The sequence below is a fragment of the Nocardioides sp. genome (assembly GCF_014360585.1).
In the GTDB taxonomy this organism is placed as follows: domain Bacteria; phylum Actinomycetota; class Actinomycetes; order Propionibacteriales; family Nocardioidaceae; genus Nocardioides.
Window position 1 is genome coordinate 1 of record NZ_JACIXG010000040.1, and the last position, 46376, is coordinate 46376.

Annotated in this window: 46 protein-coding genes; 21 read left to right on the top strand and 25 right to left on the bottom strand. The window is 69.2% G+C overall.

All coding sequences use genetic code 11. From position 1 onward, the window contains the following. The 6 genes from H5T77_RS14460 to H5T77_RS14485 all read right to left on the bottom strand — a co-directional run. Window positions 1-500 (bottom strand): alpha/beta fold hydrolase (locus H5T77_RS14460; protein WP_292650354.1); only part of this gene is annotated, 500 nt, incomplete at its 3' end. A 182-nt stretch (window positions 501-682) separates the two neighbouring features. Then, window positions 683-1783, bottom strand: coding sequence for a glycosyltransferase family 2 protein (locus H5T77_RS14465; RefSeq protein WP_292650356.1), 1101 nt, complete (start codon window positions 1781-1783; stop codon window positions 683-685). A gap of 223 nt (window positions 1784-2006) precedes the next feature. Continuing rightward, the gene (locus tag H5T77_RS14470) at window positions 2007-2921 is read right to left on the bottom strand and encodes a pseudouridine-5'-phosphate glycosidase (RefSeq protein WP_292650357.1); all 915 of its coding nucleotides are present in this window, start codon (window positions 2919-2921) and stop codon (window positions 2007-2009) included. Window positions 2922-3042: 121 nt separating this feature from the next. Continuing rightward, entirely contained in the window at window positions 3043-4017 is a 975-nt protein-coding gene (locus tag H5T77_RS14475) for a carbohydrate kinase family protein (protein ID WP_292650359.1), read from the bottom strand. A gap of 76 nt (window positions 4018-4093) precedes the next feature. Further along, window positions 4094-5362, bottom strand: coding sequence for an alpha-hydroxy-acid oxidizing protein (locus tag H5T77_RS14480; RefSeq protein WP_292650361.1), 1269 nt, complete (start codon window positions 5360-5362; stop codon window positions 4094-4096). Window positions 5363-5465: 103 nt separating this feature from the next. Further along, entirely contained in the window at window positions 5466-6110 is a 645-nt protein-coding gene (locus H5T77_RS14485; protein ID WP_292650363.1) for a TetR/AcrR family transcriptional regulator, read from the bottom strand. Window positions 6111-6181: 71 nt separating this feature from the next. Here H5T77_RS14485 and H5T77_RS14490 point away from each other — a divergent pair, with 71 nt between their 5' ends. Further along, on the top strand, window positions 6182-7069 hold the full coding sequence (locus H5T77_RS14490; protein ID WP_292650365.1) for a sterol desaturase family protein: 888 nt from the start codon (window positions 6182-6184) through the stop codon (window positions 7067-7069). On the opposite strand, the gene H5T77_RS14495 is transcribed toward H5T77_RS14490, so the two are convergent. From H5T77_RS14495 to H5T77_RS14525, 7 genes are all read right to left on the bottom strand, one after another. Beyond that, the gene (locus H5T77_RS14495; RefSeq protein WP_292650366.1) at window positions 7032-7646 is read right to left on the bottom strand and encodes a hypothetical protein; all 615 of its coding nucleotides are present in this window, start codon (window positions 7644-7646) and stop codon (window positions 7032-7034) included. The two genes, H5T77_RS14490 and H5T77_RS14495, sit on opposite strands and share 38 nt — an antisense overlap. Further along, complete coding sequence (locus H5T77_RS14500) at window positions 7643-8443, bottom strand: HAD family hydrolase (protein WP_292650368.1); 801 nt, start codon at window positions 8441-8443, stop codon at window positions 7643-7645. The genes H5T77_RS14495 and H5T77_RS14500 overlap by 4 nt, the downstream gene beginning before the upstream one ends. Next, a complete protein-coding gene (locus tag H5T77_RS14505; RefSeq protein ID WP_292650370.1) occupies window positions 8440-8952 on the bottom strand; it encodes a GNAT family N-acetyltransferase in 513 nt (170 codons plus the stop codon). Before H5T77_RS14505 ends, H5T77_RS14500 begins: the two co-directional genes overlap by 4 nt. A 28-nt stretch (window positions 8953-8980) precedes the next feature. Continuing rightward, on the bottom strand, window positions 8981-9838 hold the full coding sequence (locus H5T77_RS14510; RefSeq protein WP_292650372.1) for an HAD family hydrolase: 858 nt from the start codon (window positions 9836-9838) through the stop codon (window positions 8981-8983). Next, window positions 9835-11121, bottom strand: a complete 1287-nt coding sequence (serS, locus tag H5T77_RS14515; RefSeq protein WP_292650374.1) for a serine--tRNA ligase — start codon at window positions 11119-11121, stop codon at window positions 9835-9837. The genes H5T77_RS14510 and serS overlap by 4 nt, the downstream gene beginning before the upstream one ends. 50 nt (window positions 11122-11171) lie before the next feature. Beyond that, window positions 11172-11852 (bottom strand): peptidoglycan-binding domain-containing protein, encoded by a 681-nt coding sequence (locus tag H5T77_RS14520; RefSeq protein ID WP_292650376.1) that lies wholly within the window; start codon window positions 11850-11852, stop codon window positions 11172-11174. A gap of 129 nt (window positions 11853-11981) precedes the next feature. Next, window positions 11982-14549 carry a calcium-binding protein gene (locus tag H5T77_RS14525; protein WP_292650378.1) on the bottom strand — a complete coding sequence of 856 codons (2568 nt, stop codon included), beginning with the start codon at window positions 14547-14549 and terminating at the stop codon, window positions 11982-11984. A 158-nt stretch (window positions 14550-14707) separates the two neighbouring features. On the opposite strand from H5T77_RS14525, the gene H5T77_RS14530 reads away from it, so the two are divergent. Beyond that, window positions 14708-16279 (top strand): bifunctional phosphatase PAP2/diacylglycerol kinase family protein, encoded by a 1572-nt coding sequence (locus tag H5T77_RS14530; RefSeq protein WP_292650380.1) that lies wholly within the window; start codon window positions 14708-14710, stop codon window positions 16277-16279. A gap of 433 nt (window positions 16280-16712) precedes the next feature. Here H5T77_RS14530 and H5T77_RS14535 read toward each other — a convergent pair whose 3' ends face one another. Next, a complete protein-coding gene (locus H5T77_RS14535) occupies window positions 16713-17123 on the bottom strand; it encodes a DUF4446 family protein (protein WP_292650381.1) in 411 nt (136 codons plus the stop codon). A gap of 24 nt (window positions 17124-17147) precedes the next feature. On the opposite strand from H5T77_RS14535, the gene H5T77_RS14540 reads away from it, so the two are divergent. The 8 genes from H5T77_RS14540 to H5T77_RS14575 all read left to right on the top strand — a co-directional run bounded on the left by H5T77_RS14540 (window position 17148) and on the right by H5T77_RS14575 (window position 24479). Beyond that, window positions 17148-17987, top strand: a complete 840-nt coding sequence (locus tag H5T77_RS14540) for a prephenate dehydratase (protein WP_292650383.1) — start codon at window positions 17148-17150, stop codon at window positions 17985-17987. Window positions 17988-17990: 3 nt separating this feature from the next. Continuing rightward, complete coding sequence (larB, locus tag H5T77_RS14545) at window positions 17991-18668, top strand: nickel pincer cofactor biosynthesis protein LarB (RefSeq protein ID WP_292650385.1); 678 nt, start codon at window positions 17991-17993, stop codon at window positions 18666-18668. A 97-nt stretch (window positions 18669-18765) separates the two neighbouring features. Further along, the gene (gene larC, locus H5T77_RS14550; protein ID WP_292650387.1) at window positions 18766-20037 is read left to right on the top strand and encodes a nickel pincer cofactor biosynthesis protein LarC; all 1272 of its coding nucleotides are present in this window, start codon (window positions 18766-18768) and stop codon (window positions 20035-20037) included. Window positions 20038-20138: 101 nt separating this feature from the next. Then, entirely contained in the window at window positions 20139-20741 is a 603-nt protein-coding gene (locus H5T77_RS14555; protein WP_292650389.1) for a TMEM165/GDT1 family protein, read from the top strand. A 25-nt stretch (window positions 20742-20766) separates the two neighbouring features. After that, window positions 20767-21969, top strand: a complete 1203-nt coding sequence (locus tag H5T77_RS14560) for an arginine deiminase (protein ID WP_292650390.1) — start codon at window positions 20767-20769, stop codon at window positions 21967-21969. A 113-nt stretch (window positions 21970-22082) separates the two neighbouring features. Further along, window positions 22083-22454 carry a Crp/Fnr family transcriptional regulator gene (locus H5T77_RS14565; RefSeq protein WP_292650392.1) on the top strand — a complete coding sequence of 124 codons (372 nt, stop codon included), beginning with the start codon at window positions 22083-22085 and terminating at the stop codon, window positions 22452-22454. 104 nt (window positions 22455-22558) lie between these two features. Beyond that, a complete protein-coding gene (locus H5T77_RS14570; RefSeq protein ID WP_292650393.1) occupies window positions 22559-23497 on the top strand; it encodes an adenylate/guanylate cyclase domain-containing protein in 939 nt (312 codons plus the stop codon). Between the two features lie 109 nt (window positions 23498-23606). Then, window positions 23607-24479, top strand: a complete 873-nt coding sequence (locus tag H5T77_RS14575; RefSeq protein ID WP_292650395.1) for an AraC family transcriptional regulator — start codon at window positions 23607-23609, stop codon at window positions 24477-24479. 137 nt (window positions 24480-24616) lie between these two features. Here the strand turns inward: H5T77_RS14575 and H5T77_RS14580 are convergent, their stop codons facing one another. From H5T77_RS14580 to H5T77_RS14600, 5 genes are all read right to left on the bottom strand, one after another. Beyond that, window positions 24617-25555 (bottom strand): DUF5926 family protein, encoded by a 939-nt coding sequence (locus H5T77_RS14580; protein ID WP_292650397.1) that lies wholly within the window; start codon window positions 25553-25555, stop codon window positions 24617-24619. Window positions 25556-25665: 110 nt separating this feature from the next. Continuing rightward, the gene (locus tag H5T77_RS14585; RefSeq protein WP_292650399.1) at window positions 25666-26436 is read right to left on the bottom strand and encodes a glycerophosphodiester phosphodiesterase family protein; all 771 of its coding nucleotides are present in this window, start codon (window positions 26434-26436) and stop codon (window positions 25666-25668) included. A gap of 82 nt (window positions 26437-26518) precedes the next feature. Further along, window positions 26519-26899, bottom strand: a complete 381-nt coding sequence (locus H5T77_RS14590) for a DoxX family protein (RefSeq protein ID WP_292650401.1) — start codon at window positions 26897-26899, stop codon at window positions 26519-26521. A gap of 59 nt (window positions 26900-26958) precedes the next feature. Continuing rightward, the gene (locus tag H5T77_RS14595) at window positions 26959-27687 is read right to left on the bottom strand and encodes an SDR family NAD(P)-dependent oxidoreductase (RefSeq protein ID WP_292650402.1); all 729 of its coding nucleotides are present in this window, start codon (window positions 27685-27687) and stop codon (window positions 26959-26961) included. Continuing rightward, window positions 27684-28466, bottom strand: coding sequence for a hypothetical protein (locus H5T77_RS14600; protein WP_292650404.1), 783 nt, complete (start codon window positions 28464-28466; stop codon window positions 27684-27686). The genes H5T77_RS14595 and H5T77_RS14600 overlap by 4 nt, the downstream gene beginning before the upstream one ends. A 192-nt stretch (window positions 28467-28658) precedes the next feature. Between H5T77_RS14600 and H5T77_RS14605 the strand changes: the two genes are divergently transcribed. Further along, the gene (locus tag H5T77_RS14605) at window positions 28659-30068 is read left to right on the top strand and encodes a lytic transglycosylase domain-containing protein (protein ID WP_292650406.1); all 1410 of its coding nucleotides are present in this window, start codon (window positions 28659-28661) and stop codon (window positions 30066-30068) included. 6 nt (window positions 30069-30074) lie between these two features. On the opposite strand, the gene H5T77_RS14610 is transcribed toward H5T77_RS14605, so the two are convergent. Further along, window positions 30075-31091: an NADP-dependent oxidoreductase gene (locus H5T77_RS14610; RefSeq protein WP_292650408.1), complete on the bottom strand. Its 1017-nt coding sequence runs from the start codon at window positions 31089-31091 to the stop codon at window positions 30075-30077. A 175-nt stretch (window positions 31092-31266) separates the two neighbouring features. Between H5T77_RS14610 and H5T77_RS14615 the strand changes: the two genes are divergently transcribed. From H5T77_RS14615 to H5T77_RS14635, 5 genes are all read left to right on the top strand, one after another. Continuing rightward, complete coding sequence (locus H5T77_RS14615; protein WP_292650410.1) at window positions 31267-32328, top strand: ABC transporter ATP-binding protein; 1062 nt, start codon at window positions 31267-31269, stop codon at window positions 32326-32328. A gap of 79 nt (window positions 32329-32407) precedes the next feature. Beyond that, window positions 32408-33064, top strand: a complete 657-nt coding sequence (locus H5T77_RS14620) for an ABC transporter permease (RefSeq protein WP_292650412.1) — start codon at window positions 32408-32410, stop codon at window positions 33062-33064. Next, window positions 33061-33774, top strand: a complete 714-nt coding sequence (locus H5T77_RS14625) for an ABC transporter permease (protein ID WP_292650414.1) — start codon at window positions 33061-33063, stop codon at window positions 33772-33774. Before H5T77_RS14620 ends, H5T77_RS14625 begins: the two co-directional genes overlap by 4 nt. A gap of 28 nt (window positions 33775-33802) precedes the next feature. After that, complete coding sequence (locus tag H5T77_RS14630; RefSeq protein WP_292650416.1) at window positions 33803-34735, top strand: ABC transporter substrate-binding protein; 933 nt, start codon at window positions 33803-33805, stop codon at window positions 34733-34735. Window positions 34736-34876: 141 nt separating this feature from the next. Further along, the gene (locus tag H5T77_RS14635) at window positions 34877-36331 is read left to right on the top strand and encodes a dihydrolipoyl dehydrogenase family protein (RefSeq protein WP_292650418.1); all 1455 of its coding nucleotides are present in this window, start codon (window positions 34877-34879) and stop codon (window positions 36329-36331) included. Here H5T77_RS14635 and poxB read toward each other — a convergent pair. The 3 genes from poxB to H5T77_RS14650 form a co-directional block, all read right to left on the bottom strand. After that, window positions 36328-38052 carry a ubiquinone-dependent pyruvate dehydrogenase gene (gene poxB, locus H5T77_RS14640; RefSeq protein ID WP_292650420.1) on the bottom strand — a complete coding sequence of 575 codons (1725 nt, stop codon included), beginning with the start codon at window positions 38050-38052 and terminating at the stop codon, window positions 36328-36330. The two genes, H5T77_RS14635 and poxB, sit on opposite strands and share 4 nt — an antisense overlap. Window positions 38053-38226: 174 nt before the next feature. Continuing rightward, window positions 38227-39657 carry an MBL fold metallo-hydrolase RNA specificity domain-containing protein gene (locus H5T77_RS14645; protein ID WP_292650422.1) on the bottom strand — a complete coding sequence of 477 codons (1431 nt, stop codon included), beginning with the start codon at window positions 39655-39657 and terminating at the stop codon, window positions 38227-38229. Window positions 39658-39825: 168 nt separating this feature from the next. Beyond that, on the bottom strand, window positions 39826-41022 hold the full coding sequence (locus tag H5T77_RS14650; protein ID WP_292650424.1) for an ATP-binding protein: 1197 nt from the start codon (window positions 41020-41022) through the stop codon (window positions 39826-39828). A 205-nt stretch (window positions 41023-41227) separates the two neighbouring features. Here H5T77_RS14650 and H5T77_RS14655 point away from each other — a divergent pair, with 205 nt between their 5' ends. Next, the gene (locus H5T77_RS14655) at window positions 41228-42091 is read left to right on the top strand and encodes an Fpg/Nei family DNA glycosylase (protein ID WP_292650426.1); all 864 of its coding nucleotides are present in this window, start codon (window positions 41228-41230) and stop codon (window positions 42089-42091) included. 9 nt (window positions 42092-42100) lie between these two features. Next, window positions 42101-42427 carry a rhodanese-like domain-containing protein gene (locus H5T77_RS14660; protein ID WP_292650428.1) on the top strand — a complete coding sequence of 109 codons (327 nt, stop codon included), beginning with the start codon at window positions 42101-42103 and terminating at the stop codon, window positions 42425-42427. Here the strand turns inward: H5T77_RS14660 and aat are convergent. Further along, window positions 42424-43158 (bottom strand): leucyl/phenylalanyl-tRNA--protein transferase, encoded by a 735-nt coding sequence (gene aat, locus H5T77_RS14665; protein WP_292650430.1) that lies wholly within the window; start codon window positions 43156-43158, stop codon window positions 42424-42426. The genes H5T77_RS14660 and aat overlap by 4 nt on opposite strands. Before the next feature lie 56 nt (window positions 43159-43214). On the opposite strand from aat, the gene H5T77_RS14670 reads away from it, so the two are divergent. The 3 genes from H5T77_RS14670 to H5T77_RS14680 all read left to right on the top strand — a co-directional run bounded on the left by H5T77_RS14670 (window position 43215) and on the right by H5T77_RS14680 (window position 45348). Then, window positions 43215-43913, top strand: a complete 699-nt coding sequence (locus H5T77_RS14670) for an EcsC family protein (RefSeq protein ID WP_292650432.1) — start codon at window positions 43215-43217, stop codon at window positions 43911-43913. An 89-nt stretch (window positions 43914-44002) separates the two neighbouring features. Then, window positions 44003-44755: an AAA family ATPase gene (locus H5T77_RS14675; RefSeq protein ID WP_292650434.1), complete on the top strand. Its 753-nt coding sequence runs from the start codon at window positions 44003-44005 to the stop codon at window positions 44753-44755. After that, the gene (locus H5T77_RS14680) at window positions 44752-45348 is read left to right on the top strand and encodes an isochorismatase family protein (protein WP_292650436.1); all 597 of its coding nucleotides are present in this window, start codon (window positions 44752-44754) and stop codon (window positions 45346-45348) included. Before H5T77_RS14675 ends, H5T77_RS14680 begins: the two co-directional genes overlap by 4 nt. A gap of 53 nt (window positions 45349-45401) precedes the next feature. Here H5T77_RS14680 and H5T77_RS14685 read toward each other — a convergent pair. After that, window positions 45402-46376, bottom strand: a 975-nt coding sequence (locus H5T77_RS14685) for an HNH endonuclease signature motif containing protein (RefSeq protein ID WP_292650438.1), incomplete at its 5' end; no start/stop codon positions are given.

The window sequence follows — 46376 nt, forward strand, 5'->3', positions numbered from 1 at the left end:
ACCGACATCCCGCCATAGCCCGAGCTCGCCTGCCGGAAGCCTCGCATGCGGAACAGCTGCAGAGCGGCGGTGAACAGCGGCGGCATCTTCGACAGCACAGCCAGCGGCCTGGCCGCCTTCGGCGGGTAGTTGTCGAAGGCCTCGCACGCCACCAGCGCCAGCCGCGCGATGCGGTCGGTGCGGTCGGCGTTGATGAGGAACTGGCCACCGCCCCAGTCGTTGAGGACCAGGGTGACGTCGTGGAGGTCGAGCTCGTCGAGGAAGTCGCCGAGGATGCTCGCCACACCCTGCTGGCTGAGGTCCGCGTCGGGGTTCATCGGCTTGCGATGGCCTCCGAGCGGCAGCGTCGGGCGGAGGACCCGAAACCCGTCGAGATGAGGCATCGCGCGACGCCACAGACGGCCGTCCATCGGCACTCCGTGGAGGAGCACGAGGACAGGGCCGTCACCGCCGGTATCCTCGAAATCGATCGGACCGGCCGACAGCTGGACGCTGGGCATTCAGTGGGCTCCTCGAAGCAATGACGTGGGGTGCCCACACCTTGCCCCGCCGGCAACACCCGTGCAACGGGAATCGCCCAATTCCCCACGCATCCGGGTCTATCGCAGGTCTTTGGTCCCTGAAGCCCAGGGTCTTCCGATACGACCTGGGGTTTCTCGTGTCAGCTGCCGGGCTGCCGGCCTCAGAGTCCGACCGGCAGGTCCTCGGCGGCGGCGAACGCCTCGATCGTCCTGGCCGGGCCCCGCTCGTCGATCATCTCGACGAGGTCGGCGAGGTCGTCGCGGCGGTCTCGTGAGACCAGCCAGGCCATCAGCCGCTGGCCACGGGGGACGGTGGTCTCCTCGAAGGGGACGCCGGCGTCGTACCAGAACTCGAGGACAGCCTCGCGGAGCAGCGACCAGTAGCGGTCGGGGTCCTCGGTGGCGGGGTCCACTGCAGCCCGGAAGTGCTCCCACATGTCGATCGGGAGGATCTCGGTGCGCAGCGTCCGCATCAGCTCCGCGGAGCCGGTGGCCGCCACCAGCTCCACGGTCTGGCGCTTGGTGGCGATCCGCTCGACCAGGTTGGCGATCTGCGCGCGCTTCTGGGTGGCGGAGGACAGGTCGTTCCGGACCCGCCAGTCGTAGACGACGTCGGTGAGGACGTCGAAGCTCCGGGCGGCCAGGAACGCCTGCGTCAGCGCGACCTGGTCCTGGTAGCGGGTGCGCTCGGGGAAGGTGATGTCGTTGTCGGTCCAGAAGGAGCGCCGGAAGATCTTGTTCCAGACGAACACGTCCGCGAGCATCAGCGGCGCATCCTCGATCCGGCACTTGAGGCGCGTCCGGGAGTGGTTGCGGCGCATCAGCGGGGTGACGTACCTCCGCTCCTCGCCGTCGACGACGCTCACCCGCTCGGCGGCGCCGACCGCGAAGTCGGAGCCCGTACGCCGCAGCGTCCTCAGCATCGTGGTCCAGGCGTCGCGGGGCAGGATGTCGTCGGGGTCGACGAAGGTGAGCAGTTCACCGGAGGCGGCCTCGATCCCGGCGCGACGGGCGATGGAGACGCCGGAGTTGGGCTGGATGATCAGCTTGACCCGGGGGTCCTTCGCGGCGATGTCCTTGACGATCTCGGCGGACCCGTCGGTCGAGCCGTCGTCGACGACGACGACCTCGATGGCGCAGACCTCACGCAGGGGCTGGCGCAGGATGCTGTCGAGGCTGTCGGCGACGTAGTCGGCCACGTTGTAGACCGGTACGACGACGCTGAGCAGCCTCGGCTTGTCCTTCCTCCTGAATACCCCCACGTAAACGGAGTCTAAAGGGGTGCACATCACCGCACCGCCGCCATCGTGAGCGTGTCGACCCTGCAGCTGGCCGGGGCGATGACCTCGAACACGGCGCGCCAGGAAGGGGCCGTCGAGGTCGGGCCAATGTGGGGGCAATCGGTCACGGGAGGATCAACGCACATTCAGACGTGACGTTAGGCCGATCGCGGTGTCTCCGGGGTGAACTGGTGGTGATCGTTCGTCACACTGCGGCATGGTGAGCGTACGACGCGGCCATTTGTGCCCCGAAGGCTGCGTTGTCCCGCACCAGCGCGATGTTGGTCGCCAGCGAGTCGCCGCCGGTCAGCTCGACGATCCGGGCCAGCAGGAACGGGGTGATCTCCTTGCCGTGGACGTCACGTTCGTCGGCATCCGCGAGGGCCTGATCGATGTGTGCCCCGATCACCTCGGCCGGGATCTCGTCGCCGACCGGAACCGGGTTGGCGATGACCAGGCCGCTGGGGAGGCCGAGGTCCCAGGTGGCCTTCATGACCGCGGCGGCCTCGGCGGGTCCGTCGATCCGCAACGGCGCCGCGAAACCGGAGCTGCGGGAGTAGAAGGCCGGGAACTCGTCACTGCCGTTGACCAGGACCGGCACCCCGTAGGTCTCCAGGGTCTCCAACGTCAGGCCGATGTCGAGGATCGACTTCACGCCGGCACTCACCACCGCGACCTGGGTGCGGGCGAGCTCGGTCAGGTCGGCGGAGATGTCGAAGGACGTCGCGGCGCCGCGGTGCACGCCGCCGAGTCCACCGGTCACGAACGTCCTGATCCCGGCCATGGCCGCCAGGCGCATGGTGGCCGCGACCGTCGTTGCGCCGTGGAGACCGCGGGCGACGACGTACGGGAGGTCTCGGAGGCTGACCTTGGTCACCTCGGGGTCGGAGGCGAGGAGCTCCAGGTCATCCGGGGTCAGGCCGGCGCGCGGGATGCCGTCGAGGAGCGCGATCGTGGCCGGGACGGCGCCGTTGTCACGCACGACCTGCTCGACCTCGGTGGCCATCTTCACGTTGTCGGGGTAGGGCATGCCGTGGCTGATGATCGTCGACTCCAGCGCGACGACCGGGCGGCCCTCGGCGAGCGCGGTCTCGACCTCCTCGGTGAGCCGGACCTTCACGCCAGCTCCTCAGAGATTGCGCGGACAGGGCCGCCTGCTGCGCGTCGCGATACGGGCGCGCTGGCTGCGTTGTCGCCTCTCGACGGTGCAACCAGACCGCCTTCGAGGCTCCGCCTTGCCATCACACCCGTCTCGCGACGCTCGCGACGGCGCCCCCGCCCGCGCAATCTCTGACGAGGCTTTCGCTGAGGTCCATCCTGACGGTGTCGTTGGTGCCGCAGGTGAGCGCTGCCGCAGCGTGGCCGAACCGCGCAGCCTGGACGAGGTCGATGTCGCGGAGGATCTCGTGGGTGAACGCGGCGAGCATCGCGTCGCCGGCGCCGGTGACGTCGATGACGTCTGTCGGCACGGAGGGAAGCTCCTGGTAGACGTCGTTGTAGCTGATCACCGAGCCGCGGGCACCCAGGCGGACCCAGACGACGCCGACGCCGCGATCGTGCAGGGAGTGGACGGCCTTTTCGATCTCCGCATCGCTGTCGGCAGGCAGGTCGGTCAGCGCGGCCAGCTCGGCCTGGTTGGGCGTGACCAGATAGAGCTCGCGATCGGCGCGGATCAGCTCACGCGCCCGCTTCGCCTTCTGCACCGACACCGGGTCGAAGCCGACCGGCACGTCGAACTCGCGGGCGAGGTCGATCGCCATGTCGGCCGTGCGGACCGGGATGTTGCCCTCGACGAGCACACCGCGAGCGCCCTTGATCAGGTCGCGGGCCGCCTCCACGACCAGCGGGGAGAACTCGTCGGTCGCCGCCATGTCGGCCACCGCGACCACCAGCTCGCCGGAGGAGTCGAGCACGGCGTTGTAGGTGCCGGTGCGTACGTCTGCCCGACGTCGGACGTAGGTGCAGTCGACGCCTACGTCCTCGGTGTAGCTGATCACCTCGTCGCCGATCGGGTCGTCGCCGACGACCGAGACGAGCGCCACCGAGTCGCCGAGCCGGGCGAGGTTCTCCGCAACGTTGCGGCCGACACCGCCGGGCGAGATCCCCGCGGATCCGGACATGCTCGAACCCATCACCACCTGCTCGTTCGCACGAGCGTGGAGATCCATGTTGGAGCCGCCGATCACGACGATGTCTGGCGGTGCTTGCAGGTTCATCACTTGCATCGTAAGTGGGGTGCTCGGATCGCGCCCCCTCATAAAGTATGAACTTGGTTGTGCGCTTGGGTTTCCTTCAGCCGAGGAGCTCGCGGCCGACCTCGTCGACCGAGCGGCAGCCGACCAGGCCGAGGGAGAGGTCGAGCTCGGCGATCATGTGCTCGATGACTGCCTGGACACCGGCGGCGCCGGCGAGCGCGAGACCGTAGACGTAGGGACGGCCGAGGAGGACGGCGTCAGCACCCAGGGCAAGCGCTTTGAGGATGTCGGCGCCGGAGCGGATGCCGGAGTCGAAGAGCACCGGGATCCGGCCGTCGATCTCGTCGACGATGCTCGGCAGGGCGTCGATGGAGGCGATGGCGCCGTCGACCTGCCGGCCGCCGTGGTTGGAGACGATGATCCCCTCGACGCCGTGCTCGAGCGCGCGCCGCGCATCCGAGGGCGCCTGGATCCCCTTCAGCACGATCGGCAGGTCGGTCATCTCGCGCAGCCGGTCCAGGTCGTCCCAGATCAGGTCGGATCGGGAGAAGACGTCGAGGAAGGTCTCGACCGCCGCCCGGGCGTGGCCGGAGCGAAGGTTGTCGACGAGCCTGCCGGGGTGATGCTGGGCCATCGAGGCGACCGCCGACAGTGCCGAGGGGAGCTCGCGCAGTCCCGGCCGCACGCTCGTCCCGGGACCCGACGCGATCCCCTGCTCGACGAGCGCCCGGAACGCCGGGTCGGAGGTGTACTGAGCGATCCCGAGGCCGCGTGCGAAGGGCAGGTAGCCCAGATCGAGGTCGCGCGTACGCCACCCCAGCATGTGCGTGTCGAGCGTGACGACAAGCGCGTCCGAGCCGATGGCCTCGGCGCGGCGTACGAAGGACTCGACGATCGCCTCGTCCTTCGACCAGTAGAGCTGGTAGAGCCGAGGGGTGTCACCGAGATCCTCGGCGACCTCCTCCATCGGGACGGACGCCTGGGTGGAGATCATCATCGGGATGCCGGTCGCGCGAGCGGCGGCAGCGACCTCGTGCTCGGCGCGGGGATGGGCGAGCTCGAGCACGCCGACCGGCCCCAGCATCATCGGCGCCGGCATGTCCACCCCGAACAGGGTGGTGCGCAGGTCGCGGTCCTCGACGTTGGCGAGCATGCGAGGCACGAGCCGGAAGTGGTCGAAGGCCGCCGTGTTGGCGGCGACGGTGCGCTGCTGACCGGCCCCGCCGGCGACGTAGGCCCAGGCCTCTTCGCTCATCGCCTTCTGGGCCGCCTCGGCGAGTGCCGACGGCTCGGTCGGCACCACCGGCCGGTGGCCGAAAAGGCCCTTGCGGAAGATCGCGGACTGCAGGTCTCTGCCGATACTCACGCGGCGAAGGTTACTCGCCGGGCGGGATGTACGACGGCGAGCTCTGCAAGGGCTTACGCGCCGGTAACCCCTGCGGACCTTCCCCGTCGTACCCGGTCGCGCCTCAGCCGGCGCCGAGATCCACCATCAGGTGCGCGGGCAGTGCGGCCCCGGAGAGCGCCGCGATCAGTCGATGACACCGCTCCGTCATCTGAGTCGGCGTCACCTCCGGGTGGTCGAGCCACCAGGTGATCAGCGCGTCGACAGCGCTCATCCAGACGGCGGTCAACGCGGAGGCGTCGAGAGGATCGTCGTCGCCCACGAGCCTCATCAGCTCACCCACCCCCTCGACGGCGAGACGGGTGATCCGGTCGGTGTAGACGGCGCGGGCGGCCGCGACCTCGCCGTCGTCAGGCGCTGACGGATCGAAGAGGAGCCGCCACAACCACGGCTGCGGCTCGAGCGTACGGAAGAGACCGTCGAGCGTGCGCAGGCCCCGCTCCAGACCGACCGAGTCGTCGGCGGCGACCCGCTCCATCTCGGCGGCGAGGGTCTCGGCGCCGTAGTTGAAGCTGGCCAGGAAGAGACCCTCCTTGGAGCCGAAGTACTGATAGACCAGCGGCTTCGAGATGCCGGCATCGGCGGCGATCCCGGCGACGGACGCCTTGGCGAACCCCACGGTGCCGAAGACCTCGCAGGCGGCTCGGACGATCTGCAGCTCGCGGTCGGCGCGTGGGACACCCTTGGTTCCTGCGTTGGCCCGTGACATGCCCAGAAGTCTAGCGACGGCATATGACCCTGAGGTAACTTACTCCAAGGTCATATCTCAGGAGGTCCCCCATGAACGACATTCTCGACCCGCTGAAGAACCCGTTGACGTACGCGATCCCGTTCTTCGTGATCGCGATCCTCATCGAGCTGGCTGCGCTGAGATGGCTCGACCACGACGACAACCTGGCCGGTTACGTCTTCAAGGACGCCCGCACCTCGATCCTGATGGGCTTCGGTTCGATCGTGTCGATGACCGTGTTCAAGGTGCTGACCTTCGGGATCTATGCGGCGATCTTCGCCTACGCCTCGCTGTGGCAGATGCCGAGCACGTGGTGGGGCCTGGCGATCTCGGTCCTGGTCGTCGACCTCGCCTACTACTGGAACCATCGGTTCGTGCACCGGACCAGGGTCGGCTGGGCGGCCCACCAGGCGCACCACTCGAGCGAGTACATGACCTTCGCGACCGCGCTGCGACAGAAGTGGAACCCATGGTTCGAGTTCTTCTTCTTCCTGCCGCTGCCCTTCGTCGGCATCTCCCCGGCGGCGATCTACATCGCCTTCTCGATCAACCTGGTCTACCAGTTCTTCGTGCACACCGAGACGATCGGCAAGCTCTGGCGGCCGCTGGAGCTCGTGCTCAACACGCCCTCGCATCACCGCGTCCACCACGGCTCCGACCCGGAATACCTGGACAAGAACTACGCCGGGATCCTGATCGTCTGGGACCGTCTCTTCGGCACCTTCCAGCCGGAGCGCCAGCGCCCGACGTACGGCCTGACCTACAAGGTCGACACCTACAACCTGATCCGCCTCGAGTACGGAGCGTTCCGCGAGCTCTGGAACGACGTACGCAGCGCCGCCGGCTGGCGCCTCAAGCTGAGCTACGCCTTCCGGCCTCCGGGGTGGACGCCCGAGGAGACTATGCGGTCTTCCGCCGCCCCAGAATCTGCACGATGAGGAGGCCGAGGAGGCCGACGCCGACGAGCACGAAGCCCGGTGCGGCCACCTTGACGAGCTGCTGACCCTCAGGGGACGCGGGCTCGCTGAAGCTCACCTGCTGAGGCTCGGGGGCGATCACCTCGGGGAACTCCTTGGCGATCTCCGCCTGGAGCTTGTCGGTGTACTCCTGGACGCGCGGCTGGGTCCCGGCGGCGAGGATCGTGTCGCCCTTCTTCTGCACGAAGAAGTAGTAGTCCTCGTCGTCGGTCAGCGACTTCTTCTGGCAGACACCGGGGTTGAGCGTGACCTGGAGATTGCTGCCGCCGGCGACACCCTTGATCGGCTTGACGACGGTCACCGGGTAGACCACCGGGCCGCCCCTCTTGGTGGCCTTGCCGGGGCCGTTCACCCGCGCGTGGAAGACCATCGGCTCCTTGACCGCGTCGCTGAGCACGAACGCGGGGCACTTCGCGGGGGCAGTGACAGGCTCTGCCGTCGCGGGGGCAGGGCTCATCGTGACGATCGCCAGGGCGACCATTGCGACGGCTGCGAGGTACGGGGGGACGCGGCGCATGGCGACGATCAAACCAGTCACAGGCCGAAGACTCCAGCCAGGACCCGCGCGACACCGTCATCCTCGTGCCCGGGAGCGACGTGGGAGGCGCACGCGGTGACGCTCGGGTGGGCGTCCGCCATGGCGTACGACGTCCCGGCCCAGGTCAGCATCGGCAGGTCGTTGGGCATGTCACCGAAGGCGATCACGTCGGCGGCGGAGATGCCGAGCTCGGTGCAGACCAGCTCCAGGGTGGAAGCCTTGGTGACCCCAGGAGCGCTGATCTCGAGCAGCGGGAACGACGAGTGGGTCACGTTGACCCGCTCACCGACGACGGCCATCGCGGCCGCCAGCAGCTCGTCGGCGTCATCGTCGTCGTGACGGCGGCCGAGCAGCTTGATCAGCGGCTCGTCGGAGAGCTCCTCGATCGGGGCGACCCGCCTGGCGGGCCGGAGCGCGTCAGAGAAATGGGACGTGAACGCGGGCTCGCACGACCACCCCTCGAGCGACTCGGTCGCGAAGACGAGCCCGGGTACGTTCTCCTTCAGCGTCGCCGCCACCTCGGCGGTCAGGGTGGGCTCGATCAGCCGGGTGAGCCGGGGCTGATCGGTGGCGACGTCCCAGACCAGGGCGCCGTTGGACACGATCGCCAGCCCGACGCTGCCGATGTGCTCGAAGAGCACGCGGGTCCAGCGCAGCGGCCGGCCGGTCACGAAGATGACCGGTACGCCGATCTCCTCGAGCTTCACGAGGACATCGCGGGTGAAGTCAGAGACCGAGCCGTCTGCTCTGACCAGGGTCCCGTCCAGGTCGGTGGCGACGAGCTTCGGCGTACTCATTCTTCCATTCTGCCACCGGGCACCGGCCTGGCCATCACCAGATGCCCGTCCTCGTCGGCGCCACGGAGGTCGATGAAACCGCACTTGGCGAGCACCCGGAGGCTGGCGGCGTTGGCGGGCTCGACCGAGGCCCGGATGCGTACGCCCTCCTCGTCCGCGCATGCCAGCAGACCCTTGAGCGCCTCGGTCGCGAATCCCCAGCCACGCGCCTCTTCGACCAGGCCGTAGCCGACCTCGGCCTCCGGTTTTCCGTCCGGGGCGGCTTCAGGTGGCCCGAAGAAGCCGATCGAGCCGAGCACGGTGCTGTTGCGCACGATGTAGCGGGCGCTCCACAGGTCGCCCTCCACCCACATCGTCGCCGCGTCCCGGTCGTCCTCGCGCGGGAACTGCGGGTGCCAGCCCTGCGGCCGGCCGAGCCCGCCGTTCGGATCGCGGATGGCCTCGACGTCGGTGCGGGTCCACAACGGCAGCGTGAGCCGCTCGGTGGTGATGGTGGTGGGAAGGGTCACGAGCGCCAAGACTCTCAGAACAGCACTCTCAGAACCAGCGGGAGAGTTCCAGCGCCGCGCCGTCGTCGGCGACATGGGCCGTCACGGCGTCGGCCACCATCTGGACCTCCTCGGGGGCGTTGCCCATGGCCACGCCGCGACCGGCCCACTCGAGCATCTCGATGTCGTTGCGGCCATCACCGATGGCGAGCACGTCGGTCGGCTCGAGGTCGAGCTGGTCGCACACGTAGGAGAGGCCCGAGGCCTTGGAGACCCCTACCGGGGTGAGGTCGAGCCAGGCGGTGTAACCGACCACGTAGTCGATCCCGTGCAGGCCGAGCTCGCGCCCGAGGGCGATGAAGTCCTCGGGACTCGCGTCGGGGTCCCGGATGATCACTCGAGAGACCGGCTCGGCGACCATCTCGTCGATCGGCGCGATCAGGTGATCACCGTCGAGCTCACCCTCGGGGAACGGCCGGTTGAACCGGTAGCCCAGTCCACGGTTCTCGACCGCGACCAGCACGTTCGGACGCCTCTCCAGGATCTTCTCCAGCGCAGGACGGGCGTCGAAGGTCTCCTCGTGCACGACGTCGACGGGCGGATAGCGAAGCACCACCGCGCCGTTGGAGGCGACGATCCACAACCGCTCCGCGGCCTCCTCAGGAATCCCGAGGAGGTCGGCGATCCCGGTCATCGAATGGGCCGAACGGCCGGAGGAGAGCACGACGTGGGCACCGGCTTCGTACGCCCGGCGAACCGCGTCGCGCACCTTGTCCGAGAGCGCCTCGGACGGCGTGCCCCTGTCCTCGACCCAGCGCAGCAGAGTGCCGTCGATGTCGAGCGCGACAAGCTTGGGCTCCCAGGCGGACTCGCCGGGCCAGGCGGTGGTGCTCTCGGTCGAACTCACTTCTGGATCGGCTCCAGGACCTCGCGCCCGAGCCATTTCTGCAGGGCCTTCGGCACCCGCACCGAGCCGTCGGGCTGCTGATGGGTCTCCAGGACGGCGACGATGGCGCGGGTGACCGCGGTCAGCGTGCCGTTGAGCGTGGCGACCGGGGTCGTGCCTGCCCCAGAATCCGGCGCAGCCGCCCGCGCGCGAATGTCGAGGCGACGTGCCTGGAAGGTGGTGCAGTTGGATGCCGAGGTGAGCTCGCGGTACTTCCCCTGGGTGGGGATCCACGCCTCGCAGTCGAACTTCCGCAGCGCGCTCGGACCGAGGTCGCCCGCGGCGACGTCGATGACCTGGTAGGCGAGCTCGAGCTTGTCCAGGAACGCCTTCTCCCACTCGAGGAGACGCTGGTGCTCTGCGTACGAATCCTCGACGGTGGTGTAGACGAACATCTCCACCTTCTCGAACTGGTGGACCCGGATGATGCCCTTGGTGTCCTTGCCCGCCGAGCCGGCCTCCTTGCGGAAGCACGACGAGAAGGCGGCGTAGCGCAGCGGGAGCGTCTCGGGGTCGAGGATCTCGTCGGAGTGGTAGGCCGCCATCGGCACCTCCGAGGTGCCGACGAGGTAGAGGTCGTCGTCCTCGATCTTGTAGACGCCGTCGTCGACCTGGTCCAGGAAGCCGGTGCCGGCCATGGCCTCCGGGCGGACCAGCGCGGGGGCGATGACCTGGGTGAAGCCGGCCTCACGAGCCTGCTCCATCGCCAGGTTGATCAGCGCGAACTCGAGCTCCGCGCCGACCCCGGTCAGGAAGTAGAAGCGGCTTCCGGAGACCTTCGCGCCACGCTCGAGGTCGATCGCGCCGAGCATCTTGCCGAGCTCGACGTGGTCACGCGGCTCGAAGCCCTCGGCCTCGAAGTCACGGGGCTTGCCGACCTTCTCGATCAGGACGAAGTCGTCCTCGCCACCGGGCGGAGCGTCGTCGGCGATGTTGGGGATGGCCTTGAGGGCCGCCTTCCACTCCTCCTCGGCGACGCCCTGCGCCGCCTCGGCCTCCTTGACGGCGGCCGCGAGGTCCTTCACCTCGGCCAGCAGCTGCTGCTTCTCCTCGCCCTTGGCCTGGGCGACCTTCTTGCCCATCTGCTTCTGCTCGGCCCGCTTGGCCTCGAAGTCGGCGATCGCCGCGCGCCGGGCGCTGTCCGCAGACAGCGCCCGGTCCACCACGTCAGAGGACGCGCCGCGGCGCTGCTGCGAGGCACGTACGCGGTCGGGGTCTTCGCGGAGGATGCGCGGGTCGATCATGCGGCAAGGCTAGTCGACCGGCCACCAGATCTCACTTCAGTAACGGACTGTCACCAGTAGACCGGGCTGGTCTTGCCGCACGGGCGCAGGAACGAGCGGTAGACCGTCCGGTTGGGGAAGTCGTAGCGGTAGGAGTCGTTGGTGTAGTAGGTGCCGCTGGTGTAGGTGATGTACGCGGCCGAGGTCCCGTACGTCTTCGGGAAGCCCGAGGTGTTCGACGCCGTCGAACGCGATCGCTTGCTGGAGATCCAGCCGTGGATCACCGGGTTCGCCAGGGAGCCGCTGGTGGTGATCGTCGCCTGCCTCCAGCCGGTGCTGCGCTTGTTGGTCACCGTGTAGCGGATCGACTGGCCGCCCCGGACGATGACGCAGGCGTACCAGTTCGCGGTCGCGGTCGCGGAGATGATCGTGCCGCTGCCGGACATGCCCGCCTTGATCTTCGACCACGTACGCGACCCGACGATGCCATCGGCCGCCAGACCCTTGGCCTTCTGGTAGTCCTTCACCCGGGCGGTCGTCGCCGAACCGAACGAACCGTCCGGCTTGAGCCCGCCGAGCACCTTCTGGAGCAGCTTCACGCAGCTGCCGGTGTTGCCGGGACGTACGGTCTTCGGGCTGCTGATCGTGCAGCTGACCGCTGCCTCCGCGGGCGCCGTGCCCGCGTCCAGGCCGACCAGTCCGCTCGTCGCCACGGCCGCCGCAGCGACCAGGCCGCCAATGCGCAGTCGCATCGATGTCTTCACTTGGATGGAGCTCCCTCTGGATCGGTTCGCATGCTTCAGCACGCCAGGCGCATTCTCGCGATCCGCGGCGACGCCCGAACCCGTACCTTTCCCGTAGTCACGGGCCGGCTCCGGCGACTAGGGGATACGCACCCGCCGCTCGACCGAGACCGAGCTGTCCCGTCCGGTGCCACCGTCGCCGTAGTCGCGACCGGATCCGCCGAGCAACCGATCGTTGCCGGCGTTTCCGTAGAGCGAGTCGTTACCCGATCCACCCTCGAGCCGGTCGGATCCACCGAGGCCGATCAGCTTGTTGGCACCGCCGTTCCCCCGCAGGACGTCGGCGTAGTTCGTGCCGGTCAGCCGCTCGAAGGTCAGCAGACGATCCGATCCCGCCCGGGTCGACTGGACCGCGGTCGTGTTGAGCGCGACCCGCACCCCGTTGCGTACGTTCGAGAACGAGACGGTGTCGGTGCCCGAACCACCCTCCGCGCGGTCGTTGCCGTGCCCCGGGAAGATCGTGTCGTTGCCTCCACCACCCAGCAGTACGTTGGCAGCGCCGTTGCCGACGAGACGATCCCCGTAGCGGCTCCCCTTCAGGTTCTGCATCCCGGCGAGCGTGTCGGTGCCGTCACCTCCAGTGGCGCGGGACATGGTCACGGTGACTGGGTTGCGGGCAGTGACGTACGAAGCCGTGTCGGCACCCGAACCTCCATTCAACGAGTCGCTGCCGGCGTTGCCCGCCAGCAGATCATCGCCACTGTCACCGCGGAGGGCGTCCGAGCCGATCCCGCCCTCCAACGTGTCGTTGCCGGCGCCGCCCTCGATCGCGTCGTTGTCGGCGTCACCCTTCAACCGGTCGTTGCCACCGCCGCCGAGGATGCGGTCGCGACCAGCCTCGCCGACAACGGTGTCCGCACCCTCCCCGGCACTCACGGTGTCGTTGCCGGGGCCAGCCTTGACCGAGTCGTTCCCGTCCCCGGCGTCGATGCGGTCAGCAGACCCGACGGTGGGGCTGTAGTAGTCCTCGTCACCGTAGATCTCGTCCACGCCGGCCTTGCCGAGGATCGCGTCGCTGCCTGAGCCTCCGGTCAGGCGGTCACGCCCGCCGCCGCCCTGGATGAGGTCGTTTCCCGACCCACCGTGGATGCGATTCCAGTCGGCGGCTGAGCCGTAGATCTTGTCGTCCCCGGCTCCGCCCTCGGCGTTGATGCGGGCCGAGCCACCGTGGATCGTGTCGTTGCCGTTGCCACCGGACATATAGGCGCCGAACTGACCGCCTCGGATGGTGTCGTTGCCGTCCTCGCCGTAGGCGTTCTGGGCGCCGGTCTCTGAGTGTCCGAGGCCGATGATGTCGTCACCGAGCCCACCCCGGATGTCGGCAGCGGCTGCCACGGCGGTCAACGTGTCGGTTCCGTCGCCCCCGTCGATCGTGTCGTGACCGAACTGTCCGCCCGTGATGGTGTCGTTCCCGGCATCGCCGTGGAGCTCGTCGAAGTCGTCTCCGCCGTACGGGTTCGGGGTGATCGTGTCGTCACCTCCATCACCATGAAGCACGTCATCACCGCCGCCGTCACTCATGACGTCGTTGCCGTCCCCGCCGCTCGCAGCGTCATTGTCCGCACCGGCTTCAATCGTGTCGGCACCAGCGCCACCGCGGAGCTCGTCGTTTCCGCCCCAAGCCCGAACCGTGTCGTCGCCTGCACCGGCATCGATCTGGTCGGCGTCGCGCCCACCGTCGATCGTGTCATTCCCGTCACCAGCGTCGACACGATTGGCACCCCTACCGACGTCGAGGATGTTGTTGCCCTTGGTGCCGGTGATCACGTCGGCATGATCCGTTGCCTCGAGCGCTTCGAACCCTGCGAAGGTGGCGTCCCAATCGGTAACGCCTGATGTCATGTCGAGGTGGATCCCCATTGCGGATTCGGAGAGGCTGAGGGTGTCGATCGCGTTGTCCACCGAACCAGCGTCGATGAGGTCGCCGCCCGCACCAATCGCCCTCACATGGATGTAGTCAGCCCCGCTTTCACCCTGAATGACGTCCGCGCCGAGCCCATTGCTACCCGAGTAGGCACCATCGTCACCGTCACCCAGGTAGATCTGGTCGTCACCGGATTCGTTGTGAACGATGTCGTCACCGGCCCCAGCGTGGACCACGTCATTCCCTTCGCCGCCGCGCGCGATGTCATCACCGTCGCCACCCCAGAAGGTGTCGTTGCCGTCGCCGCCCTCGAACCAGCCTGCACCGGCCTCGACGTAGTGAACGTCGTCGCCCTCGCCGCCCTTGGCAGCGAACTGTTGCCTCGTGGAGCGGATGACGTCATTCCCTGGCCCCGCGTCGATGCCACCACTCTCACCGATGATCGTGTCATTCCCGTCTCCCGCCTCAACACGGTTCCCGTAGGCGGCGTACACGACATCGTCGCCCGCGCCCGCCGTGATCGTGGCCATGCCCGACCCTGCGGCGCAGATGATGTCGTTGCCGCCGAGCGCGTCGACGGAGAGATCGTCCGGAACAAAGATCACGTCATCGCCCTCGGTTGGGACCTGCCCCTCGACCGAGAGGTCGACGGTGACGGGCTTGCCGCCGCACTCACCGTCCGCCGCGGCGGCGGAGCCGGCGAGGAGTCCACCGACGCCGAGGGCGACGGCGGGGACGGACAACAGCCCGACAAGGGCGTACGAAGAAGCGCGAGCGCGCATGAAAGACCTCACAACAACGAAGGACCGAGAAGGAGCCGGCGCCGACCCGAATCATGCGCGGAGAGCGAACGATAGCGCTCACATCGATGCTCTGCCCCAGGTTTTGACCAGCCCGTTCATTCACTGTGTGGAAGACGTTTCGCGCATACTGGCTTATCGTGCTTGACCTCTCCCGCCGTGCCCTGCTGCTCTGGGCGGCTTCGCTGTTCGCCCTGTGCACCCTGATCGGGATCGCGGCGATCAACGCCTGGCCTCTGGTCTCGACGATCGACGATCTCGGCCGAGACGCGACGGAGGTGACCGCGGAGCACGCCTGGATGCTGAGCTTCTGGCACGTCGTCGAGGTGGGCACCGACTGGTACGTGATCGTCGGGGTCGCTCTCCTGGTCGCCGCCGGACTGTTCCGCAAGTACCCGCGGGCCGCGGTCTACGTGCTCGGCGTCGTGGCGGTCACCCTGGTCGTACGCCGCGGGGTGGTGCTCCTGGTCGACCGGGACAGGCCGTCGTGGCAGCTGATGTCGTGGTTCCACGAGTCACCGTCGTACCCGTCCGGTCATGCGACCGGCATCGCCGCCCTGGCCGGCGTGATCGCCGTGGTCGTGACGATGTTCGTACGCCGCCGCGGCATCCGCCGCCTCGCCTACGCCGGCCTCGCGCTGCTGGTCGTGCTCGTCGCGGCAGACCGGGTCTTCCTCGGCCGCCACTACCCCTCCGACGTGCTCGGTGGGATCGTCTTCGCCGCCGGCGCCGTCTTCCTCGGCATGGCGCTCCACACGCCGCTGCCCGCCTCCCACGCGCTGGGGCGCCGGCCGCTGATGGACTCGGTGCGGGGCAACCGCAACATCGCGGTCGTCCTCAACCCGATCAAGGTCGAGTCGGTCGAGCAGTTCAAGACCATGGTGAACGCGATGGCCGAGGAGTCCGGCTGGAAGACCCCGACCTGGCACCTGACCACGATCGAGGACCCCGGCACGGGGATGGCGCGCGCAGCCCAGGCTGAGGGCGCCGACCTGGTGCTCGTGTGTGGTGGCGACGGGACCGTACGCGAGGTCTGCTCCGCCCTGGCCGGCACCGGAATCGCGGTCGGGATCGTCCCAGGCGGCACCGGCAACCTGCTCGCCCGCAACCTCTCCATCCCGCTCTACATCCGTGCCGCGATCGACGTCGCGCTCACCGGGCAGGACCAGGCCATCGACCTGGTCGAGGTCTCGGGCGACAACCTCGAGGACACCAACTTCCTGGTCATGGCCGGGATGGGCTTTGACGCCGCGATCATGAGCGGCGTCAACGAGGACATCAAGAAGCGGATCGGCTGGATGGCCTACGTCCTCTCTGCTCTCAAGAGCCTGATGTTCCCGGCGATGCGGATGGAGATCTCCGTCGACGGCGGGGAGTTCACCAAGCACCGGGCGCGGACGGTCGTGGTCGGCAACGTCGGCTACCTCCAGGCGAACATGCCACTGCTGCCGGCGGCTGCGCTCGACGACGGGCTCGTCGACGTCGTACTGCTCTATCCGCAGCGGTTCTGGTCCTGGCTCCCGCTCGCGTTCCGGGTGCTGAGCAAGCGGCCGCGCACCGACAACCTGATCAACCGGATGACCGGCGCCAGCGTCGTGATCCGGACCAATCACGACCAGCCGCGCCAGCTCGACGGGGACACGATCTCCGAGGGGCGAGAGCTGCGGATGCAGTGTCTTCCCGGACGTCTGCTCGTCCGCGTGCCACGCTGAACAGCGGTCCCGTTTCGGTCCCGAATGTGAGCGACACGCAGTAGAGCAGAAAGTCCCAGTAATCAGGGCACAAAGTCCCGATTCAGGCGTGATTTCAGCACGTTTGGGATCGATTTCCATGCCTGGTCGAAGCGACTCGCGGGCACAGATGCGTTGTTGAGAAGTAAATATTCATAAGGTGTCTGACACGACTCGGCGTGAGCTGAGTCGGCGTCTTCGCGCCGGGATCAAGCCAGACTCCGGCCGACGACGTGGCATGACCCACACACTGGTCGGACATCCCCCGCGACCAGTGGTCGACTCCCGGGCCGTCCCACCCGCAGCCCGGGTTTTAAAACCGGCACGCTCGGAACGGTTCCCCCGCCACACCCGAGCGTGCCGGCGTCGTTTTGCCGGATCGCCGCTGTTGGATGAGCCGCTCGGGATCCTCGGATCAGCTCTTGGGCTTCGCCTGCTGCACAGCCTCGGCCTCCTCGGGCGACATCAGCTGGGACGACTTCCAACCGCTGATGCTCTTTGCGTACGACCTCGCCTCGGTGCGACCGTGGATCGAGGTCAGCACGACCCCGTCGCCGCTGTCGTCGAGCAGGGCCAGGCACCAGCTCAGGTGGCCACCGGCGTCTCCGAACGCGTCGAACCGCACCACCGCGAGGTGACGAAGGCTCATCGCCGACTCGGCGCGCAGGGCCGCGACCTCGGCACGCAGCCCGGCGACGTCGGTCGGCAGCGACTCGGCGTGGGCAGGATCGGGGCGACGTACGTCCTTCGTCTTCTGCCAGGCCGCTCCGGCGAGGGCCAGAGCGGCGATTGCTGTCAGCAGACTGAGAATTGCAAGAGCGAGCACATCGGGCGAATCTAGACTGTCGCTGTGTCCGAGCCACATCGCATCGCCTATCAGGGCGAACCAGGGTCCAACTCACACATGGTGTGCCAGCGGCACTACCCCGAGCTGGAGTCGGTGCCGTGCGCTTCGTTCGAGGACGTCTTCGCCAGCGTCGAGGCCGGTGAGGCGTCGCTGGCGATGATCCCCATCGACAACTCCCTGGCCGGGCGGGTCGCCGACATCCACCACTTCCTCCCCGAGTCCAACCTCCACATCATCGCCGAGCACTACCTGCGGATCCGGTTCCACCTGCTCGGCCTTCCCGGCGCCCCGCTCGACGGCATCCGCACGGTGCACTCCCACGTCCACGCGCTGGGCCAGTGCCGCAACATCATCCGGGAGCACGGGTTCACGCCGGTCGTCTCCGGTGACACCGCCGGTGCCGCACGCGAGGTGGTCGAGGCAGGCGACCCGACGATGGCCGCGATCTCCCCGCCGCTGGCCGCCTCGATCTACGGGCTCGACGTGCTCGCCACCGACATCGAGGACGCCGACCACAACACCACCCGTTTCGTCGTGCTCTCGCCCGACTTCATCCAGGCGCCTGTCGACATGGGTCCGGTGGTGACCTCGTTCATCTTCAACGTACGCAACATCCCGGCTGCCCTCTACAAGGCGCTCGGCGGCTTCGCGACCAACGGCGTCAACATGACCAAGCTGGAGTCCTACATGGTGGATGGGAAGTTCACCGCCACGCAGTTCCTCGCGGAGGTCGACGGTCACCCCGACCAGCCGGGGCTGAAGCGAGCCCTGGAGGAGCTGGCCTTCTTCACCACCGATGTCAAGCTGCTCGGGGTCTACCCCGCCGACCCGGCGCGGCTCTGAGCGGTGGCAGACAACGATCAGACCGCTGATCTCGGGTTCGCCCGCGTCGACCTCGACCGGGAGCGACGCACCGGCGACCCCGAGGTCGTGTACGCCGACGGCAAGACGCCCGAGCAGATCGTCGCAATCCTTCGTCGGCTGCACGAGGCACATCCCACGCGCGCGGTCCTGGCCACCCGGGTCTCCGTCGAGGCCGCAGCCCTGGTCGCGACCGAGCTGCCCACGGCGGTCCACGACGCCGAGGCCCGCGCTCTCACTCTCGGGCCGCTACCGACCCCGCACGGCCGGGTCTGCGTAGTCGCCGCCGGGACCACCGACGGTCCGGTCGCGGCCGAGGCCGCGCTGACGGCCCGGGTCCACGGCGCCGGGGTCGAGCGGATCACCGACGTCGGTGTCGCCGGGATCCACCGTCTGATGGCCGTACGCGATCGGCTCGAGGCCGCCGACTGCCTGATCGTCGTCGCTGGGATGGAGGGCGCGTTGCCCTCGGTCGTCGGCGGCCTGGTCGGGGTGCCGATGATCGGGGTGCCCACCTCGGTCGGCTACGGCGCTTCCTTCGGCGGGCTGGCCGCGCTGCTGGCGATGCTCAACTCGTGTGCTCCCGGCGTGACCGTGGTCAACATCGACAACGGCTACGGAGCCGGCGTCGCGGCTGCCCGGATCGCGCGGCGCGCGGGATGAAGGGCGCGGTGACCAGCAGGCTGGCCCGAGAAGTGGTCGAAGTGGGCCATCGCCGAGCGGCCAGGACGGCCCATTTCGACCAGTCCGCGAGGTGTTGATGAAGGTCTGGGTCGATGTGTCCTCCGGTGCGTCGGGCGACATGCTGCTCGGGGCGCTGGTCGGTGCCGGCGTACCGCTCTCGGTGATCACCTCGGCGGTCGACGCGGTCGCCCCGGAGCCGGTGCGTCTTGCGGCGGAGGCGGTGACGCGCGGGGCTCTCGCCGCCACCCGATGCCACGTCGAGATCGCTGACTCGGCCCACCACCGCACCTGGACGGACGTGCGCGCGCTGCTCGCCGGCGCCGCGCTCGACGCTTCCGTGCGAGATCTCGCGCTCCAGGTCTTCGAGCGGCTCGCGGTCGCCGAGGGTGCGGTCCACGGGATCCCGCCCGAGGAGGTGCACTTCCACGAGGTCGGGGCGCTGGACGCGATCGCGGACGTCGTGGGGGTCTGCGCCGGCTTCGCACACCTCGGCGCGACCGAGGTCGTGGTCTCGCCCGTCGCGGTCGGCTCCGGCTCGGTCCGGGCCGCTCACGGCGTCCTCCCGGTCCCGCCGCCGGCGGTGGCGCGGCTGCTGACCGGCATACCGTCCTTCGCGGGAGCTCCCGGACATCCAGCGATGGAGCTGTGCACTCCGACAGGCGCAGCCCTCCTGGCCACCCTCGCGACGGGCTACGGCCCTCAGCCGCCGATGACGACGCGGACGATCGGGGTCGGCGCCGGCAGCCGAGATCCGGAGGGCTGGTCGAACACCATCCGCCTGCTGATCGGCGACCCCGCGGCGCTGACGGGGGCAGAATCCCACCACGGCGGGAAAGTGCAGGCCCGGATCCAAGCTGAGACCGGAACTCTCCCTCCCGTGCGCGAAAGTGCGACGACCGAGCTCGTCATCGAGGCGAACATCGACGATCTCGATCCGCGGCTGCTCCCCAGGGCGATCGACGCGCTGCTCGCCGCCGGCGCCCGCGATGCCTGGCTCACGCCGATCCTGATGAAGAAGGGCCGGCCCGCCCACACGCTCCACGCCCTCGTCCCACACTCGGACGCCGAGGCTGTCCGGCGGGTGTTCTTCCGGGAGACCTCCACGATCGGCGTACGCGAGCACGAGGTCACCAAGCACGCCCTGCCCCGCGAGACGCTCACCGTGACCGTCGGCGGTCACCCGATCGCGGTCAAGGCTGCCCGTCTCGACGACGAGATCGTCAACCTGCAGCCCGAGTGGGACGACGTCGCCCGGGTCGCGACCGCGCTCGATCGGCCGGCGATCGACGTACTCGCCGAGGCCAAGGCGGCCGCACTCGCTTCACCGCTGGTCGAGCCGGATTCGTGAGGTACGAACGAATCCGTGTCGCGGCTCCGGCGGCTCGACCGACGGTTCAGGCGGGATGCGACGATATGGGCCGGACGTAAAGAACTGGAACGGAAACCCTGATGGACATCACCGTCATCGCCCTCGCCTTCGCCGCGATCTTCGTCGTCGAGCTGCCGGACAAGACGTTCCTGGCGACGCTGGTGCTGTCGACGAAGTACCGCCCGCTCTTCGTGTGGCTCGGCGTGGGCGCGGCGTTCGCGATCCAGACGCTCATCGCGGTCGCGATCGGCGGAGTGGCGACCCTCCTCCCGACCGACCTGATCCAGATCATCGCCGCCCTGCTCTTCTTCGGCGGCTCGATCCTGCTGTTCATCGAGGGGCGTCGCCACCACGGCATCGCGACCGTGGAGGACGGCAGCGAGTTCGCCGACAAGGCCAAGGACGTACGCGGCTTCCGCCAGGTCGTGGCCAGCTTCATGGTCCTCTTCGCGGCCGAGTGGGGCGACCTCTCCCAGTTGCTGAGCGTCTCGCTGGCGGCCCGCTACGACGAGCCGGTCTCGGTCTTCATCGGCTCCTGGGCCGCGCTGCTCACCGTGTCGGGGCTCGCGGTGCTGCTGGGACGTACGCTGCTCCGGTTCATCAAGCTGCACGTCCTGCACTACGTCGGAGCCGTGGTCTGCCTCGCCCTGGGCGTGCTGACCTTGGTCGAAGTGCTCACCTGAGAGCGATTCGCCTAGGCTGCCCGGCATGGTAGAACTTGGCGCCGACAGCGAGGTCGGACGACTGCGTACGGTAATGCTCCACCGCCCCGGCCGGGAGCTGACCCGGCTGACGCCGCGCAACAACGACAAGCTGCTCTTCGACGGTATCCCGTGGGTGAAGCGGGCACAGGACGAGCACGACGCCTTCGCGGCCGCGCTGCGAGAGCGCGACGTCGAGGTGCTCTACCTGACTGACCTGCTCACCGAGACCCTCGAGGTGCCCGAGGCCAGGCAGCGGGCGCTCGACAACGTGCTGGGTGCCCTCACGCTCGGTGACACGCTGCGGGCCTATCTGGTCGGTGCGCTCGACGACGCCGGCCCCGCCGAGCTGACCGACCACCTGACCGCCGGCATCCGCAACGACGAGGTCCGCGGCGGCCACGGTCTGGTCACCAGCCTGCTCGCCCACGACGACTTCCTGATCGACCCGCTCCCCAACCTGCTCTTCACCCGCGACTCGTCGGTGTGGATCCGTGACCGGGCCACGGTCACGTCGCTGGCGATGCCGGCGCGCAAGCGCGAGACCGCGCTCACCGAGCTGATCTACCAGTTCCACCCGCGCTTCCGCTCCAGCCCCCGCCTGCACGGCGCCCACCTCGAGCACGTCGAGGGCGGGGACGTGCTCCTCCTGGCTCCCGGCGTCGTCGCGGTCGGGGTCGGCGAGCGGACGACCCCCGCAGGGGCCGAGCGGCTCGCGCGGCAGGTCTTCGCGGAGGGTCTCGCCCACACCGTGCTCGCGGTGCCGATCGCGCAGGAGCGGGCGACGATGCACCTGGACACGATCGCCACGCTGGTGGACACCGACCAGATGGTGATCTACCCGAACGCGGTCGACTCGCTGGTGGCGTACGCCGTCACCCCGGCGGGCGACGACGGCCGGCTGAACATCGCGGCCCCTCGCCCGTTCCTCGAGGTCGCCGCCGAGGCGATGGGCATCGACAAGCTCCACCACGTCGACACCGGGCTCGACCCAGTCGCCGCCGAGCGCGAGCAGTGGGACGACGGCAACAACACCCTGGCGCTGGCACCGGGCGTGGTCGTCGGCTACGAGCGCAACACCCAGACCAACGGAGCCCTGGAGGCGGCCGGGATCGAAGTCATCGCCATCGCGGGCTCCGAGCTGGGCTCCGGTCGGGGCGGGCCGCGGTGCATGAGCTGCCCGATCGCCCGGGACCCGTTGCCCGCATAGCCTGGGCTTGGTGACTACACCGGCGGGTAACCCCTGTAGGCGAACATCGTTGAACTCTGTAACCGCCGTGACCTAGCGGCAGCCACCCCACAGCCGACCGAAGGAAAAACCTCGTGACCGAGTCGTTCTTCTCCACGTTCACGCCCAAGGAGATCGCGCACATCAGCGCCACCGGCACCCGCGTGCATCTGCCGGAGGGCTGGTCGCCGATCTGGGAGGACACCCCGCCGGACAAGGCCTACATCATCCTCGACGGCACCGTCTCGGTCCGCCGGGACAAGGAGGAGATCGCCCAGTGCGGTCCCGGTGACATCATCGGCGAGGCGGCGATCCTGCGCGGGTCCCTGCGCACGGCCTCCATCGTCGCGCTCACCCCGCTCGACCTGATCCACCTCAGTTCCGACAAGCTGCAGCAGCTCTCCGTCGAGATGCCGTCGTTCGCGAGAGCGCTGGAGAAGGTCGCCAAGGACAGGTTCGGCTCCTGACCCCTCCGACAGGCTCCGGAAACCACCTCGACGAGCAGGCCGACGAGAGCGCCGAGACGGGTCGCAGTCGCGAGGCCGACATCGAGCTGACCGAGGCGCTCGCCGTGGTGGAGGCGTTCGTCCTCGGCCAGACGCCGACGCTGACCCGCGCCGAGGTCGCGCGGGAGGCCGGCGTGCCCATGGAGGTCACCGAGGACCTGTGGCACCACCTCGGCTTCCCGCACGCGGGCGAGGACGAGGTCGCGTTCACCGAGTCCGATGTCGAGGCGCTGCGGATGTCCCATGAGCTCATCCGCCTCGGGGTCCTCAGCGAGGACCGGCAGGCTGCGCTCGTACGGACCTGGGGACGGTCCTACGCGCGCCTGGCCGAGTGGCAGACCTCCTTGCTGGCCGAGGTCGCCCGCGAGCGGGGCGGCGACGAGGTCGAGGACCTGCTCGCGCTGAGCGCGCAGGTGCTGCCACTGGTCGAGTCGCTGCAGGACTACGTCTGGCGCCGCCACCTGGTCAGCGCGGCGCGGCGGATGCTCACCGTCGCAGACGCGTCCGCGGTGCCGCTGGCGGTCGGCTTCCTCGACATCGTCGGCTACACCGCGCGCTCCAAACGGCTCACCGACAAGGAGCTCGTCGACTGGGTTGAGGAGTTCGAGGACACCTGCTCCGACGTCGTCGTCGAGCACGGTGGCCGGGTGATCAAATACCTGGGCGACGGGGTGTTCTTCACCTTCGAGGACGTCTCGGCCGCGGCCCGGACGGCGCTGGAGCTGGCCGCCCTCGGGGACGACCGCGACAGTCCGTTTCCGCACGTCAGAGCCGGGATATCGTACGGCGACGTGGTGCTCAGGCTCGGCGACGTCTTCGGCCCGACGGTCAACATCGCCGCGCGCCTCACGACCCTCGCCCGGCCCTCGTCGGTGGTCATCGACGAGAACGCCGCGGCCGCGCTCGAGGACGTCGACGGCTTCCGGGTCGAGAAGATGCGCCGTGCGAGCGTGAAGGGCTACTCCCGCCTGCAGGCGTTCCGGCTTCGCTCGCGGTCCGACTGAACGGTCCGACTGAACGGTCCGATCGAGCCTGGCCAGACTGAATCTGACCAGAAAGGTCGGGCCCGGACGGGTGCTCCCGCGCCAGGCTTGATAGCGAAAGGAGGACCACATGATCGGCACGCTCAACACCCTGGTCGACCTGGTCGAGGCAGAGCTCGACGACGGACTCGGCGGAGAGGTGGACGTGGCTCGGGTCGCCCGCGACCACGGCACCACGGAGTACCACCTGCGCCGGATGTTCTCGGCCCTGGCCGGGATGCCCCTGTCGGAGTACGTACGCCGCCGTCGGATGACCCTGGCCGCGGCAGACCTGGTGACAGGTGCCCCTGACCTTCTGGAGGTCGCGGTGCGCTACGGCTATGGCTCGACCGAGGCGTTCGGGCGCGCGTTCCGTGCTGTGCACGGTTCGGCTCCCGCCGACGTACGCCGATCCGGTGGTCCGCTACGCACACAATCCACGCTCAGGTTCCGCCTGAGCGTCGAAGGGAGCACCCCGATGGACGTCACCATCAACGACATGCCCGAGCTGCGGCTGGTCGGCCACGCCGCCAAGGTTCCGCTGATCTACGAAGGCGCGAACCCGCACATCCAGGCTCACATCGCCTCGATCGCACCCGAGGAGCACGGCCGGCTCAAGGAGCTCAACGACACCGACCCGCGCGGCATCCTCGCCGTCACCGACTCCCCGTCGCCCGATGCGCCGGAGGGTTCGATGATCACCTACCTGCACGGCGTCGCGGTGACGACGTCGGTCGAGGTGCCCGAGGGGCTCGACAGCATCACCGTGCCGGCCGGCGCCTGGGCGGTCTTCGCATCCAGCGGCCCGCACCCGGAGACGCTGCAGCGCCTCTGGGCATCGACCGCGACCGACTGGTTCCCGTCGAACCCGTGGCGACTCCGCCCCGGGCCCTCGGTCCTGCGCTACCTCGAGCTCACCGAGACGTACGCGTCCTGTGAGATCTGGATGCCGGTGGAGAAGTAACCGCCCGTCGGTCGAGCCGGATTCGTGAGGTACGAACGAATCCGTGTCGAGACCAACACTGTCGAATCGAGCGCCGATAGGACTGTGTTGGTCTCGACACGCCTCCGCCTAGCGGCTCCGGCGGCTCGACCAGCGGGTCAGCGGATCGTGACCTGCCGGTTGGCGAGCCCGGCACGAGCCGAGCGCACCTCGGGGGTGATCTCGGAGTCGTCGGCGAGGGTCTCGTCGAGCAGCTTCTTGAACGCCACCGCCGGCTCCTCGAGCGCCTCGGCGCCGGTGCCGACCGGTACGTCCCAGACGGGAGCGAGCAGGCCGTGGGCACGGAACATGCCGACGAAGCGGGCGTCGGGGACGATCACGTCGTCGCCGGCCACGTGCAGTCGGGCCAGCGCGGTCAGCAGAGCGTCCTCGGGCTCGGGCATCACCCAGCGGAGGTGCTCCTTGGAGCCGACGGAGGTCCAGTACGCCGCGTCGACCGAGGTCAGCCGCTCGGTCGGCAGCACCGACTCGTTGGCGTGCTCGAGCGCGTGCTCGAAGTCACCCTTGTCCTCGACGTCGCCGAGCCACCAGTCGAAGCCCTCGTGGACGGTGACGTCCAGGGACGAGTTGGTCACCAGGTCCTGCAGTCGAGGTCCGGCACCGGGAGCGGTGGTCAGGCCGAAGACGCCGGACTCACCAGCAGCACGCGCCTCGAGCGCCTGGACCAGCGCGGCAGCGACATCGCGAGAGACGTCGCCGTAGTTGTGCTGCACCTGCAGGCCGACCCAGACCTCGCCCGAGTCGCGCGACATCGCCGGCGCGGCGCCGGGCAGCAAGGTGCCCAGCGTGACCGGGGTCGACTCGTAGCCCTTCACTGTCAGCGACACGGTCGCCGACGGCACGAGCTCACGCAGCGCGACCAGGTCGCACTCGCCGGGCAGCCCCTCGAACGGGCGCCCCACGAAAGCACCCCCGGCCGCACCGTGGCATGCCTTGTAACGCTTGCCGGACCCGCACGGGCACGCCGCACGCGGGTTGGGACCGTCCGTCGGGGCCGCAGCCGCCTGACGGTTCTTCACTCGGGACTTCTTGGCCACGGCCAAACCCTAACCTGCCGGTGCCGTTCGACGTGTAACACGTCGTTCGTAGGTCTACTCGCCTTTTATAACGACCGGATAGACCCACGAACGACGTGTTACACGCGGGCTCAGCCGCCGAGCAGCCCCAACATGAACCCCGGCCGGTCGGTGATGACCGCCTTGACGCCGAGGTCGAGGCAGAGCTTGAGCTGTTCCTCGGTGTTCACGGTGTAGACGTGGAGGTTGCGGCCCTTCGAGGCCAACCGCCGGGCGAGCTTGGGGTGGGCGGCAAGCATGTCGATGCCGGCGCCGAGCCACCAGTCCGGGCCGATCGTGTGCCGCAGGAGCGACCAGTTGGCAGCGCGGTCGATGAGCTGGACGACCGGCACGCCCGGCGCCAACCGCTCCACCCGTTGCAGCGCGGTGAACGAGAAGCTCATCACCCGCACCGGGCTGTCCGGACCCGCCCAGCCGAAGTCGTTGAGCACGTCGACCAGCCTTCCCTCGGTCAGACCGCCGTAGCGCGTCGGGTGCTTGGTCTCGATGGCCATCTCGACGTGGCGGTCGTAGTCCCGCACGGTCCGCAGCAGCCGGTGGAGCGTGAGCACCCCGCGCTTGTCCCGATCGGGCGCCTCGTCCTGCCCGTCCCAGAACCCGTTCTTCCAGGCCGCGAAGTCGATCGCCTGCAGCTCGGCGAGCGTCATCTCCGAGACCAGCCCGCGTGCCCCGATGCGGCGCAGGTGACGGTCGTGGACACAGACGAGATGCCCGTCCATCGTCAGACGCACGTCGCACTCCAAGGCGTCGGCGCCCGCATCCAGAGCCGCGACGTACGCGGCCAGGGTGTGCTCCGCGATCTCATGACTGGCGCCGCGATGCGCGACCACCTGGGGCCTCATGTGGAGATTGTGGGCCATCGGGCAAGCCACGTCGCGCGACACGAGCGAGAAGCCACCGAGCCATGTCTCGCGAAGACACGGCCTAGAACGGGACGAGCTCGAAACGGCCGACCGCGACGAAGGCTGCCAGCGACCAGAAGACCAGGTCACCGGCAGCAGCGCCCCACTCCTTACGGATGATGCGGGTGGTCGTCGCGCCGGTCATCAGCAGAACCAGCCCGAGCGCGGCGAGCGGCACCAGCCAGGTGGCGGTCCCGGTCAGGGCCGGCAGGATCAGCCCGGCGGCGGCCAGCACCTTCATCACACCGATGACCTTGAGAAAGCCCGCTGGGAAGTCATCGGCGTAGTGCCACCCGTCGAAGGCGTTGCGAAACCTCTCCTTCGACAGGAGCAGCATCGCCAGTCCGCCGGCCAGGAAGCCAGCTGCCAGAAAGATCGTCACGATCCACAAGATGATGTTCATGCCAACCTGACGACGTACGCCGCCCGGCTGTGACATCGGTGGACGTCAGCGTGCGGGCATCAGCGCCCGCCGGTCACCCGCAGCGTCGTCGCGGTGACGTACGCGGCCCTGTCGCTCATCAGCCAGGCGACGGCCTCGGCGACCTCGTCGGGTGAGGACGCCCGGCCGAGCGGGATCTGGGGTGCCATCCGCGCGATCCGGCCGGGGTCGCCGGTGTTGGCGTGCATGTCGGTCTCGGTGAGGCCGGGAGCGACCGCGACCACCCGGATCCCCTGACCCGCGACCTCCAGACCGAGGCCCTTGGTGAGCGCGTCGATCCCGGCCTTGGCGGCGGCGTAGTGGACGTACTCTCCCGGTGACCCCAGGGTCGCGGCGCCGGAGGAGATGTTGACGATGACGCCACCGCTGCGCCCACTCTTGGCGAGCGCCGACACCGCTGCCCGGGCGACCAGCGTGGGACCGACCAGGTTGACGGCGTACGTCTTCCGGATCTCGTCCGCCGGGGTATCGACCAGGGGCGCGTAGCGGTAGGTCGCGCCGGCGTTGTTGACCACACCCGTGATCGGGCCGGCGGCCTCGAACAGGTCGGCGATCCCGTCGTCGGTGGTGATGTCGGCCTGGACGATCTCGCAGGAGACTCCGAGCGCCCGGATCTCGTCACGCGTCGCGACGGCAGAAGACTCGTCGGACAGGTAGCCGAGCACGAGCGAGTGGCCGTCGGCGGCCAGCCGGCGACCGACGGCGGCGCCGATCCCGCGGGTGCCTCCGGTGATGAGCGTTCGTTTCACACCCGAAGGTTGTCACGCAGCCGCCACGCCACCAACGCCAGTGCCAGGACGCCGGCGAGCGCCCATCCGGCCGGGTAGTGCACCGCGGGCTCGTTCCAGCGCTCGTGGAAGTAGACCAGGTGCGAGGAGAGCAGGCCGGCGTCGACGGAGCGGCCCTCCTGGATGAGTACGCCGATGGCGACCAGCACCGTCAGCAGGGTCTGCATCGCCCAGCCGAGGATCCAGGCGGGCACCCATGCGACGACGTCGACGGCGCGGCGTACCGAGGTCACCAGCACGGTCACCAGCGCAGCCGCGAGCAGCGCATCGATGACCGACGACGGCAGGTCGCCGGAGAGCATCCCGTCGAGCCAGAGGGGTACGCAGACGGCCGGTGCGGCCAGCATCGGAGCCCGCAGGACGTACGGCCCGAGACTTGCGGCGATCCCGGCGATCAGACCAGCGGCCGTCGTGATCGCGGCGACGGCGATCAGCTGGGTCGCCGTCGACGGGTTGGCCGCCGCCGGGCCCGCGGCGAACGTCAGGCCGAGGTACGCCGCGCCCACGACCCCGACGCCGGCGAGGGCCGCGCTGAGCAGCCGGCGGTCCGGACGGAGCCCGGCCGCGAGCCCGGCCGCGAGCCCACCGAGCGCCGCGGCGAGCAGCGTGAACGAGACCAGCTCGGCGACCATCGGGGCGAGCAGGAGCGGCTGCGGTTGGACGATCTGCGGCAGGAACCCGACGCCCCAACCCGCGGCCGCGACCAGCGGAACCATCCACAGACGCGTCCGTTCAGTCATGTCCTCCACGCTGACATGCGCAGGATGAGACCACGCGGCGAAGCGGGAAACACCAGCCCAACGTCAGGTTGCCCGGCCGTTGACGATCCCCATCGTGGGGGACTGATTTCTGATTGAGGGGGCATCAAACCGGAATACCTGGGTAGGCTCGGGGACGACACGTACCCCACGCGTGGAAGAGGTGAGACAGGCGTGACCAAAGCAGCCCGACGAAGGTCGGGAAGAAGCTCGGCCAGAAGCATCAGCACTGCGGCGCTGGTCAGTATCGGGCCTCGGGCCGTTGCCGCCGTCGCGCTGACCGCTGCCTTCGCCGTCCTGGCCCCAAACGAGGGAAGCCTCGACACCGGCCACCAGCGGCCCGAGCTGCCTGACCCCGGCACCCTGCAGGACCCCCTCGGCATCTCCGGCGGTCTGGGCGGCGTGAAGAACCTGACTCCGACCGACGCGGTGAAGCTGGCCGCCAACGCCGAGGAGCTGTCGATCCCGCCGGTCGCCCTGGCTGCGTACCAGCGCTCGTCGACCGTGCTCAACGACGCCGACGCCTCCTGCCGCCTCGACTGGGCGCTGGTCGCCGCGATCGGCATGGTCGAGAGCAACCACGGCCGCTTCGGCAGCAGCGAGCTCAACGCCCACGGTCTCGCCGTCCCCGCGATCATCGGCCCGCAGCTCAACGGCGCCGGCAACTACGCGGCGATCCACGACACCGACAACGGCCTCTACGACCGCGACACGGTCTATGACCACGCGGTCGGCCCGATGCAGTTCATCCCCTCCACCTGGACCTACGCGGGTGCCGACGGCGACGGCGACAACCGCCGCGACCCGCAGGACATCGACGATGCCGCCGTCGCCACGGCGGCGTTCCTGTGCGCCGGCACCGAGGACGTCAGCACCACTTCCGGCGCCAACGCCGCGGTCTACCGCTACAACCAGAGCGACACGTACGTCGAGGCCGTGCAGAAGATCGCCGGCCAATACCGCAACGGGGAGTTCCCGGGCTCGCCGAACGTGGACGGCGGATCGCCGTTGTCCACGAGGCCCACCGCGTCCCCGCTGCCGCGCACCCCGAACACTGTCGCGCCGACGCCGAAGTCGGAGGCCAAGACCGCTCCCACGGCCGCTGCCAAGCCTCCTGCTCCTGCTCCGACCCCCACACCTGCTCCGAGCAAGCCCGCGGACACCGACGACACGGATCCGGACACCGGAACCGGCGGTTCGGCGGGCGAAGGCGAGACGACGAAGCCGACCCCCACGCCGACCCCGACTCCCGCGGACCCGCCCACGTCCGAGGAGCCGGATCCAGAGCCGGAGCCGGAGCCCACGGTCGAGAGCCGATGCGAAGAGGCCGTCACCAACACTTACCCAGACCTCAAGCCGGATGACGAGACCTACACCTCGGTGGTCAACGACTGCGTCACCCACTTCAACGGCACGGTTCCCACGTTGGAGGAAGCCGAGGACTACGTGCGGGGCCTTCGTGAGGACCCGGCGTGGAAGGACAAGCTGCCGGAGCCGACGCCAGACAACGACGAGGTCTCGCCGGAAGGCGCCGAGACGGAGTCTTCCGGCGAGGCGTCGCCGACCACCTCGCCGGAAGAGTGATCTAGATCAGCTGACCTTGATCACCGTCTTGCCGAAGTTCTGACCCCGGAGCATCCGGTTGAACGCGGCAGGCGCGTTCTCGAGGCCCTCGGTGATGTCCTCGCGGTAGCGGAGCCTGCCGTCGGCCAGCCAGCCGGCCGCGTCGGAGAGGAAGTTCTGCTCGTGGTCGCGGACGAACTCGGTCTGGATGAAACCCCTGATCAGCAGCGACTTGTTGAGCACATGCCGCATCAACCCAGGCGCCCGGTCGGGCCCCTCGGGAGCGGCGGTGTCGTTGTAGTGCGCGACGATCCCGCAGACCGGCACCCGAGCGAACTTGTTGAGCCGCGGCAGCACCGCGTTCCACACATGGCCACCGACGTTCTCGAAGTAGACGTCGATCCCGTCCGGAACCGCCGCCTTCAGCTGGTCCTTGAAGTCGGGCGCGCGGTGGTCCAGCGCGGCGTCGAAGCCGAGCTCGGTCAGATGCTCGACCTTCTCCGGGCCGCCGGCGATCCCCACCGCACGGCAGCCGAGGATCTTCGCGATCTGTCCGACCGTGGCTCCCACGGGTCCGGTCGCCGCAGCCACCACGACGGTCTCGCCGGGCTGCGGCCGGCCGATCTGCGTCAGCCCCGCGTACGCCGTGAACCCGGGCATCCCCAGCACCCCCAGCGCGGTCGAGACCGGGGCGACGGCCGGGTCGAGCCGGCGGGTGTGCGCCGCCGGCGCGGTCGAGTAGGACTGCCAGCCTCCGTACGCCAGCACGACATCGCCCACCTGCCGCGACGGGTCGCGCGACTCCACGACCTCGGCGACCGTGGCGCCGGGCAGCACGTCGCCCAGTGCGGTCGGCGCGGCGTACGACGGCGCGTCACTCATCCGTCCACGCATGTAGGGGTCGAGCGAGAGGAACTGCGTACGCAGCAGCACCTCTCCTTCCCCGGGCGTGGGCACCTCGGAGGTGACGATCGAGAAGTCCTCGGGGGTCGGCTCACCGACCGGGCGGGCGCGGAGCAGGGTCTGGGTGTTCGTGTCGGTCATCCAGCCATGGTGCCGCACTGCCGGGCAGGTTCGCTCGGCTACGGTCCTGAGGACCACAGACCTGCCCGACCCGTCAGGACGTGGGAATGCTTCTGTTCGCTTTCCTGTTCTGGCAGGCTGAGGTCCTTGAGCAACGGCGTCCGCAGGTGGAGAACGAAAGACAGGAGCGGTGGCTGTGATCGAGTTCGAGAGCGTGACCAAGCGCTATCCGGACGGCACCGTTGCGGTGGGAGACCTCTCCTTGAAGGTCGAGACCGGGCAGATCACCGTCTTCGTCGGGCCCTCGGGATGCGGTAAGACGACGGCCCTGCGGATGATCAACCGGATGATCCAGCCGACCGCCGGCCGAGTCCTGATCGACGGCGCAGACGTCACCGCCCGCCCGGAGGCGGAGCTGCGACGCGAGATCGGCTATGTGATCCAGGGCGCCGGGCTCTTTCCGCACCGCACCGTCCTCGACAACATCGCGACGGTCCCGATCCTGCAGGGCGTCACCCGACGGGACGCACGCTCGAGCGCCCTCGGGCTGCTCGAACGCGTCGGGCTCCCGGCCAACCTCGGCGAGCGCTACCCGTCCCAGCTCTCGGGCGGCCAGCAGCAGCGCGTCGGCGTCGCCCGCGCCCTCGCCGCCGACCCGCCGGTGCTCCTGATGGACGAGCCGTTCTCCGCCGTCGACCCGGTCGTGCGCGACGATCTCCAGCAGGAGCTGCTCCGGCTCCAGGGCGAGCTCGGCAAGACGATCGTCCTGGTCACCCACGACATCGACGAGGCGATCCGGCTCGGTGACGAGGTGGCCGTCTTCGCGCAGGGCGCTCGCCTGGCCCAGTTCGCCCCACCGGCCGACCTCCTCGCCGCGCCCGCCGACGACTTCGTCGCCGCGCTCGTGGGTCGCGACCGCGGCTTTCGCGGCCTCGGGTTCACCGACGGGAACGAGATCGCGCTCAGGCCCATCGACCACGACGTCGACGGCCTCGCCCTCGAGGTCGACCCCGACGGCCGGCCGCTGGGATGGCGCGGCACCGACGGGCTCCTCCCGACCGAGGGCACCTTCCGTGAAGGCGCCAACCTGCGTACGGTCACCGACCTGGTCATCCTCTCGCCCGCGGGCGCCGCGGTGCGGGTCGATGCCGAGGGCCGTGCCGACGGGCTGGTCCTGCTCGAGGACCTTGCCGGCAGCGTACGCACCCAGCAGCGGGAGCGGCTGACGGCGCTGGCCACGGCGGAGGACGCCGGGTGAGCGAGCGCAAGCGAGCGAACCAGACGATCATCACGTCGCCGCGTCCGTACACTCGCGCCTGCGCTACGGGGGTGGCGACGTGAACGACCTGTGGAGCTATCTCCGCACCAACGGTGACGACGTCTTCACGGCACTCGTCCAGCACATCTGGCTCGCCCTGGCGCCTGTGACGATCGCGTTCGTCCTCGCGCTGCCGCTGGGTGCCCTGGTCCAGCGCTACGGCCCGGTGCGCCACATCGCGCTCACCGCCGGAAGCGTGATCTACACCGTCCCGTCGCTGGCCCTGCTCCTGCTGCTCCCGGGCATCCTCGGCACCAGCGTCCTCGACCCGCTCAACGTGATCATCGCGCTCACGCTCTACTCGCTCGCTCTGCTCGTCCGCACGACCGCCGACGGTCTCGACGCCGTCGACCCGACCGTCCTCCAAGCGGCCTCCGCGATGGGCTATCGGCCCGTACGCCGCTGGCTCACCGTCCAGCTGCCGCTGGCGATGCCGGTGATCCTGACCGGTCTCCGGGTCGCGACGGTGGCCAACGTGAGCATGGTCAGCGTCGCCGCCCTGATCGGCATCGGCGGTCTCGGCCAGCTCTTCACCCGAGGGTTCCAGCTCGGCTTCTACCTGCCGCCGATCGTCATCGGGCTGATCCTCTCGGTCGCGCTCGCGGTCGTCGCCGACGTCTTCATCGTCGCGGTCCAACGCCGGCTCACCCCTTGGGCGAGAGCGGGTGCGCGATGAGTCTCGACTATCTGCTCGACGCCGCGAACTGGTCGCTGAGCAACCCCGAAGGGTTCCCGCAGCGCATCCTCGAGCACCTCGGCTACACCACCCTCGCCCTGCTGATCGCGGCCGTGATCGCGTTCCCGATCGGCCTGCTGATCGGCCACACGGGGCGTGGTGCGCTGCTCGCCATCAACCTCGGCAACGCGGGTCGCGCGCTGCCGACCCTGGGCGTGCTCATGCTCGCGCTCGCGGCCGTCGGGATCGGTCTGGTCCCGGTCACGATCGCCCTGATCGTGCTCGCGATCCCGCCCATCCTCGCCACCACGTACGCCGGGGTCCGGTCCGTCGCCGACGAGACCGTCGACGCGGCGCGAGGTGTCGGCATGACCGAGCCCCAGATCGCCTGGCGCGTCGAGGTCCCGATCGCGCTTCCGATCATCATCGGCGGCCTGCGCAACGCCACCCTCCAGGTGATCTCGACCGCGACGATCGCCGCGTACGCCGGCCTCGGCGGCCTCGGCCGCTATCTCTTCGATGGGCTGGCGACGCTCGAGTACGACCAGGTGGTGGCCGGCGCGATCGTGATCGCCGCGCTCGCAGTCGCGATCGACCTCGCGCTCGCGGGGACGCAGCGGCTTCTTGTCTCACCAGGGGTCGGCGGCCGCGGAGCCGACAACCGGCCGACCACCGTCCGTCCCGAGCCCAAACCCGAACCCGCCGGCTGAACAACCCAGCAAACCGAGAGGTATCCCGATGTCCCGCCGTACCCGTACCACCGCGTCCCTGTTCGCGACGATCGCCGTGGCAGGCACCCTGACCGCCTGTGGCGGCGACCCGCTCGACTCCGAATCCGGCTCCGGCTCCGACTCGGACACCGGGACCATCGTCGTCGGCTCCGCCAACTTCCCCGAGAGCGAGCTGCTCATGGAGATGTACGCCCAGGCTCTCGAGGCCGAGGGCGTCGAGGTCGAGACCAAGCCCAACATCGGTTCGCGCGAGGTCTACATGGAGGCCTTCAAGAGCGGCGACATCGACCTGCTGCCCGAGTACAACGGCGGTCTGCTCTCCTACCTGACCGAGGGCGACATGCCGGAGGGCGTCTCCGCGCCTGAAGACGTCTACACCGCGCTCCAGGACGTTCTCCCGGAGGGCAGCCAGACGCTTCCGCAGTCGGCCGCCGAGGACAAGGACTCGCTGACGGTCACCAAGGAGACGGCCGAGAAGTACTCCCTGACCAGCATCGAGGACCTCGCTCCGATCGCCAAGGACCTCTCTCTCGGCGCCAGCCCGGAGTTCAAGAAGCGTGCCCAGGGCGTGCCCGGTCTCGAGAAGGCCTACGGCGTCACCTTCAAGGAGCTCACCCCGACCGACCCGGGCGGCCCGCTGACCATCGCGGCGCTGAAGAAGGGTGACGTCGACGTCGCCAACGTGTTCACCACCGACTCCGCGATCCCGACCAACGACTGGGTCGTCCTGGAAGACCCGAAGAACCTCTTCCTCGCCCAGAACGTGGTGCCGCTGATCCGTTCCGAGGTCCTCACCGACGACGCCGAGTCCGCCCTCAACTCGGTCTCCGAGGCGCTGACCACCGACAACCTCACCGACGCGCTCGCCGAGGTGCAGGTCGACAAGGCCGACCCCGCCACGGTCGCAAAGGAGTTCCTGGCCGACAACGGCATCGCGTGAGGCGCCTGCTCGCCTGACCCAGCTCTCCCCGGTAGCCGCCCGGCGTCATCCTGATGACGCCGGGCGGCCCTGTCTTCCTGTCTTCCTGTCTTCACATTTTCCGCCCTTCGCCCGTCCCGGCGCGCGGGTAGGGTTCCTGACATGACGAGCACCAGCAAAGATCTCACTGTCGACGTCGTGGTCATCGGGGCCGGACCGACCGGCGAGAACGTCGCCGACCGCGCGGTGCAGGGTGGTCTGACCGCGGCCATCGTCGAGCGTGAGCTGGTGGGCGGCGAGTGCTCCTACTGGGCGTGCATGCCGACGAAGGCGCTGCTCCGGGACGCGGCGGCGCTGCGTGCCGCCAAGGCGCTGCCGGCCGCGGGGAAAGCGGTCACGGGCGCCCTCGACGCCGATGCCGTCTTCGCCCGACGCGACCAGTTCACCTCGGGCTGGAAGGACTCCGGCCAGGTCGAGTGGCTGACCGGCGCCGGGGTCACGCTGGTCCGCGGACACGGCCGCATCACCGGCACCCGCACGGTCACCGTCACCGACTCGGACGGCACGGCCACGAACCTTCAGGCGCGTCAGGCCGTGGTGATCGCCACCGGCACCTCCGCCCTCATCCCGCCGGTCCCGGGCCTGGCCGACGCCTCCCCCTGGACGAACCGTGAGGCCGCCGCCGCCACGTCTGTCCCGGATCGCCTGGCGATCATCGGCGGCGGGGTGGTCGGTGCCGAGATGGCGACCGCCTTCAGCGCCCTCGGGTCGCAGGTGACCCTGATCTCGCGCAGCCGGCTCCTTGCGGGGGTCGAGGAGTTCGCGGGTGAGCACGTGACCGATGCCCTCCGGACGTACGGGGTCTCGGTGCACCTGGACCGCGACGCGAGCGTGGTCCGTCGCGACGACACCGGCGAGGTGCACCTGACGCTCTCCGACGGCACCGAGGTGACCGCGGACGAGGTCCTCGTCGCCACCGGCCGGGTGCCCAACACCAATGACCTCGGCCTCGAGCACGTCGGTCTCACGCCCGGCAAGTGGCTGGCAGTCGACGACGCACTCGCCGTGGTCGACGACAGTGGCCGGCTCGAGAACGGCTGGCTCTACGCCGCCGGCGACATCAACCACCGAGCGCTGCTGACCCACCACGGGAAGTACCAGGCCCGCGCCCTGGGCGACCTGATCGCGGCCCGGGCGCGCGGCGAGGAGCCCGACCTGAGCACGTGGGGCCGGCACGCCGCCACCGCCGACGAGCGCGCCGTCACCCAGGTGATCTTCACCGATCCCGAGGTCGTCGCCGTCGGCCACACCGCCGAGTCGGCCGAGGCCGCCGGCATCGAGGTCGGCGTCGTCGACTACGACCTCGGCTCGATCGCCGGCGCATCGCTCCACGCCGACGGCTACCGCGGCCAGGCACGGATGGTCATCGACGAGCAGCGCAAGGTCCTGGTCGGCTTCACCGCGGTCGGCCCCGACATCTCCGAGCTTCTGCACGCGGCCACGATCGCGATCGTCGGCGAGGTCCCGCTGGACCGTCTCTGGCACGCCGTCCCCGCCTTTCCGACGGTCAGCGAGATCTGGCTCCGCCTGCTGGAGACCGCTGGACGCGATCGTTAGAACAGCTGGCGCAGGTTGGCCTTGCTGAGGTCGATCAGCTCGTCACCTCGACCGGACATGACCGACCGGATGGCGTAGAGGGTGAAGCCCTTGAGCTGCTCGGCGGTGATGTTGGGCGGGATCGAGAGCTCCTGGCGCTCCGTGACGACATCGAGGAGGGCGGGGCCGTCGTGGCCGAGGACGTCGGCGACCGCCTCCGGAAGATCCGCGGAGCGTTCGACGCGGCGAGCGTAGATGCCCATTGCGTTGGCGACGTCGGCGAAGCTCGGGTTCACCAGGTCGGTGCCGTACGTGACGAAGCCGGCAGCCTTCATCTCGAGCTCGACGAAGTTCAGCGAGGAGTTGTTGAACACGACGAGCTTGACCGGGAGCCGGTTCTGAACGAGGGTGAGCAGCTCGCCGAGCAGCATGGTGAGCCCACCGTCGCCGGCGAGCGCGACGACCTGACGGTCCGGGTGGGCGATCTGGGCGCCGATCGCCTGCGGCAGCGCGTTGGCCATCGAGCCGTGGGCGAAGGAGCCGATCAGCCGGCGGCGACCGTTCATGGTCAGATAGCGCGCCGCCCACACCACCGGCGAACCGACGTCGGGGATGAAGACGGCATCGTCGGAGGCGGCCTGGTCGACCAACCGAGCGAGGTACTGCGGATGGATCGGCGCGTTCGACCGGGACGGGGTGGCCAGCTCGTCGAGCTTGGCCCGGGTGCGGCGGTAGTGGTCCAGGGAGTCGTCCAGGTGCTGCCTGTCTCCACTTCGGTCGAGCAGCGGCAGCAACGCCGCGGCCGTGTCCTTGACCGTTCCCACCATGCCGACGTCGATCGGGTGGCGACGACCGAGCTGCTCGCCGCGGATGTCGACCTGGATGGTCTTGGCGTGCTTCGGGAAGAACTGCCGGTAGGGGAGATCGGTGCCGAGCATCAGCAGCGTGTCGGCCCGCTCCATCGCGCGATAGCCGGAGGCGAAGCCCAGCAGGCCGGTCATCCCCACGTCGTAGGGGTTGTCGTACTCCAAGAACTCCTTTCCGCGCAGCGCGTGCACCACCGGGGCCCCGAGAGCCTCGGCCAGGGCCACCACCTCGTCGTGCGCACCGGCACAGCCCGCGCCGGCGAGGATGGTGACCCGCTCACCGGTGTTCAGCAGGTCGGCCGCCTGCCTGATCGCGTCCTCGTCGGGGATGACGCGGGAGCGCGTCGGGCGGATCGCCACGGCCCGGTCGACCTCCGACTCGGCCAGCGCGACGTCCCCGGGGATCACCAGCACCGCCACGCCCTGCTTCTCGACCGCCGCACGCATCGCGATCTCCAGAACATGCGGCATCTGGCTCGGCTGAGCGACGTACTCGGTGTAGACCGAGCACTCTCGGAACAGCTCCCGCGGGTGCGTCTCCTGGAAGTAGTTGGTGCCGATCTCGGCGGTCGGGATCTGGGCAGCGATGGCGAGCACCGGCACCCGTGAACGGTTCGCGTCGAAGAGCCCGTTGATCAGGTGGAGGTTGCCCGGTCCACAGCTCCCGGCCACCACCGCGAGCTCACCCGTAACGGCCGCGTCGGCGGCCGCCGCGAACGCAGCAGACTCCTCGTGGCGTACTTGGATCCAGCTCATGTCTCCGTTCTTGCGGAGCGCGTCGGTGAACCCGTTGAGGGAGTCCCCCGGGATCCCGTAGACGCGGCGGACGCCGCTGGCGGACAAGGTGGACACGATCTGTTCGGCGATGGTCGACATGCGGTCTCCTTCTCGGCGCGTACGTCATCCACCGTAGAACAGCGCCGATGCGGACCGGTGCTCTCACTTGCCGGTCCGGGTTCTCGGTGTTCGGCCCGACTCACCGACAGCACCCCACCGGCCAGCAGGGCGGAGCGACGCCGGCAGGAGAACGCAGAGTTACGAGACCAGGCGTCATGAGCCCAGGAGTACGCGTTCACCGCGCCGGGGCACCACGGCGACGACGCCGAGCTCGTCCTGGATCCGGTCCGCCAGAGCGCGGGATGACGTCGGCTCGCCGTGCACCACGTAGACGGTCTGTGGGAGCTCGGGCGCCGAGGCGACCCACTCGACCAGCTCGTCGGCGTCGGCATGCACGCTGAAGTCCGAGGTCGCCACCACCTCCGCGCGGACCGGGACGTACCGGCCGTGCATCTTCACCGCCCGGGCACCCTCCACCAGCTGCCGGCCGCGGGTGCCTTGAGCCTGATAGCCGGTGAGCACGATGCTGTTACGGGGGTCGGGAAGCTGGCGGAGCAGGTGGTGGACGACGCGGCCGCCGGTGGCCATCCCGGAGGCCGAGATGATGATGCACGGTCCCTTGGGTCGATTGAGTCGCTCGGAGCCGGCGGCATCCCGGACCCGGTGGACGTCCAACCGGTCGAGGTCGCGCAAAGGTGCCGCCCGCTCGAGGTCGAGCTCGTCGCTGTGCGAGCTCAGGGCTGTCCGGTAGACGTCGAGCGAGGCGAGGGCCATCGGGCTGTCGACGAAGATCGGAACCTCGGGGATCAGGCCGGTGCGGCGGAGTCTGAGCAGCTCGAGCAGCACCAGCTCGGTCCGGTCCACGGCGAACGCCGGAATCAGTACGACACCGCCACGGGCCACCGTGCGGCGTACGGTGTCGGCGAGGACCTCGGGATCCACCGGTGGGTGCCGTCGGTCGCCGTACGTGGATTCGAGCACCATCGCCGAGGCGGCCGGGGGCGGCGCGGGCGGTCGCAGGATCGGATGCCCCGGTCGACCCAGGTCGCCGCTGAACACCACCCGCTCACCTCCGACGTCGACGACTGCCACCGCGGAGCCCAGGATGTGGCCGGCACGCTGCAGGGTGACGACCATTCCTCCGAGCGGCCACGGTTCGCCGAAGGCCACCGGGTGCAGGCGCTGGAGCGTCCGCTCGACATCTGCCGCCGTGTAGAGCGGCAGGGCCGGGTCGTGCTTCGACCAGCCGCCCTCGTTGGCGACCCGAGCGTCCTCCTCCTGCAGATGCGCACTGTCTCGGAGAACGATGGCGGTGAGCGCGGCGGTGCCCGGCGTGCACACCGTCTCGCCGGCGAAGCCGTCGCTCACCAGCCGAGGCAGGTACCCCGTGTGGTCGAGGTGCGCATGGGTGAGGACGACGGCGTCCAGGTCTGCGGGCGTCACCGGGAACGGTGCCCAGTTGAGCCGTCGCAGCTCACGCAGGCCCTGGTAGAGGCCGGCGTCCACCAGCAGGCGATCACTGCCGTACGTCACCAGGAACCGGCTCCCGGTCACCGTGCCGGATGCGCCGAGGAACTCCAGTGCGGGATGCTTCGAACGCGATACGCCAGGGTCGCCGACGACCGGGATCTCGGAGTGTGCCATCGGGATTCCCTTCGCAGGTGATGGTGTCACCACCACGCTGCTGCATCCGTCCGGATGCTGGGAGGGTCCTACGGCCTTCGCCGAGTGACCCACGGCCCGATCACTCGACCCGCTGGCGCAGCGGCGGGCGGCGGGATCAGCCGTCCAGGGTGCCGAGCTGGCGCTGAACTACCCCTGTTGGCGGAGGTAGCGGCCGAAATGGGGGACGGTGAACGCGATCCGACCGCGTTCACCGGAGTAGATCAGGCCCTTCTTCATCAGCGCGTCGCGGGCGGGCGAGAGCGACTGCGGCTTCTTGTTGAGGAACGCCGCGACGTCGGCGGTGGCGACGGTGCCGATGTCGTCGGCACCGAGCTCGACGGCGGCATCGGCCATCGCCCGGAGGTAGTCCCGCTCGGCGGGGGTGGCGCGCTCGTAGCGTGAGCCGAAGAAGCCGACCGCCAGCTCGCGCTCGGCCTCGGGGGCGGCGACCTTCACGTCCTCCAACGTGATCGGCGAGCGTGGCGCCTGGTCCCACACGGTCTTGCCGTAGGCCTGGATGAAGTAGGGGTAACCGCCGGTGGCGGAGTACATCTCCTCCAGCGCGGCGGCCTCGAACTCGGCCTCCTCCTCGCCCGCGGGAGCGGCGAGGGCACGGTCGGCGGCTTCGCGCTCGAGGCGGTCGATGCGCTGGTAGGAGAAGAGCCGCTCCGAGTAGGACTTGCTCGCCGAGAGAACGGCCGGGAGATGTGGCAGTCCGGCGCCGACGACGATCACCGGGAGCCCCGACTGGCTGATCTCGTGACAGGCCGCGCACATCGCGGAGACGTCGTCAGGACCGAGATCCTGCATCTCGTCGATGAAGACCCCGACACCCTTGCCGACATCCGCGGCGAGCCCGCCGACGTCGGTGAGCAGCTCGACCAGGTCGATCTCTATGTCACCGGAGTCGGCACGCCCCCGGACCGCCGGAGCCTCGATGCCCGGTGACCACTGCTCGCGCAGCTTGGCGTTGGGGCCGGCCTCCCGCTGGGCGAACGAGCGGATCACGCCGAGCACGTGGTCGACGTCGTCGGCGCTCGGATGTCCCAGCTCGCGCACCGCCTGGTGCAATGCGCTCGAGAGCGGCCGGCGCAACGACTGGTCGGGGCGCGCCTCCATCTTCCCGGTGCCCCAGCCCTTGCGGACCGCCGCGGAACGAAGGGTGTTGAGCAGGACCGTCTTGCCGACGCCACGGAGCCCGGTGAGCACCAGCGAGCGCTCCGGACGACCCCTTGCCACCCGCTCCAGGACCACATCGAACTGCCCGAGCTGCTCGTTCCGACCGGCGAGCTCAGGGGGCCGCTGGCCCGCGCCTGGAGCGTACGGATTACGGATGGGGTCCATGATCAGACGATATCCAGATCTATAGGACGCGTCTTAGATTTCGCTAGCGAGCCACATCTTTCACGAGCGTAGGTCTCTATCCGGCTTTCTAAGACAAGCCCTAGAAAGCCGCAGACTCTCACATCGATCGCTAGTCTCGAACGTATGTTCGATACTAACCGGATTCTCTCCCGCTATGCAAGCCTGACGATCTAGACTCGCGGACATGCCGGAACTACCCGAGGTGGAAGCGCTCGCCGAGGACCTGCGCGGGCGCCTCGACGGGCGGGCGATCACGAAGGTGCATGTCCCGCAGTTCAGCGCCCTGAAGACGTACGACCCGCCGCTGACCGCAGTCGAGGGCACGCTGGTCGACAACGTGACCCGCCACGGCAAGTTCATCGACATCGAGGCCAGTGGCGTCCATCTGGTGCTGCACCTGGCCCGCGGCGGCTGGATCCGGTGGCGCAACGAGCTCCCGGCGACACCGCCTCGCCCGGGATCCAAGAGCGGTCTCGCGATCCGGATCGTGCTCGACAACGACACCGGGCTGGACATCACCGAGGGCGGCACCAAGAAGCGCCTGGCTCTCTACGTCGTCCACGACCCGCAGGACGTCCCGGGAGTCGCCTCGCTGGGCCCCGACCCGCTCGCCGACGAGTTCACCCTGGCCCGCTTCCGCGAGATCCTCGCCGGCCAGGGCCGCAAGCAGATCAAGGGCGTGCTGCGGATGCAGTCGATCATCGCGGGCATCGGCAACGCCTACTCCGACGAGATCCTGTGGGCGGCGAAGATGTCGCCGTTCAAGCCCGCCGAGATGACCGACGAGGAGTCGGAGAGCCTCTACAACGCGCTGCGGACGACGCTCCAGGAGGCGGTCGCGCGCGACACCGGCCTGGCGATGAGCGAGCTCAAGGGCGAGAAGAAGTCCAACCTCGCCGTGCACGGCAAGGCGGGCAAGAAGTGCCCGGTCTGCGCCGACACGGTCCTCGAGGTCAGTTTCGCCGATTCCAGCCTGCAGTACTGCCCCACCTGTCAGACCGGCGGGAAGCCGCTTGCCGATCGCCGGATGTCCCGGCTGCTCAAGTAGGCTCTACGGGTGAGCATCCCCACCGTCGAGATCACCGGAGTGCCCGATCCTCTGCCCGTGGCAGTCCTCGATGTCCGCGAGGACGACGAGTGGGCCGCGGGTCACATCGAGGGTGCTACCCACATCCCGCTCCAAGAGCTCCCGGCGCGCCTCGGTGACCTTCCCGAGGGCCAGACGCTGGTGGTCTGCAAGGTCGGCGGACGCAGCGCCCAGGCGGTCAACTACCTCGCCCAGCAGGGCTTCGAGGTCGTCAACCTCGCCGGCGGGATGCTCGACTGGGCCGCCGCCGGGCGGCCGATGGTCAGCGAGACCGGCTCCGAGGCGTACGTCCTCTAGGACTGCTGCGTCGAAGGACCGCCGAAGACCTCCGGTAGCGGCAGTCTGAGCGCCTTCTCCAGGCGGTCGAGGTAGTCGTTGCGATCCACCTCGATCACGCCGAGCGAGGCGAGATGGTCGGTGCGCCACTGCACGTCCAGGATCCGCTGGTCGGTCGACCCCGCCTCGCGCAGCGCGGAGACCAGCCCGACCAGAGCGACCTTGGACGCGTCGCGGACACGATGGAACATCGACTCCCCGGCGAAGAGCCCGCCGATGGCCACGCCGTAGAGCCCACCGACCAGGCGGTCGTCTTGCCAGGCCTCGACCGAGTGCGCCCAGCCCAGCCGGTGCAGGTCGCCGTACGCCCGACGGATCCGCTTGTCGATCCAGCCGTGCGGCCGGCGCGGATCGGCACACGAGGCCACCACCTCGTCGAAGCTGGTGTCGACCCTGATCTCGAATTCCCGCACCGACCGGCGCAGGGACCGCGAGACCACGAGCCCGTCCAGAGGCAGTACGCCGCGCCTGACCGGCGAGAACCACATCATCGGATCCCGTGGTGATTCCCCGGGCATCGGGAAGATCCCGTGACGGTAGGCCGCCAGCAGGGTCCCGGGCGCGGCATCCGCACCCACCCCCACCAGATCGTCCAGCTCCGCCCCTCCATGAGCGTCCGTCCCTGGGTCCCGAAGGTCCGCGAAAGCCCACGGCGACGGCTCCGGTTCGATCGGACCCCGAAGATTCGCCACGACGAAACGTTATCGCCCTGCACCGGTCTCAACCACCACACGCTTAAGATTTGCTCATGATCGGTCCCAAGGCAGTGCTCAGCAGTGCGGCTGGCCGGCTCGCACCCAAGGTCATCCAGTCCGCCCCCGGCGTGACCACCACCGTGGTCAGGCAGGCCCTGCACCACGCCATCGTCGGCGTCGGTCCACTCCCAGGCGCAGCCACGGCTGCTGAGAAGCACCTCGAGGACCACGACGGCGACGTCGAGCTCGCGGTGAAGCACATCATCGACAACCACGTACGCCTGGCCGGCGTGGGCGGCTTCGCGACCAACATCGGCGGTATCGTCACCACAGCCATCACCCTCCCCGCCAACATCACCGGGATGGCGATCATCCAGTGCCGGATGGTGGCCGCGATCGCGCATCTGCGTGGCTACGACCTGATCGACCCGCGGGTCCGCAACGCCATCCTGCTCACCCTCCTGAGCGAGGAGAAGGTCGCCAAGCAGATCCAGGAGAAGAAGATCCCCGCGCCGCCGATGGCGATCGCGACCGCGCCCAGCTACGACCGTACGGTCGATGCCATCGTTGCCGCGGAGGTGGCCCAGGAGCTGCTCAGCCGGGTCACCGGCAGGGGCATGATCTCCATGGCCGCCAAGCGGATCCCGCTGGTCGGCGGTGTCGTCGGCGCAGGGGCCGACGGGTGGATGACCTACCAGATCGGCCGCTACGCCTCGCGCGAGCTGCTGCCACGTCGCGCCGAAGACAGCTGAGCCTCACAGGAACTTCACAGGTTCGTACCACGTTCCTCTGAGCACAGGACGCCACACTGCTGGTGTCCGGCGCTTGGGAGGAGCAGCAGATGACGCTCGACACGAGTCTTGCCTCGATCAGCCCAGCCCGTGCTGCGGAGGTCGGTGAGCGGCCCCAACTGCTCCTCCTGGGCGGAGTGCCCGGCGCGGGCAAGAGCACCCTGATCCGCCAGGTGGCTGATCGGAATCCCGACGTGCGCACGCTCGATCCGGAGACCTCGGCCCGCTGGCTCGAGGCCCGGCTGCCGCAGGTGCCCTACGGTCTCTACCGACCGCTCGTGCACCTGTGGCACGCGGCCGTGACCCTGGCCCTCGTCCTGCTCGGCCCGACCCTCGATCGCCGCACGCTCCTCGTCCACGACCCCGCCACCCGGCCCGGCCGCCGCGAGCTGCTCGGCCGGATCGCCCGTGCCCGCGGCTGGCGTACGTCGCTGGTCATGATCGACGTTCCCCGCGCTGTGGCGATCGACGGTCAGCATGAACGCGGGCGAATTGTGAGCTCGCCGTCGTTCGAGCGCCACTGGCACCGCTGGACCGACGATCAGCCACGACTGTTGAGCGCGACGACCTTCGGAGGCACCGACGGCTCCTGGGATCGGGTCCACGTCATCGACCGCGCCCGAGCCAACAGACGGATCGAAGCGCTCCTTGGACGATCCCGGCAACGCAGTGAGAAGTTTGTGGGTCCGATGGAAGATTCAGAGGCTGTGGGACAACCTCGCGCGCGGTGGCCGATGCCGCGGTCGATCTCGGCTCCGACGACATCTGCACCGTCATGGGAGATGGAGAGAGTGCGAGGATGACCAGCGGCGCTGGTGTGATGAACCCAACGGCGCTGATCGTGGTGGACATGCAGACCGCGTTTGTTGTGGGCGAGTCGGCCTTGCCGATGATGTCGACCATGTTGCCTGCCGTCGAGGCGCAGTTGGCGGCAGCGCGAGAAGCTGGCGCGCTGGTGGTGTTCCTTCAGAACGACGGCCCTGCAGGCGCCTCAGATGAACCGAGCACCGATGGTTGGCGGCTGGCTCTGGATCCTGAAGCAGGCGACGTGGTCGTCCGGAAGTCGCAGGACAGCGGCTTCGCGGGGACTGATCTGGACGATGTGCTCCAGCGCCACCGGGTCCAAGTGGTTTCCTTGTGCGGCTTGATGTCGGAGATGTGTGTCGCTGCGACGGCTCGGGATGCGATCGCGCGGGGTTATGTGGTTGTGCTCGCTCACGACAGTCATGGCACCTACGACGTTCCCCCATTTGTCGATGGCGAGGCCGGGGTTCCCGCGGAGCAAGCCGCCAGGGTGGTGGAGTGGTCGCTCGGAGACACGATTGTCATCGCACCGAGTGCCGCGCGAGTGCGCTTCGCCGCTGCCGACGGCGAGCCACTCACACATACCCCCTGACAAGCCACGGTCCGATCGACCCGATCGACCGCACTACCGTGCGTCACCGCGACCTATCTGCGTCTGGTGAAGCGGATGTCGCCGTTGGGCAGGCGTTCATGGATGTACGCCGGGTCGTGGGCCCGGTGGTGGTGATGACTGCAGAGCAGCGCGGCGTTGTCGAGGTCGGTGGTCCCGCCCAGTGCCCAGGCGAGCCAGTGGTGGGCTTCGGCCCAGGTGCCGGGGATGTCGCAGCCTTCGGCCTCGCAGGTCGCTGACCTGAGGAGGAGCGCTCGGCGCTGTGCTGCGGTGAAGAAGCGTTGGATGCGGCCGAGGTCGAGGATCTCGGAGGCGCCACCGAGGACGGCCGGGATGATGCCCGCGGTGCACGCAAGCCGGCGGGCCTCGGCCGCAGTGATCGGGGAGCCGCCGAGGATCTGGCCGATGCCGGCGTCTTTGCGGAGCTGGTCGAGGTCGATGGTCACGATCACCGTGGTCGCGTCGCCGCCGTGGATGGGGAGCCGGGTCGGGTCGAGGGTCTCGAGCATCTGGCAGAACGCTCGCCCGAGCCGTCGGTCGTAGGGCAGGTAGTCGCCGGTGTCGGTGCGGGTGCCGTCGTCGCGTCGGGGTGAGGCGAAGGCCTCGAGGTTGGTCGCGAGGCGGTCGGCGGCGGCGTCCGGGATTACGGCGGAGATGCGGGTGGTGCCATCACCAACGCGCCGCATCGTGAGCCGTGTCTTCTTGCGGGCGTGGGCTTCCTCTGCCGCGAGCCGTTTGGCTTCCTCGGCCTCGGCGATCTCGGGGGCGATGATGTCGAGGATCCTGCGCCCCAGGCGGCGTAGTCGGGTGGGGTCGAACTGGGTCGCATAGGCGACCAGAGCCTCCTCGGCGTTGGTCTTGATATCAGGGTCGAGGTCAGCGGGAAGGTCGTCGAGAGCGGCGACGATCACCTGTGCCTGGACAAGGTTGCAGTCCCCGGCACGCATCGCCGCAGCAACCCGGCCATAGGTCCGGTCCAAAGCGTGCGCGAGCCGGAGGTCGTCGCGCAG

What these genes read in the sequence shown, in the direction of transcription:
- H5T77_RS14475 (WP_292650359.1), bottom strand. Translation starts at nt 4,017, where the DNA reads ATGAACCTGCAAGCACCGCCAGACATCGTCGTGATCGGCGGCTCCAAC.
- H5T77_RS14485 (WP_292650363.1), bottom strand. Translation starts at nt 6,110, where the DNA reads ATGTCACGGGCCAACGCAGGAACCAAGGGTGTCCCACGCGCCGACCGC.
- H5T77_RS14490 (WP_292650365.1), top strand. Translation starts at nt 6,182, where the DNA reads ATGAACGACATTCTCGACCCGCTGAAGAACCCGTTGACGTACGCGATC.
- H5T77_RS14500 (WP_292650368.1), bottom strand. Translation starts at nt 8,443, where the DNA reads ATGAGTACGCCGAAGCTCGTCGCCACCGACCTGGACGGGACCCTGGTC.
- serS (WP_292650374.1), bottom strand. Translation starts at nt 11,121, where the DNA reads ATGATCGACCCGCGCATCCTCCGCGAAGACCCCGACCGCGTACGTGCC.
- H5T77_RS14520 (WP_292650376.1), bottom strand. Translation starts at nt 11,852, where the DNA reads ATGCGACTGCGCATTGGCGGCCTGGTCGCTGCGGCGGCCGTGGCGACG.
- H5T77_RS14525 (WP_292650378.1), bottom strand. Translation starts at nt 14,549, where the DNA reads ATGCGCGCTCGCGCTTCTTCGTACGCCCTTGTCGGGCTGTTGTCCGTC.
- larC (WP_292650387.1), top strand. Translation starts at nt 18,766, where the DNA reads ATGAAGGTCTGGGTCGATGTGTCCTCCGGTGCGTCGGGCGACATGCTG.
- H5T77_RS14555 (WP_292650389.1), top strand. Translation starts at nt 20,139, where the DNA reads ATGGACATCACCGTCATCGCCCTCGCCTTCGCCGCGATCTTCGTCGTC.
- H5T77_RS14560 (WP_292650390.1), top strand. Translation starts at nt 20,767, where the DNA reads ATGGTAGAACTTGGCGCCGACAGCGAGGTCGGACGACTGCGTACGGTA.
- H5T77_RS14575 (WP_292650395.1), top strand. Translation starts at nt 23,607, where the DNA reads ATGATCGGCACGCTCAACACCCTGGTCGACCTGGTCGAGGCAGAGCTC.
- H5T77_RS14585 (WP_292650399.1), bottom strand. Translation starts at nt 26,436, where the DNA reads ATGAGGCCCCAGGTGGTCGCGCATCGCGGCGCCAGTCATGAGATCGCG.
- H5T77_RS14590 (WP_292650401.1), bottom strand. Translation starts at nt 26,899, where the DNA reads ATGAACATCATCTTGTGGATCGTGACGATCTTTCTGGCAGCTGGCTTC.
- H5T77_RS14600 (WP_292650404.1), bottom strand. Translation starts at nt 28,466, where the DNA reads ATGACTGAACGGACGCGTCTGTGGATGGTTCCGCTGGTCGCGGCCGCG.
- H5T77_RS14610 (WP_292650408.1), bottom strand. Translation starts at nt 31,091, where the DNA reads ATGACCGACACGAACACCCAGACCCTGCTCCGCGCCCGCCCGGTCGGT.
- H5T77_RS14625 (WP_292650414.1), top strand. Translation starts at nt 33,061, where the DNA reads ATGAGTCTCGACTATCTGCTCGACGCCGCGAACTGGTCGCTGAGCAAC.
- H5T77_RS14630 (WP_292650416.1), top strand. Translation starts at nt 33,803, where the DNA reads ATGTCCCGCCGTACCCGTACCACCGCGTCCCTGTTCGCGACGATCGCC.
- H5T77_RS14635 (WP_292650418.1), top strand. Translation starts at nt 34,877, where the DNA reads ATGACGAGCACCAGCAAAGATCTCACTGTCGACGTCGTGGTCATCGGG.
- poxB (WP_292650420.1), bottom strand. Translation starts at nt 38,052, where the DNA reads ATGTCGACCATCGCCGAACAGATCGTGTCCACCTTGTCCGCCAGCGGC.
- H5T77_RS14645 (WP_292650422.1), bottom strand. Translation starts at nt 39,657, where the DNA reads ATGGCACACTCCGAGATCCCGGTCGTCGGCGACCCTGGCGTATCGCGT.
- H5T77_RS14650 (WP_292650424.1), bottom strand. Translation starts at nt 41,022, where the DNA reads ATGGACCCCATCCGTAATCCGTACGCTCCAGGCGCGGGCCAGCGGCCC.
- H5T77_RS14655 (WP_292650426.1), top strand. Translation starts at nt 41,228, where the DNA reads ATGCCGGAACTACCCGAGGTGGAAGCGCTCGCCGAGGACCTGCGCGGG.
- H5T77_RS14670 (WP_292650432.1), top strand. Translation starts at nt 43,215, where the DNA reads ATGATCGGTCCCAAGGCAGTGCTCAGCAGTGCGGCTGGCCGGCTCGCA.
- H5T77_RS14675 (WP_292650434.1), top strand. Translation starts at nt 44,003, where the DNA reads ATGACGCTCGACACGAGTCTTGCCTCGATCAGCCCAGCCCGTGCTGCG.
- H5T77_RS14680 (WP_292650436.1), top strand. Translation starts at nt 44,752, where the DNA reads ATGACCAGCGGCGCTGGTGTGATGAACCCAACGGCGCTGATCGTGGTG.